At 64.2% G+C, this 54,449-nt stretch carries 63 protein-coding genes and 1 pseudogene (1 of these 64 running past the window's edge); 39 read left to right on the plus strand and 25 right to left on the minus strand.

Annotated elements, in window-relative coordinates:
• Positions 1-512: 512 nt before the first annotated feature.
• Both HHL26_RS02950 and HHL26_RS02955 read right to left on the minus strand, forming a co-directional pair.
• Positions 513-839, minus strand: coding sequence for a type II toxin-antitoxin system RelE/ParE family toxin (locus HHL26_RS02950; protein ID WP_066553445.1), 327 nt, complete (start codon positions 837-839; stop codon positions 513-515).
• The gene (locus tag HHL26_RS02955; protein ID WP_066553442.1) at positions 836-1,075 is read right to left on the minus strand and encodes a type II toxin-antitoxin system ParD family antitoxin; all 240 of its coding nucleotides are present in this window, start codon (positions 1,073-1,075) and stop codon (positions 836-838) included. The genes HHL26_RS02950 and HHL26_RS02955 overlap by 4 nt, the downstream gene beginning before the upstream one ends.
• 162 nt (positions 1,076-1,237) lie before the next feature.
• Between HHL26_RS02955 and HHL26_RS02960 the strand changes: the two genes are divergently transcribed.
• The 4 genes and pseudogenes from HHL26_RS02960 to HHL26_RS02975 all read left to right on the plus strand — a co-directional run bounded on the left by HHL26_RS02960 (position 1,238) and on the right by HHL26_RS02975 (position 4,324).
• Positions 1,238-1,678, plus strand: coding sequence for a hypothetical protein (locus tag HHL26_RS02960; protein WP_066553439.1), 441 nt, complete (start codon positions 1,238-1,240; stop codon positions 1,676-1,678).
• Positions 1,679-2,304: 626 nt separating this feature from the next.
• A complete protein-coding gene (locus tag HHL26_RS02965) occupies positions 2,305-2,628 on the plus strand; it encodes a hypothetical protein (RefSeq protein WP_240962318.1) in 324 nt (107 codons plus the stop codon).
• Between the two features lie 164 nt (positions 2,629-2,792).
• Positions 2,793-2,975: pseudogene (locus tag HHL26_RS02970) on the plus strand (winged helix-turn-helix domain-containing protein); the annotation flags it as partial.
• A complete protein-coding gene (locus HHL26_RS02975) occupies positions 2,972-4,324 on the plus strand; it encodes an ATP-binding protein (RefSeq protein ID WP_066554611.1) in 1,353 nt (450 codons plus the stop codon). The pseudogene HHL26_RS02970 and the gene HHL26_RS02975, both read left to right, overlap by 4 nt.
• A 293-nt stretch (positions 4,325-4,617) precedes the next feature.
• Here the strand turns inward: HHL26_RS02975 and HHL26_RS02980 are convergent, their stop codons facing one another.
• From HHL26_RS02980 to flgB, 14 genes are all read right to left on the minus strand, one after another.
• The gene (locus HHL26_RS02980) at positions 4,618-5,112 is read right to left on the minus strand and encodes a hypothetical protein (protein WP_066554613.1); all 495 of its coding nucleotides are present in this window, start codon (positions 5,110-5,112) and stop codon (positions 4,618-4,620) included.
• Positions 5,113-5,253: 141 nt separating this feature from the next.
• Positions 5,254-6,309: a flagellar motor protein MotB gene (locus HHL26_RS02985; protein ID WP_066554617.1), complete on the minus strand. Its 1,056-nt coding sequence runs from the start codon at positions 6,307-6,309 to the stop codon at positions 5,254-5,256.
• Between the two features lie 3 nt (positions 6,310-6,312).
• Complete coding sequence (gene motA / locus HHL26_RS02990) at positions 6,313-7,176, minus strand: flagellar motor stator protein MotA (protein WP_066554621.1); 864 nt, start codon at positions 7,174-7,176, stop codon at positions 6,313-6,315.
• A gap of 245 nt (positions 7,177-7,421) precedes the next feature.
• Positions 7,422-8,267, minus strand: coding sequence for a flagellin (locus HHL26_RS02995; RefSeq protein ID WP_066554627.1), 846 nt, complete (start codon positions 8,265-8,267; stop codon positions 7,422-7,424).
• An 18-nt stretch (positions 8,268-8,285) separates the two neighbouring features.
• Positions 8,286-9,620 carry a flagellar hook-associated protein FlgK gene (gene flgK / locus HHL26_RS03000; protein ID WP_066554629.1) on the minus strand — a complete coding sequence of 445 codons (1,335 nt, stop codon included), beginning with the start codon at positions 9,618-9,620 and terminating at the stop codon, positions 8,286-8,288.
• Positions 9,617-9,940, minus strand: coding sequence for a rod-binding protein (locus tag HHL26_RS03005; protein ID WP_066554631.1), 324 nt, complete (start codon positions 9,938-9,940; stop codon positions 9,617-9,619). Before HHL26_RS03005 ends, flgK begins: the two co-directional genes overlap by 4 nt.
• Entirely contained in the window at positions 9,940-11,037 is a 1,098-nt protein-coding gene (locus tag HHL26_RS03010; protein WP_176392355.1) for a flagellar basal body P-ring protein FlgI, read from the minus strand. Before HHL26_RS03010 ends, HHL26_RS03005 begins: the two co-directional genes overlap by 1 nt.
• A gap of 14 nt (positions 11,038-11,051) precedes the next feature.
• Positions 11,052-11,729: a flagellar basal body L-ring protein FlgH gene (locus HHL26_RS03015; RefSeq protein WP_066561389.1), complete on the minus strand. Its 678-nt coding sequence runs from the start codon at positions 11,727-11,729 to the stop codon at positions 11,052-11,054.
• Between the two features lie 8 nt (positions 11,730-11,737).
• Positions 11,738-12,523, minus strand: coding sequence for a flagellar basal-body rod protein FlgG (gene flgG / locus HHL26_RS03020; RefSeq protein ID WP_066554635.1), 786 nt, complete (start codon positions 12,521-12,523; stop codon positions 11,738-11,740).
• Between the two features lie 63 nt (positions 12,524-12,586).
• Entirely contained in the window at positions 12,587-13,330 is a 744-nt protein-coding gene (locus tag HHL26_RS03025) for a flagellar basal body rod protein FlgF (protein ID WP_066554641.1), read from the minus strand.
• Positions 13,331-13,402: 72 nt separating this feature from the next.
• A complete protein-coding gene (locus HHL26_RS03030) occupies positions 13,403-14,245 on the minus strand; it encodes a flagellar hook-basal body complex protein (protein WP_066554644.1) in 843 nt (280 codons plus the stop codon).
• Positions 14,246-14,299: 54 nt separating this feature from the next.
• Positions 14,300-14,956 carry a flagellar hook capping FlgD N-terminal domain-containing protein gene (locus HHL26_RS03035; protein WP_066554647.1) on the minus strand — a complete coding sequence of 219 codons (657 nt, stop codon included), beginning with the start codon at positions 14,954-14,956 and terminating at the stop codon, positions 14,300-14,302.
• Positions 14,953-15,384 (minus strand): flagellar basal body rod protein FlgC, encoded by a 432-nt coding sequence (flgC, locus tag HHL26_RS03040; RefSeq protein WP_066554654.1) that lies wholly within the window; start codon positions 15,382-15,384, stop codon positions 14,953-14,955. Before flgC ends, HHL26_RS03035 begins: the two co-directional genes overlap by 4 nt.
• Complete coding sequence (gene flgB / locus HHL26_RS03045; RefSeq protein ID WP_066554657.1) at positions 15,381-15,749, minus strand: flagellar basal body rod protein FlgB; 369 nt, start codon at positions 15,747-15,749, stop codon at positions 15,381-15,383. The genes flgC and flgB overlap by 4 nt, the downstream gene beginning before the upstream one ends.
• A gap of 260 nt (positions 15,750-16,009) precedes the next feature.
• Here flgB and HHL26_RS03050 point away from each other — a divergent pair, with 260 nt between their 5' ends.
• From HHL26_RS03050 to HHL26_RS03085, 8 genes are all read left to right on the plus strand, one after another.
• Positions 16,010-16,678: a MotA/TolQ/ExbB proton channel family protein gene (locus tag HHL26_RS03050; RefSeq protein ID WP_066554659.1), complete on the plus strand. Its 669-nt coding sequence runs from the start codon at positions 16,010-16,012 to the stop codon at positions 16,676-16,678.
• Complete coding sequence (locus tag HHL26_RS03055; protein WP_066554661.1) at positions 16,675-17,160, plus strand: flagellar motor protein MotB; 486 nt, start codon at positions 16,675-16,677, stop codon at positions 17,158-17,160. Before HHL26_RS03050 ends, HHL26_RS03055 begins: the two co-directional genes overlap by 4 nt.
• 65 nt (positions 17,161-17,225) lie before the next feature.
• Positions 17,226-17,774, plus strand: a complete 549-nt coding sequence (locus HHL26_RS03060) for a flagella basal body P-ring formation protein FlgA (RefSeq protein WP_066554670.1) — start codon at positions 17,226-17,228, stop codon at positions 17,772-17,774.
• A gap of 46 nt (positions 17,775-17,820) precedes the next feature.
• Positions 17,821-18,102 (plus strand): flagellar biosynthesis anti-sigma factor FlgM, encoded by a 282-nt coding sequence (gene flgM, locus HHL26_RS03065; RefSeq protein WP_066554672.1) that lies wholly within the window; start codon positions 17,821-17,823, stop codon positions 18,100-18,102.
• An 8-nt stretch (positions 18,103-18,110) separates the two neighbouring features.
• Positions 18,111-18,419, plus strand: a complete 309-nt coding sequence (locus HHL26_RS03070; protein ID WP_066554674.1) for a hypothetical protein — start codon at positions 18,111-18,113, stop codon at positions 18,417-18,419.
• Positions 18,420-18,577: 158 nt separating this feature from the next.
• A complete protein-coding gene (locus tag HHL26_RS03075; RefSeq protein WP_066554676.1) occupies positions 18,578-19,399 on the plus strand; it encodes a flagellar biosynthesis protein FlgJ in 822 nt (273 codons plus the stop codon).
• A gap of 9 nt (positions 19,400-19,408) precedes the next feature.
• Positions 19,409-21,541: a flagellar biosynthesis protein FlhA gene (gene flhA / locus HHL26_RS03080; RefSeq protein WP_066554679.1), complete on the plus strand. Its 2,133-nt coding sequence runs from the start codon at positions 19,409-19,411 to the stop codon at positions 21,539-21,541.
• Positions 21,542-21,553: 12 nt separating this feature from the next.
• The gene (locus HHL26_RS03085; protein WP_066554682.1) at positions 21,554-22,291 is read left to right on the plus strand and encodes a FliA/WhiG family RNA polymerase sigma factor; all 738 of its coding nucleotides are present in this window, start codon (positions 21,554-21,556) and stop codon (positions 22,289-22,291) included.
• On the opposite strand, the gene mdoH is transcribed toward HHL26_RS03085, so the two are convergent.
• The 3 genes from mdoH to HHL26_RS03100 all read right to left on the minus strand — a co-directional run bounded on the left by mdoH (position 22,292) and on the right by HHL26_RS03100 (position 26,834).
• Positions 22,292-24,190 carry a glucans biosynthesis glucosyltransferase MdoH gene (gene mdoH, locus HHL26_RS03090; RefSeq protein WP_066554684.1) on the minus strand — a complete coding sequence of 633 codons (1,899 nt, stop codon included), beginning with the start codon at positions 24,188-24,190 and terminating at the stop codon, positions 22,292-22,294.
• A 75-nt stretch (positions 24,191-24,265) separates the two neighbouring features.
• Positions 24,266-25,765 carry a glucan biosynthesis protein gene (locus tag HHL26_RS03095; RefSeq protein ID WP_237229951.1) on the minus strand — a complete coding sequence of 500 codons (1,500 nt, stop codon included), beginning with the start codon at positions 25,763-25,765 and terminating at the stop codon, positions 24,266-24,268.
• A gap of 235 nt (positions 25,766-26,000) precedes the next feature.
• Positions 26,001-26,834 carry a flagellin gene (locus HHL26_RS03100; RefSeq protein ID WP_066554690.1) on the minus strand — a complete coding sequence of 278 codons (834 nt, stop codon included), beginning with the start codon at positions 26,832-26,834 and terminating at the stop codon, positions 26,001-26,003.
• A gap of 339 nt (positions 26,835-27,173) precedes the next feature.
• On the opposite strand from HHL26_RS03100, the gene HHL26_RS03105 reads away from it, so the two are divergent.
• The 25 genes from HHL26_RS03105 to queE all read left to right on the plus strand — a co-directional run bounded on the left by HHL26_RS03105 (position 27,174) and on the right by queE (position 49,328).
• Positions 27,174-28,442 (plus strand): sigma-54 dependent transcriptional regulator, encoded by a 1,269-nt coding sequence (locus HHL26_RS03105; protein WP_087574566.1) that lies wholly within the window; start codon positions 27,174-27,176, stop codon positions 28,440-28,442.
• 13 nt (positions 28,443-28,455) lie between these two features.
• Positions 28,456-28,815 carry a flagellar hook-basal body complex protein FliE gene (gene fliE / locus HHL26_RS03110; protein WP_066554694.1) on the plus strand — a complete coding sequence of 120 codons (360 nt, stop codon included), beginning with the start codon at positions 28,456-28,458 and terminating at the stop codon, positions 28,813-28,815.
• A gap of 1 nt (position 28,816) precedes the next feature.
• On the plus strand, positions 28,817-30,586 hold the full coding sequence (fliF, locus tag HHL26_RS03115) for a flagellar basal-body MS-ring/collar protein FliF (RefSeq protein ID WP_066554696.1): 1,770 nt from the start codon (positions 28,817-28,819) through the stop codon (positions 30,584-30,586).
• On the plus strand, positions 30,579-31,592 hold the full coding sequence (gene fliG / locus HHL26_RS03120; protein ID WP_066554698.1) for a flagellar motor switch protein FliG: 1,014 nt from the start codon (positions 30,579-30,581) through the stop codon (positions 31,590-31,592). Before fliF ends, fliG begins: the two co-directional genes overlap by 8 nt.
• Positions 31,579-32,211 (plus strand): flagellar biosynthesis protein, encoded by a 633-nt coding sequence (locus HHL26_RS03125; RefSeq protein WP_066554700.1) that lies wholly within the window; start codon positions 31,579-31,581, stop codon positions 32,209-32,211. The genes fliG and HHL26_RS03125 overlap by 14 nt, the downstream gene beginning before the upstream one ends.
• Entirely contained in the window at positions 32,208-33,536 is a 1,329-nt protein-coding gene (locus tag HHL26_RS03130; RefSeq protein ID WP_066554702.1) for a FliI/YscN family ATPase, read from the plus strand. Before HHL26_RS03125 ends, HHL26_RS03130 begins: the two co-directional genes overlap by 4 nt.
• Complete coding sequence (locus HHL26_RS03135) at positions 33,533-33,958, plus strand: hypothetical protein (RefSeq protein WP_066554703.1); 426 nt, start codon at positions 33,533-33,535, stop codon at positions 33,956-33,958. The genes HHL26_RS03130 and HHL26_RS03135 overlap by 4 nt, the downstream gene beginning before the upstream one ends.
• Positions 33,951-35,870 (plus strand): flagellar hook-length control protein FliK, encoded by a 1,920-nt coding sequence (locus tag HHL26_RS03140; protein WP_066554710.1) that lies wholly within the window; start codon positions 33,951-33,953, stop codon positions 35,868-35,870. Before HHL26_RS03135 ends, HHL26_RS03140 begins: the two co-directional genes overlap by 8 nt.
• A 26-nt stretch (positions 35,871-35,896) precedes the next feature.
• On the plus strand, positions 35,897-36,562 hold the full coding sequence (locus HHL26_RS03145) for a flagellar basal body-associated FliL family protein (protein WP_066554713.1): 666 nt from the start codon (positions 35,897-35,899) through the stop codon (positions 36,560-36,562).
• 51 nt (positions 36,563-36,613) lie between these two features.
• Positions 36,614-37,513, plus strand: a complete 900-nt coding sequence (locus tag HHL26_RS03150) for a FliM/FliN family flagellar motor switch protein (RefSeq protein ID WP_066554716.1) — start codon at positions 36,614-36,616, stop codon at positions 37,511-37,513.
• Positions 37,510-37,848, plus strand: coding sequence for a flagellar motor switch protein FliN (gene fliN, locus HHL26_RS03155; protein ID WP_066554719.1), 339 nt, complete (start codon positions 37,510-37,512; stop codon positions 37,846-37,848). The genes HHL26_RS03150 and fliN overlap by 4 nt, the downstream gene beginning before the upstream one ends.
• 99 nt (positions 37,849-37,947) lie before the next feature.
• On the plus strand, positions 37,948-38,214 hold the full coding sequence (locus HHL26_RS03160) for a flagellar biosynthetic protein FliO (RefSeq protein WP_066554722.1): 267 nt from the start codon (positions 37,948-37,950) through the stop codon (positions 38,212-38,214).
• Positions 38,215-38,305: 91 nt separating this feature from the next.
• The gene (fliP, locus tag HHL26_RS03165) at positions 38,306-39,085 is read left to right on the plus strand and encodes a flagellar type III secretion system pore protein FliP (protein WP_066554724.1); all 780 of its coding nucleotides are present in this window, start codon (positions 38,306-38,308) and stop codon (positions 39,083-39,085) included.
• Between the two features lie 10 nt (positions 39,086-39,095).
• Positions 39,096-39,368 carry a flagellar biosynthesis protein FliQ gene (fliQ, locus tag HHL26_RS03170; protein ID WP_046761916.1) on the plus strand — a complete coding sequence of 91 codons (273 nt, stop codon included), beginning with the start codon at positions 39,096-39,098 and terminating at the stop codon, positions 39,366-39,368.
• Positions 39,365-40,147 (plus strand): flagellar biosynthetic protein FliR, encoded by a 783-nt coding sequence (fliR, locus tag HHL26_RS03175; RefSeq protein ID WP_066554727.1) that lies wholly within the window; start codon positions 39,365-39,367, stop codon positions 40,145-40,147. The genes fliQ and fliR overlap by 4 nt, the downstream gene beginning before the upstream one ends.
• A gap of 3 nt (positions 40,148-40,150) precedes the next feature.
• Complete coding sequence (locus HHL26_RS03180) at positions 40,151-41,290, plus strand: flagellar type III secretion system protein FlhB (protein ID WP_066554733.1); 1,140 nt, start codon at positions 40,151-40,153, stop codon at positions 41,288-41,290.
• Between the two features lie 103 nt (positions 41,291-41,393).
• Positions 41,394-41,852, plus strand: a complete 459-nt coding sequence (locus tag HHL26_RS03185) for a hypothetical protein (RefSeq protein WP_066554744.1) — start codon at positions 41,394-41,396, stop codon at positions 41,850-41,852.
• A gap of 131 nt (positions 41,853-41,983) precedes the next feature.
• A complete protein-coding gene (fliD, locus tag HHL26_RS03190) occupies positions 41,984-43,432 on the plus strand; it encodes a flagellar filament capping protein FliD (RefSeq protein ID WP_066554746.1) in 1,449 nt (482 codons plus the stop codon).
• Between the two features lie 21 nt (positions 43,433-43,453).
• Complete coding sequence (locus HHL26_RS03195; protein WP_066554750.1) at positions 43,454-43,849, plus strand: flagellar protein FliS; 396 nt, start codon at positions 43,454-43,456, stop codon at positions 43,847-43,849.
• Between the two features lie 215 nt (positions 43,850-44,064).
• Positions 44,065-45,258 carry an aspartate aminotransferase family protein gene (locus HHL26_RS03200; protein ID WP_066554757.1) on the plus strand — a complete coding sequence of 398 codons (1,194 nt, stop codon included), beginning with the start codon at positions 44,065-44,067 and terminating at the stop codon, positions 45,256-45,258.
• Positions 45,259-45,316: 58 nt separating this feature from the next.
• Positions 45,317-46,246, plus strand: a complete 930-nt coding sequence (argF, locus tag HHL26_RS03205) for an ornithine carbamoyltransferase (protein WP_066554759.1) — start codon at positions 45,317-45,319, stop codon at positions 46,244-46,246.
• 265 nt (positions 46,247-46,511) lie between these two features.
• Positions 46,512-47,414, plus strand: coding sequence for an Hsp33 family molecular chaperone HslO (locus HHL26_RS03210; RefSeq protein WP_066561391.1), 903 nt, complete (start codon positions 46,512-46,514; stop codon positions 47,412-47,414).
• Between the two features lie 120 nt (positions 47,415-47,534).
• Positions 47,535-47,936 carry a hypothetical protein gene (locus HHL26_RS03215; RefSeq protein ID WP_066561393.1) on the plus strand — a complete coding sequence of 134 codons (402 nt, stop codon included), beginning with the start codon at positions 47,535-47,537 and terminating at the stop codon, positions 47,934-47,936.
• A 47-nt stretch (positions 47,937-47,983) separates the two neighbouring features.
• Positions 47,984-48,676 (plus strand): 7-cyano-7-deazaguanine synthase QueC, encoded by a 693-nt coding sequence (queC, locus tag HHL26_RS03220; protein ID WP_066554761.1) that lies wholly within the window; start codon positions 47,984-47,986, stop codon positions 48,674-48,676.
• 4 nt (positions 48,677-48,680) lie between these two features.
• A complete protein-coding gene (queE, locus tag HHL26_RS03225) occupies positions 48,681-49,328 on the plus strand; it encodes a 7-carboxy-7-deazaguanine synthase (protein WP_066554764.1) in 648 nt (215 codons plus the stop codon).
• A gap of 109 nt (positions 49,329-49,437) precedes the next feature.
• Here queE and HHL26_RS03230 read toward each other — a convergent pair whose 3' ends face one another.
• The 3 genes from HHL26_RS03230 to lipB all read right to left on the minus strand — a co-directional run bounded on the left by HHL26_RS03230 (position 49,438) and on the right by lipB (position 51,286).
• Positions 49,438-50,145 (minus strand): hypothetical protein, encoded by a 708-nt coding sequence (locus HHL26_RS03230; protein ID WP_066554767.1) that lies wholly within the window; start codon positions 50,143-50,145, stop codon positions 49,438-49,440.
• 75 nt (positions 50,146-50,220) lie between these two features.
• Positions 50,221-50,514: a hypothetical protein gene (locus HHL26_RS03235; RefSeq protein WP_066554771.1), complete on the minus strand. Its 294-nt coding sequence runs from the start codon at positions 50,512-50,514 to the stop codon at positions 50,221-50,223.
• Positions 50,515-50,575: 61 nt separating this feature from the next.
• Positions 50,576-51,286: a lipoyl(octanoyl) transferase LipB gene (lipB, locus tag HHL26_RS03240; protein ID WP_066554774.1), complete on the minus strand. Its 711-nt coding sequence runs from the start codon at positions 51,284-51,286 to the stop codon at positions 50,576-50,578.
• 129 nt (positions 51,287-51,415) lie between these two features.
• On the opposite strand from lipB, the gene HHL26_RS03245 reads away from it, so the two are divergent.
• Entirely contained in the window at positions 51,416-52,204 is a 789-nt protein-coding gene (locus HHL26_RS03245) for a hypothetical protein (RefSeq protein WP_066554775.1), read from the plus strand.
• Here the strand turns inward: HHL26_RS03245 and HHL26_RS03250 are convergent.
• From HHL26_RS03250 to HHL26_RS03260, 3 genes are read right to left on the minus strand one after another with little or no spacing between them, the layout of a single operon-like run.
• Positions 52,186-52,785 (minus strand): GNAT family N-acetyltransferase, encoded by a 600-nt coding sequence (locus HHL26_RS03250; protein ID WP_066554778.1) that lies wholly within the window; start codon positions 52,783-52,785, stop codon positions 52,186-52,188. The genes HHL26_RS03245 and HHL26_RS03250 overlap by 19 nt on opposite strands.
• A gap of 8 nt (positions 52,786-52,793) precedes the next feature.
• Complete coding sequence (gene hemF, locus HHL26_RS03255) at positions 52,794-53,645, minus strand: oxygen-dependent coproporphyrinogen oxidase (RefSeq protein WP_066554780.1); 852 nt, start codon at positions 53,643-53,645, stop codon at positions 52,794-52,796.
• A 13-nt stretch (positions 53,646-53,658) separates the two neighbouring features.
• Positions 53,659-54,129, minus strand: coding sequence for a tRNA (cytidine(34)-2'-O)-methyltransferase (locus tag HHL26_RS03260; RefSeq protein WP_066554782.1), 471 nt, complete (start codon positions 54,127-54,129; stop codon positions 53,659-53,661).
• Between the two features lie 192 nt (positions 54,130-54,321).
• On the opposite strand from HHL26_RS03260, the gene petA reads away from it, so the two are divergent.
• Positions 54,322-54,449 carry the beginning of a ubiquinol-cytochrome c reductase iron-sulfur subunit gene (gene petA / locus HHL26_RS03265; RefSeq protein WP_066554783.1) on the plus strand. The gene runs 451 nt beyond the window's last position, so 128 of the gene's 579 nt are visible here — the first part of the coding sequence; its start codon is at positions 54,322-54,324; its stop codon lies beyond the right edge, outside the window.

A 54,449-nucleotide genomic window follows, 5' to 3' on the forward strand; every position in this document is an offset into this window, starting at 1 on the left:
CGGAGAAAGAGTGGAAAATGCCGCCGCGCGAGTGGAACATGGCGAAGGCGCAATTTGCCGTTCTCTTCGGCGAACGCTTCATCAGGGCCATGACGGCCTGATGGTCAACCGCCTCGCCGCACACGAAATTCCTGACAGCCCCACTTTCGCGGATCGGCGACTGGACGATCGCCCCGGCAGATCACAACATTCCAGATTCATCTTGATGCGCTGAAATGGCACGCCATCGCACCACCATCCTAACATAGCGCGCACTCGTGCGATTTATATTGCAACGGCCGCTTCTGTCGACTGCAGACATCCGCAGGGTCGCCGAAAAACGATGTATCTTGGTCGGAACCGGACATAATGGCTCGAAGGATTGGGGGGTCGCGGCCTCTTACCGCCACCACCTGGCGAGTCCCAGACCTGCGAGATAGGCTCCGGCGTCCTGACCATTTACCGAGACACGCGCGAGAGTGCGGATTTCAGAAATCAGCCTCGAAGACGTAAACGGCAGTTCTGTCGGCGTTTTAATCGCCTACATCGGCCAACCAAGCTGGCATGTCCCGCTTGGCATGAAGCACGCGCCAGACATCCACATGGGTCTCCAATTCAAGGTAGAAAGCAAGCCAAGGAAATCCTTTCAGCCCTATGGTCCTCAACCCGGGTAAGTTCAGCTCATGAGACCATCGCGGAGATCCTGCCGCCGGCATTTCCCCCATAAAGATATAGGCCTGTTCAAGCGCATCAATGAAACTGAAAGCCACATCCGCGCCAGCTTCGGCCGCGTAATGCTCGACCGCAAGGTCGACATCCGCCCGCGCTTTGGCGCGCGGTATGACCGGTTTTCCAGTCACGACCTCGTGCGTTGCGTCACACGGTCACGAAGGCCTTGGAAATATCCGGCGTCGGCTGGCGCTGTGGCTGCAGAACTGGCGCCGTCCAGGAGCATTTCGCGAAGGCGCTGAATGTCCTGATCCTTGCGGATTAATTCCCGCACATACTCGCTGCTCGTGCCGTAACCACGCACGTTAACCTGCTGATCCACAAACGCCTTGAGCGCATCCGGAAGCGAGATGTTCATCGTCGACATGGACTGTGATATAACGGGTTTGGCAAAATTTGGCAAGATGTCACGGGGGGCAAATCGCCGTACACGGCACCGTTCCGATATCCTCCGATCGGCCAATTCTGGCCATCGGAGAACTATCATGGGACATTCGGACCTCGACCCCGCCATACACGATCGGCGCCCTTGGAATGCAGGGCAGAATATAGGGCCGAAGCGCCCACTCAAGCCGAGAGATATCTGGGCAAGGCCCACGTCCTGCTCTGCATGCTGGCCTATTATGTCGAGCACCACATGCTCGAAAAGCTCGCCCCCATGCTCTACCGCGAAACCGACCCCGTGGCCGCCCAGGCTCTGTGCCAGGACGTCGTCACAAAGGCCCAGCGATTCCCGGCCGCCAAGCAGAAGGAAGCCACCCACAAGACCACCAGCGGCCTCCCCGTCCACAGCTTCCAGGGCCTCATGGCGCATCTCGCAACCTACTGTCGACTGACCGCCACCACACCGCTCAACGACAAGTATCAGTTCACCCTCTACACGAAACCCACACCGCCTAGCCGGGACCGGCCGACGCCATCGCTGCCCAAGCGATGTCCACTGGCGATCCGTCAGGGCGCGCGTCAGTGATCGTTGCCCGGCAGGGAGTGCGCCGTTGTGGCGCGAGAAGAAAGGAGTGTTCTACCGGACGAAACTTACTGGCACAGTTTCTACCCGACCGACTTACCGGTGCCGGTGATGAACCGGCTGAGATTCCGAAAGGGAAACGGGACCATAGCATGTCGGTGAAAGGATCGAAGCCTGACTCCGCAGTCGGGCGGCTGACCTCCGGGTAAGGTGCGCATGGTGAAGACTGGATTGTCTGAATCCCAGGTTCCAGCGGTTAATAGGTAAGCGATGGCGAACGCGGATGACACGCCATTTCGTGCAGGGCGAGGAGCACGGCCCAGTGAATCGCCGCCAGTCTGCACGGCGCAGCCCCGGTCAGGGGATCAAGGAAACGAACGGGACACCTAAATGCATCGCGACTCCTCCTCGTGCAACTACGGGATCGCCTAAACAGGCCAGCGTATCGGACCTGCATGGCGACGGAGCCGTCATAGTACTCAAATGCCCGGTGTAATGACCGGGACAGCCACCGCGAGGTGGACGGACCGGCGGTATAAGCGGCGAGTGATCGCCCGTGAAATCCGCCCAGTGCGGGGGAAGGACGGCAGTTCTGCGTAACTCGACCAATCGATGGAAAGGAACTGCTGATGCAGACCGCTATTATCCTGAGAAGGCTCGAAACTCTTCCGGCCCTGTCGCGGGCGGGAAAGCGGGTCAATGGTCTTCACCGTCTGTTGAGATCGTCGCATCTCTACGAACGGGCCTATGTCAAAGTGTCCCGGAACCGGGGTGCCGCGACACCGGGCGTTGACGGGCAAAGCTTCGACGGCATGACGCTAGAGAGGTTAGCCAATCTCGCCCGGCAGGTGGCCGATGGCACTTACCGCCCCCGACCGGTCAGACGGGTCTATATCCCCAAGGGCAATGGCAAAATGCGCCCATTGGGCATGTGGATCGGCGCCGATGCGTAACCCTGCCCTTGCGCAGCACAACTATCTGAAATAACGTGCGAAATTGAGATAGTGCTGGGGTTCGAACCGGCGCCGATCGGGACCCCGGCGCCGTAGCATTTTTAGTTCACTTTCAGCGGCTTGGCCGAAATCTAAGCGGGTTCCGTCTCCAGGCCGATCCACAGTTGAGCCGCGACCAGTTGCTGGACATCACCCAGGGGCGAGAGGCCAATGCCTTCGACCGGGCGATCGACAACCAGATCAGCCGTCTGCGCAAGAAGATCGAGCCGGACCCCAGAAATCCCACCTTGATCAAGACGGTCTGGGGCGGCGGCTATACTTTGTCCGCGGATGTGCGCAGGCTGTGAAGCGGCTGCGTCTTTGGCCGCAAAGCCTTGTCGGCCAGATCATCATCCTGGTCGCGCTGGCGCTGTTCGTGGCGCAGGCGATCAATTTTGCCCTGCTGCTGCGCGAACGCCAGCGGATCGAGTTGACGTCCCAGACCGCGCCGGGCGTCTATCGGATCGTCGACGCGCTCGACAACCGGCCGGACCGGCGCGGCGATGACACCGACCGGCGGGGCCGCGTGCGTTTCCTTGCCGCCGCGCCGGTGTTGCAGGGACAACCCCGCCCCGATGTCGAACGTCGTGCCAAGGCGATGTTCGACGATATCGGCCTTGCGGTCCGTTCCATTCATGCGGTCGAACAGAGCCAGGCGCTGCCGCCGCGGCGCTGGGACAATTTCCGTCGGCGGGCGGCCGGGGGAAGGCCCGGCAATATGCGCATGGCGCGCCTCGCCATGGCGGTGGAATATGAGCCCGGCAAATGGGCGCTGACGCAGGCGCGCATCGGGGACCGGCCGCCGCGCTTTGGCGGATGGCTGGTGGGGCAGACGCTGATCCTGTACGGGATCGTGCTGCTGCCGCTGCTGTGGGTGGGGCGCAGATTGGCGCGGCCATTGAAACAGTTGACTGGGTCGGCGGAGCAATTCGCCCGCACCGGATCGGCGGACCCGGTCGAGGAACGCGGTCCCGGCGATGTCCGACAACTCACCATGGCCTTCAATGCCATGCGCAGCCGCATCTTCGCGATGCTGAACGAGAAGGACCGGATGCTGGGCGCGATCGGCCATGATCTGCGCACGCCGCTGGCATCGCTGCGGGTGCGGGCCGAATCGGTCGAGGACGAGGGCGAGCGCGCCCGCATGTCCGAGACGATCGAGGAAATGAACCGGATGCTGGAGGATATCCTCTCGCTGGCCCGCGCGGGCCGCAGCAGCGAGGCCCGGCAGAAGGTCGACCTGTCGGCGCTGGCCGATGCGGTGGTCGAGGATTTTCTGGAATTGGGTTCGCCGGTCGATCTGGCCGATAGCGACCGCGCAGTCGCCAATGTGCGCCCGCAGCAGATTCGCCGGGCGCTGCGCAATCTCATTGAAAACGCCATCGTCTATGGCGAGCGGGCGCATGTCTCGGTGGAGCGGGGCGAGGATGTGATCCGCATGATCGTGGCGGATGACGGCCCCGGCATATCCGAGGATCGGATGGAGGAGATGATGGAGCCGTTCACCCGGCTCGAAGGCTCGCGCAATCGGGAAACCGGGGGGGCTGGGCTGGGTCTGGCGCTGGTGCGGGCGATCATGGCGGAGCATGGCGGAGCGTTGAAACTGGCCAACCGGGCGCAGGGAGGGTTGGAGGCGAGTTTGGTTTTGCCGGCTTGAAATGGCCATTTTCCGCCGAAGTTCACAGTGTATGCGCGCGCGTGCCTGGGCGCGCGTAGGCGTGAGGGCGTGATGTGTCGGACGTTTCAAAGAAGGGATGTGGGATAGGCCGGTCGGCGCGGAATAGGACAGGCTTAATTGTGCGTTGATGGAGTAATAGGATGTTTTTGTGAGGAGCCTGTGGCCATTGGGTTACGGGTGAGTTGAGGCTTGGCTTGGGCCATAAGGGGAGGGGCTGAAATCGACCACTAGCGGACGTTAGACGATCGAGCTTGTGCCGCACATAGCGGACGCTATTCCTTTAACTCGCAAAATAAATATTTTTTGAGCATGGGTGCGGCTTTATTCGTCCATCGATAAGCGCTCGCAGCGGATTGCTGCGATACTTCCTCTAAATAGCCCAACGCCGATATTTGCCGCAGAAGTGCGTTGACCTCATTGTCCCTCTCGTCGTTGCCAGTTTGCAACCGAAATTCGCCATGTTGAGATAGGCTCAAATAATTAAACCGATAAGCCAGTTGCATTACCAGAAAACCTAAAACTTCTTCGAAATCCAAACCCCTTGTGAAGTCGGCGTCGGCCACTTCATCAAGTTTATCGAATAGAAATTCGAGCCGGTGAGCGTGATTATGCCCCTCGCTCATCAATCCTCTGCCTCGAAGGTAATCAAACACCGCTTCATCATGAGACATGGGTGAGATATAGTTCAATGCCCCGTCGTGCCAAAAAACGGGATTGGACTTGGCATTGTCGAGATCGACGCCCCAAACGAGGGTGACGCGCAGCAAACTCCGATATATGGCTTTCTGAAATTGTTGCTGTTGATCCGATATCACAGGTTCAATAATCCCTCTGACGCATGACTGCTATGGACGTTTTTGTATCGAATTGCAGTCAGTCGCAAAGCCACCCAAATCAGCCAATTCGCCTCAATGCTTGCCAGGCTTGTTCGAGGTGCCCTTCGCGGTTGGGTTGAGCAACTGCGCCCCGGCAGGCAGACTCGTTCCGCCCATGTCCAGCTTCTGCGCTTCACTGCGGGCGATGGTCATCGGATTGTCGCGTTCCTTGATCGCCGCCTTGGTTTCCGCGTCAACCTGCTCATCCGAATCGCTGTCCCCCGCACCCCGGCTCCACCCCAGGATGATCGACATGCGCCGGTTGCGCGGATCGTAGACATCGCCCTTCGCGAAAGGCTCGCGGTCGGCCACGCCCTCGATCCGGGCGAAGCGGTCATTGCCGATGCCGCTTGCAGCCAGCGCCTTGCGGGTCGCTTCGGCGCGGGCGGATGACAGCATCCAATTGTTCATCGTCTGGCCCGAGCTATAGGGCAGCCCGTCCGTATGCCCGCGCACGATCAGCGGATTGGGCATGGTCTGGATTGTCTTCGCCACCTCGTCCACCAGTTCGCGGGCCTGCGGCAGCAGCCGGTCGGTCCCCATGGCGAACATCGCGAAATCGGCCTCGTCGATCAGGTCGATGCGCAGCCCTTCGCGCGTTTCGGTGAAGCGGACATTCTTGCGCAGCTTGTTGATGCCCTGGCGGCGGGCCATGCGCGCCTCCAGTTCCTTCTTGATCGATTCGAACTTGGCGCGGTCGGCCGCCTTGGTGGCCTTGCCGCCCTGATCCTTCGTGCCCGACGCGTCGCGCGGCATGGTGATGGCCAGATTGCCCTGACCGCCGGTGGTCGGGTAATTTTCCTTGCCCATCATGCTGTCGCCGCCGAACATGCCGTTGGAGCCGGCCGAATTTTCCTTCATTTGCACCAGCGTCGGCGTGAAATAGTCCGCCAGCCCCTTGCGCTGCTTTTCCGTGGTCGCGCCCAGCAGCCACATCAGCAGGAAGAAGGCCATCATCGCCGTCACGAAGTCGGCATAGGCCACTTTCCACGCGCCGCCATGATGGCCGCCATGGCCCTCGACGATGATCTTCTTGACGATGATCGGCCGGGGTTCGGGCTCGTTCGCCCCGCGCTTCTTCTCCGCCATGGCTTATTTGCCCCGCATGCCGTCGAACACTTCGGCAAAGGCCGGCTGGTTCGCATGGGTCAGGCTGGAGCGCGCCGCCTCGATCACCAGCGGCTGCGGATGACCGTGCAGCGAGGCGACGATGATCTGCTTGACGACATGGTACATCGACCCGTCCGCCTCGATCACGGCGCGGCAGCGATTGGCGAAGGGATTGACCATGCCATAGGCGAGCAACACGCCCAGGAAAGTGCCGACCAGCGCCGAACCGATCATGCCGCCCAATATGGCCGGGGGCTGGTCGATCGAACCCATGGTCTTCACCACGCCCAGCACTGCCGCGACGATGCCCAGCGCGGGAAGCGCGTCGGCCAGTCCCTGAAGATTGTCGGCGGGCTTCAGCGACTCATGATGATGGGTCTTGAGCGCATTATCCATGACCTCCTCGACCGCATGGGGATCGAGCGTGCCGGAGGAGACGACCACCAGCCGCAGCGTGTCGCTGATCAGGTGGATCAGCGTCTTGTCGCCCATCAGGCGGGGATATTCGGAGAAGATGACCGAGCTGCTCGGGTCCTCGATATGCGGCTCCAGCGCCACCGGCCCTTCAACCCGCAGCGTCTTCATCAGCTTGGAGACGAGGAAGATGCAGTCGAGAAAATCCTGCTTTTTGTATTTCGGCCCTTTGAACACCTTGCCCAGTCCGCCGCCCAGCGCCTTCAGGTCCGCCCCCGAATTGCCGATGATGAGCGCCCCGACGGCCGCGCCGCCGATGATGATCATTTCATGGGGAAGCGCATGCAGAACCGGGCCGATGTCGCCGCCTGTAAAGATGAAGCCGCCGAACACCATGGCGAGCAGCACGACCAGGCCGATGATTGCGAACATGATTATCCCCGAAATTCTGCCCGAAGGCGCCGTCTTGATCGAAGCATCGCATGAAAGACGCTCTCGATTGGTTAATACGGCTTGGTTATCTGATGGTTTAGGGCGCCAGTCGAAAAATCCGTGGCGGTATTGCCGACAGGAAATAAAAACATTTCAGTATGTTATAGGGGGATGGCGTCATATAAGCGCGGCGTGCTCCCGCGAGAGCAGGAGCACGGAGCCAAGTCAGCCCGACAGCTTATTGCTTATTTGATCAGATCGAACAGCGTCTGCTGGTTGATCCGCGCAAAGGCGGATTGCGCTGCATTCAACTGGAGCAGTTTGGCCGATACCGAGGAAATGACCTCGGTCAGATCGGTCGATTCCAGATCGGCGCGCCGTTCCTTGAGATCGATGTCGATATCGGTGAGGCGCGTGCCGATCACGTCCAGCCGGTCGCTGCGCACGCCCTGCTTGGTCTGTTCCAAGATGACGTGATTCTGCCCCGCCTTTATGGCGTCCAGCGCGGCGATGACATCGGTGTCGGTGCCGCTTTGCAAGGCTGTGATGCTCTGGCCCAATATGTCGTCCAGCGTCATCGGCGTGCCGTTCACGTCGATCCCTTCGGACACTTCCTGCCGGGTGCCGACCACCGCGAGATTAAGGCCGCGGCTCACCGGAACGAGCACGCTCTGCCCGTCGTCGAAGGTTGGGACGCCGTTATAATCCTTTTGGTTGAGCAGCGAATCGACCGTCGTGCGGATCGTCTTCATTTCCTCGATGATCGCGGTCTTGCTGGCGTCGTTCAGCGATCCGTTGCGCGCTGCCGTCACCAGTTCCTGCGCGCGGGTCAGCAGCGTGTTCATCTCACCGAGATTGGATTCGGCATTGGCGGCGCGTGTCGTGCCGGTGCTGACATTGGACTGCCAGGCGGCCTGTTGCGCCTGCGCCCGGCCGATGTCCGACACCTGCACCCAGGCGAGCGCATTGTCCGATGGCTTGGTGAGCGTCTTGCCGGTCGAAATAGCGGTCTGGCCGTCGACAATGCCCTGGGAGAGCTGCTGCTGACGGCGGATTTCGGCCAGAAGGGTCTTGTTGGTGATGCCTACCATGGTTCGGTTCCTTGCCCTTCAGATGATCTGCAGGATCGCGTCGACGGTTTCCTTCGCGACCTGAAGGATCTTCGCGCTGCCCGAATAAGCCTGCTGGATGCGCAACAAATCGGCCGCCTCCATGTCGAGGTCGACGCCGCTCACCGCTTCGCGCGCGGACACGGCCTGATCGCTGCGGCTCTGCGCCGTGGTCTGCTCGGCCTTGGTGGAGGAGAGGAGGTTGGCATGGGTCGCGATCAGCGCGGTCCAGCCCTGTTCGACGCTGCCATTGCCGCGCAGAGACGCCGAAACGGTCAGCAGATTGCCGTTCGGCGTGCCGTCCGACGATTTGGCGGCAAGCTGGGCCGGGTCGCTGATCAGCGCGGTGACGCTGGCGGCGGTGGTTCCGGACAGCAGCGCCGCGCCGGCGGCGCCTGCATCGGTGCGTCCCTGGGCATGCCACGCGTTCATGTCGGTGACGAACTGCTGCGCCAGCGTGTCGAGGCTGGCGTGCCGATCGGCCACGGTAACGGCGACGGAAAAAAGTCCGCCCAGCGCGCCGCTGGTCGGCACGGCGAGCGCGGTGCCGCCGCTCGTCGCCAGCGCCAGCGTGCCGTTGCTATTGACGGTAAGGGCCAGAGGTGTGGCGCTGCTGCCCTGCACCAGCGTCTGGCCGTTCAGCGTGACCTGCGCCTGATCATGCGCGCCGAAGCTGACGTCGATATTGAGATTGGACGACAATGTGCCCAGCGCCGCGTCGCGCCCGTCGAGCAGTTGCGCATAGGCCGAAGTGCCCGGCGCCGCGCGCAGCAGGCTGTTGTTGATGTCGGCCAGCGCCGAGAGCGCCTGGTTGATCGTCGTCACGGACGCCTGCGCTTCGGTCGCGATGCCGCTCGACACCTGGGTCAGATCCGCCGCCGTCTGCTGGAACGCTTGCGCGACGCGGCTGATGCTGTCCAGCGTCGTCACGCGCAGGGAGTTGTCGTTCGGGCGGGCGGCCAGCTTGTCCATATTCTGGAACATGCCGGTCATGAGCTGGCCGACGCCGGTTTCCGTGTCGTTGAGCGCCGTTTCCGAATCGGTCAGCCAGCGCATCCGCGCCACCGCGCTGCCGAGCTGCATATTGGTATAGCGTACCGTCGCATCCAGATAGGGATCGGTGGCGCGGTTGACGCTCTTGACATCAGTGCCGCCGAAATTGCCGCGGGAAATATAGACGGCCATGGTCGCGGTGGAGGAACCGGACTCGATCGTCGTAACCGACCGGCGCGAATAGCCTTCCGTGCTGGCGTTGGCGATATTCTCCGCCACCGCCGCCATTGCGGTGCGATAGGCCTTTGTGCCGGACGCGCCGATGATGAAGAGGTCGCTCATTCAACCTTGCCTTCAGCCTGGCCCGCAGCGGCGGGGCTGGATGCGCCCAGCTTCGCGCCGAACTGGTGCATCAGCATTTCAGCGATGCCGAGCGTGCCCCGGCTCGCCATGCTGTCTGCGGTGCGGGCGTCGGCCATGTCGCGGAACTGATCGGTGGCGCTGGAATCGCTGATGCCTTCGGCCAGGCTGGCAGAGCGCATCGCGCCCATCATCTGGCGCAGGAAGATCGCCTCGAACTGCTGCGCGGCTTTTTCCAGCGACGCCTTGCTCTGGGTTCCGCCGGCCTGAGCCGCCGCCGTCGAAGTCGAGTGTATCTGCATCACAACACCACCAGTTCAGCCTTCAACGCGCCCGCCTGTTTCAAGGCTTCGAGGATCGCGACCATGTCCGCGGGGGAGGCGCCGATGGCGTTCACCGCTTTGACTATATCGGCCAAAGAGGCTCCACCTTTAAAATTAATCATCGGTCTCTTTTCCTGATCGATCGAAATCGAACTGGATTGCTCCACTGCCGTCTGTCCCTGAGAGAAGGGCGCGGGCTGGACGACGCGGGGCGATTCATTGACGCTGACCGTGATTTTCCCGTGCGCGATGGCGGCGGGATGGATCTTCACCGCGCCGTTGATGACGACCGTGCCGGTGCGGGCGTTGACGATCACCTTGGCGGGCGCATCGGCGGGCGAGACCTCGATATTCTCGATCAGGCCCATCATCATGACGCGGTCGGTGGCACCCGGCGCGGCGTCGATGGAGACCGAAACGGCGTCCGTGGCCTTGGCGCGGTGATCTCCGAAGGTGCGGTTGATGCCGTCCGCCACCCGGAGGGCGGTGGTGAGGTCGGCTTCCGAAAGGTTGAAGGTGAGGGTAGGCGCGGTGTCGAAGCCGGTGGCTACGGCGCGTTCGACGGTCGCTCCGCCCGGAATGCGCCCGGCGGAGGGAATGTTGACCGACACCTGGCTGCCGTCCGCTCCGGACACGCCGAGGCCGCCGACGGCGAGGTTGCCCTGCGCCATGCCGTAAATTTCGTTATCCGCGCCGCGCAGCGGGGTCATGATCAGCGTGCCGCCGCGCAGCGACTTGGCCTTGCCGAGCGCCGAGACGGTGACGTCCAGCCGCTGGCCGGGCTTGGCGAAGGCGGGCAGGTCCGCCGTCACTAGGACCGCCGCCGCGTTCTTGAGCGCCGGATTGATCCCCTGCGGCAGCGTCAGGCCGAAACGCGAGACCACGCCCTTCATGCCCTGCGTCGCATAGTCCAGGCTGTCGTCGCCGGTGCCCGCGAGGCCGACGACGATGCCGTACCCGGTGAGCTGGTTGGGACGCACGCCCTGGAAGGTGCCGAGATCCTTGATCCGCTCGGCATGGGCGGGAGCCGCCAGCAGCGCCATCAGGGGCAGGAGGAAGCGAAACAGGCGGGTCATGGCTTGCATGTCCATCAGAAGGGGCTGATCATGGAGAAGAAGCGCTGCAACCAGCCCTGACGGCTGGCGCGGGCGATCTCACCCTTGCCGGTGTAGATGATCTTGGCGTCGGCCACGCGGGTCGAGGCGATGCGGTTGTCCGGGCCGATATCGGCCTGACGGACGAGGCCGCTGATCTGGATATATTCGTCGCCGCGATTGAGCGTCAGCGCCTTCTCGCCCTTCACCAGCATCGTGCCGTTGGGATAGGTCGCCGCGATCGTCACGGTGATCTCGCCATTCAGCGCATTGGACTGGGTGGCGGCGCCCTTGCCGGTGAAGGCATTGCTGCCGCTGGAGCCGATGTCGCTGGCGGAAAAGAGCTTCGACAACGGGCCGGTGCTGGGCGGCGTCAGCGCAATGCTGCCGTCGCGTTTGGTGTCGGCGCTGTTGCTCTTGGTCGCCTGCGTCCTTTCGACCAGGACGATGGTGATGATGTCGCCGACGCTGGTCGCCCGCGCCCCGCTGGTGAGTGGGGTGTAGCCCATCGACGCCTGGAAGATCGAACCGTTGGCCGCAGGCGCGGCAGGAGCGGCAACGACCGTGGGGGCATAAAATTGCCGCTCGGCATCGCGCTTCTTGCCGGCCATGGCCGGGGAGGCGGCAAGAGTGACCATCGACAGGGCGAGCAGGGAGGCCAAAGCGAGGCGCATCGTCATCCTCACAATTGCTGGTTGACGTACTGGAGCATCTCGTCGGTCGCCTTGATCATCTTGGAATTGACCTCATAGGCGCGCTGGGTTTCGATCATGTCGACCAGCTCCTCCACGACATTGACGTTCGAGGTTTCGAGATAGCCCGAGCGGACAACGCCCCGGCCATCCAGCCCCGCGACGCCGACCTGCGGCGTGCCGCTGGCGGCGCTTTCCTTGAGCAGATTGCCGCCGACAGCGGTCAGGCCCGCCGGATTCATGAAGCTCGCCAGTTCGATCTGGCCGAGCTGGGTCGGTTCGGTCTGCCCCTGAAGCGTGGCGGAGACGGTGCCGTCATTGCCGATGGTGACGCTCGCGCCTTGCGGCACGGTGATCTGCGGGATCAGCGGCAGGCCGTCGCTGGTGACGACCGTGCCTTCGGCCGTGGTCGTGAAATTGCCCGCGCGGGTGTAGGCGATGGAGCCGTCGGGCTGCTGCACCTGGAAATAGCCCGAACCCTCGATCGCCATGTCCAGCGTATTGCCGGTCTGGTTCAGCGTGCCCTGCTCGTTGATCTTGCTGGTGCCCTGCAACGAGACGCCCGAGCCGAGGTTGAGGCCGGTGGCGAACTTGTTCTGGCTGTCGCTGTTGGCGCCCGCCGCCACGATCTGCTGATAGGCCAGCGTTTCGAAATCGGCGCGGTCGCGCTTGAAGCCGGTGGTGTTGACGTTCGCCAGGTTGTTGGCGATCACACGCATCTTCGTGTTTTGCGCGTCAAGGCCGGTGCGGGCGACATGAAGGGCTGCGTTGGTCATCGTCTATCTCCGTGAGGCAGGCTCATGCGGACTTCAAAGCAAAGATCGTGCCAAAATTAACCATTAACTGTCGAGGCGCATCAGCGATGCGCCGCCGTCGTCGAGCTGCTTGGCGGTGTCGATCATCTTGACCTGGGTTTCCCAGGCGCGGCTGGCCTCGATCATCTGCACCAGCGCGGACGTCGCGTTCACGTTCGATCCTTCCAGCGAACCGCCGGTCACGCTGGCGAGCGGATCGTCGGGCAGCGCGCCGCCATTCACTTCGCGGAACAGCCCGTCCGTGCCCTTGGCGATGCCGGAGCCGACCGGGCTGACCAGTTTCAGCTTGTCGACCTGCTGCGGATTGGCGGGGTCGCCGCCCTGCGGCACGCCCCAGATGCTGCCGTCCTTGGCGATGGAGACGCTGTCCATCTGCGGCAGGGTGATGGGGCCGCCTTCGCCCAGCACGGGCAGGCCGTCGCCGGTCGTGAGCAGGCCGCTGTCGGTGACCTTCAGGTCGCCGCGGCGCGTATAGGCTTCGCCGCCGTCCGGACCCTGAACGGCAAGCATTGCATCGCCGTTCAGGGCCACGTCCAGCGGATTGCCCGTTTCCGTGACCGCGCCTTGCGCCATGTCGGCGGCGATCACCTGTTCGGACGCTTGCGCCCGCGTGTTGAGGCTGTCGCCCTTGATCCAGCGCGTCTCGGCATTGGCGATTTCGGCGCGAAAGCCGGTCGTGTTGACGTTCGCCAGATTGTTGGAGATCGCCGCCTGCCGCGCCATCGCGCCGCGCATCGCGGTGAGTGCCGTGTTGACGAGCCGGTCCATGGGTGAGTCCTGTTCTTGCGGGTGCCGGAAACAATCCTGTCATCCCCGCCTACGCGGGAATGACGAAGGAGTTTAGGTGCGCATGTTCACGATGGTGGTCGACAGCGTGTTGGCCGCTTCGATCGCCTTCGAGTTCGCCTGGAAGTTGCGCTGGGCCGAGATCAGGCTGACCAGCTCTTCCGTGATATCGACGTTGGAGCGTTCCAGCGCGCCCGAGCGGACGGAACCATAAAGCCCGCTATTGCCCATGCCGAGCATTGGCGTGCCGCTGGCGTTGGTGGCGGTCCAGTGCGCGTCGCCCTGCTGGCGCAGGCCTTCCTGACTGTTGAACGCGGCCATGGCGGTTGCGCCCAGATAGACGGTGGTGCCGTCCGCATAGACGCCGGTGATCTTGCCTTCTTCCGACACGCCGACGCTGGAAAGCTGGTTGCCGGTGCCGCCGTCGGGCCAGTTGGTCGGAACCTTGAGGTCGGTGAGCGACGCGGTGGTCACCGTGCCCGTCACCGTCGAAACGCCGGTGACCGGATCGAGCGGGATCACCTGGAGCCGGGCGCCGGTGGTGTCGACGGCATAGCGGCTCTCATCGACCGAGAAGGCGCCGTTGCGGGTATAGCTGACCTGATTGTCGGCGGTGCGCTTGACCGTGAAGAAGCCTTCGCCGGTGATGGCGAGGTCCAGCGTCTTGTCGGTGGTTTCGATTGTGCCCTGGGTGAATTGCTGGTTCACGCCCTGCACGCGGACGCCCTGGCCCGACACCTGCGTCGTGGTCTGCATCGGCGCGGACGAGAAGATGTCACCGAACACGGCCTTGCTCTTCTTGAACGCGGTCGAATTCACGTTGGCGACATTGTTGGAGATGGTCGAGAGGTCGGACTGGGCCGCCTTGAGACCGGAAAGCGAGATGTAGAAGGACATGGCGTTGCTCCTTGGGTGAAAAGGATCTTGGGGTTGAAAAGGATTCGAGTGAAGTTAGGCGAGGGAAATGGCGTCGGACGGGCTGTAGGTGCCCAATGGGGTAATGAGCTTGGACGAACTGCCGTCGGCGGGTGACTGGACGGCGGCGATGGTAGTCCAGCTCGCGACGCGGCTGGGCGTGGCGCCGTTGACCTTGATCTTCAGCGCATCGGTGGCGACGGTGTTGCCTGCGTCATCCTTGCCGTCCCAAAAGAAATTGACGTTGCCCGCAGGCTGATTGCCAAGGTCGATGGTCTTGAGGACGTTGCCGTTGCCGTCGACCAGATCGACGCTCGCGCCGCTGGTGGCGTCGGCAAAGCTCAGCTGGCCCATATATTGGCCGGCGGCGTCGGGCGCGGCGATATTGCTCTGGACCAGCATCGACTTGCCGATCCAGCTCGCCGCATCGCCCAGCCGGGTGCCGCTCAGTTCGGACGCCAGGCCTTTCAACGTCTGATTCATTTCCGCGATGCCGCTGCTATTGGTGATGGTCGCCATCTGCGAGACCATCTGGGCGTTATCCATTGGTTCGAACGGATCCTGCGTCTGCATCTGCGCGGTCAGCAGGCGCAGGAAATCCGCCTGGCCCATTTCCGACTTGCCGGTGCCGACATTGGCATAGGGGTTATAGACCGAAAGCCCCGCGCTGTCGGTTGCGGTGGTGGTCGTCATTTGCCGATCCTTATGGTTTCGAGCATCAGGGATTTGGCGGTGTTGAGCACCTGCACATTGTTCTGGTACATGCGGGCGGTCTCGATCATGTCGACCAGCTCCGCGCTGCTATCCACGGCCGCTTCCCAGACATCGCCATTCTTATCGGCCAGCGGATGGTTGGGATCGTGGCGCTTGGTGGGCTGCGCATTGGTTGTGACGACATTCTGGACCTTGACGGTCGAGACGCCGGGGCTGTCGGTGACCGACTGGAACACCGGCTTGATCGCGCGATAGGCCTCCGCTGCGCTGCCGGTGACATTGCCGGCATTGGCCATGTTGGATGCGGTCGCGTTCAGGCGCACGAGCTGCGCGCTCATGGCGCGGCCGGCGATGTCGAAGACGTTCAAGGGGCCAGAACCCGAAGATCCGTAACCGCTCATGCTCATTCTCCCTTCAAGGCGCGCGTGATGGTGTTGATGCGGCCCTCAAGGAAGGAGAGGGTCGTGCGATATTTGACGGCGTTTTCCGCAAACAGCGTCTGTTCGGTGCTGAGTTCGACGGTGTTGCCGTCAAGGCTGGATTGCAGCGGCACGCGATAGCCCATCGAGTCATCGACAGCTTGCGACACGTCGGCGGCCGACTTGCTCTGCTGCGTGGTGGCTTCCTTCAGCGCGGACTCGAAATCGATGTCGCGCGCCTTGTAACCGGGCGTCGAGGCGTTCGCGATGTTGGACGCGAGCAGGGAGAGCCGCTGCGAGCGAAGCGCCAGCGCCTTTCCATGTATCCCGAACAATCCGTCTTCCAGCGACATTTTCGTCTTTCCGTTTTTTCGACCCTGAAGGCCTAAAACTTGCCGATCCTCCGCCGTTCTAAGGCCTGATGGCGTGAACTGCGGCTGATCCAGCCTGATATTCGCAAAAGCCGTGCCAATTTGCGTGGGTGACGCATCGGCAAGGCAGAAATGGCGGAAATCCGGGGGTTCGCATGGGCATGGCGGCAAGGGCGGCAGAAATTTGCCGGTCGGTGGCAGGGCTTTGCCGCCTGACCGGAGGATGAGTTGGGGACGGTGATATGATCGGTATCTTGGCGCATTTGTTCGATCCCCTGACCTTGCTGGCGATGATGGCCGGCATCGGGATCGTTGCGCTGTTCCAGAATGGCGGGCGGGCGCTGGGCCGCGCCTTCGCGGCGTTGGCGCCTTTGCTGAGCGCCGATCCGGCCAAGGATCGCGACGCCGCGCGGGCGGCGCTGCTCAAGATCGATCAGGTGGCGCAACTGCGTGGCCTGGCCTGCACGGACCGGGTGAAGACTGCCAATCCTTTCCTGACCCAGGCTGCGCGCAAGCTCGCCAATTGCGAGAAGACCGATCAGTTCGAACTGTGGGCGGCGCAGACCCTGGCCGACCGTGCGCAGCGGCATGCAAGCGCCCGCAACGTCTGGCTTTCGATTGCCGATGCCGCGCCCGCTTTGGGCATGGCGGGGACGATCATCGGGTTGGTCGGCATGTTCGCGGGGATGGACGATCCCGCCAGGCTGGGGCCGTCCATGGCGCTGGCCCTGCTCACCACTTTCTATGGCGTCGTGATCGCCAATATCATGGCCGCGCCCATCGCTGCGCGGCTGGCTGACCTGTCGGAACGTGAACTGGCCTGGCAGAAGGAAGTGGCGGACCGCATGGCGGCGATTGCGCGCCGGGAAAATGTGCCGCTGCGCCGCGCCTCGATCCGTGAGGTCGCATGAGCATCCTGACATCCTCCGGCGCCCGGCGCAGCCGCTGGGCGCTCAGCTTTGCCGATCTGCTGCTGCTGCTGCTCGGCTTTTTCGTAATGTTGCAGGCCAGCGGGCAGCGCCGGGACGCGATGCTGGCGCAGGTGCGTCAGCAATTTGGTGGACGAGCGCTTGCCAAGGCGACGGAAATGCGGGCGGCCGAACTGTTCCTGCCGGGCGAGGCGCTGCTCACGCCAGCGGGAGAGGCGCGTCTGGCGGCCTTGGCGGGACGTTTCGCTTCGGGCCGGACTCGGCTGGAGATCAGCAGCCAGGGGACCGATCCAGGGCGGCAGCGCTTCGATTCGTGGGATTTGGCGGCGGCGCGGCTGGGGGCCGTGGCGCGGGGCTTGAAAGGCCATGGCGTCGGCCGGGACCGGCTGGTCATTCGCGGGTTGGACCAGCTCGACGGTGCTTCGGGCAAGGGGCAGGTCATCCGGGTCATGCCGGGCAGGTAATGCAGCTTGGCACGATATTTGCTTTTCTCAATGGTTGATGCTGTCCGCTTCATCGGAGAGAAACCGTGACGAATTTCCCCAAGATCCTCCTTCTGGCGCTGTCCATATCGGCGTCCGATCCTGCGCTGGCGCAGCAGAAGTTCGAGAATCTGGATCGTATCGACAGCTTGGTTGCGATGACCGTGGGCGCCAATATAGGCGAGCCGGGCGGCCCCATCGCGCCGGTGGACCGGCGGTTGCGGCTGGCCGCCTGCCCCACGACGCCCGGCGTCGAAGGCCCGGTCTTCGGTGCGGCGATCGTCAAATGCGACGCCTTGGGCTGGCGCATCCGCGTGCCTTTGGGCGCGGGTGCGGCGGCGGCGTCTTCCGGGCCGGTTGCGCGCTACGCGCCTGCCGCGCGGGCCATCCCCAAGGAGGCCGTCGTGAAGAAGGGCGATCCTGTCCAACTGATGGCGGGCAATGCGAGTTTCAGCGTCTCGCGCATGATGGTCGCGGACGAGGACGGCGCGGTGGGTCAGACGATCCGCGTGCGCGAGGACAAGAAAGCCGCGCCGATTCTGGCGCAGGTCGTGGAAATGGGAATAGTTCGTGTTCCGGGATTTAATAATTTTTGAACCCGGCCGTATATAGGCTGTGCGGGACGAATGAAGGATTGAAACGATGATCAAGTCTGTCGGCCAGAATATCAGCGCCGCCCTGGAGGCGACCCGCCTGAAGGAAGGCGGCAAGACGACGCGTGCTTCGGCGGCCGGTTCGGCTGTCAGCGCATCTTCGACGGCCAGTTCCGCCAGTCCTGCTGCCCGCATGGCGGCGGAAGGCGCGCCGGTCGACATGGATCGGGTGGCCGCCATCAAGGCTGCGATCGCGTCGGGCAATTATCCGGTCGATCCGGCGGCGATCGCTGATCGCATGATCGCCCTCGACCTGCCGGTCGCGGACTGAACCGTCCCATGCCGCTCGGTCTTGCAGCGCTGGATGCGTTGAACGCGGCTTTCGAAGAGCTGCGGTCGGTGCTGGACGGCACGGACGTTGCGGCGATCGAAGCGGCGACCCGCCGGATTGCCGCAGCCGCCTCCACCGTCCGCGCCATTGGCGTGTGGCGTTCCGATGAGGTGGTGCGGGAACGGCTGAAGGCTTTGCAGCCCCTGATCGAATCGGCGCGGGTTCGCACCAACCTGCTCGCCGATCATGCGAATCAGCGGTTGACCATTCTCGCCGCTCAGGGCGCGGAAACCGCGCCGCTGGTATACGGCCGCTAAAAAAACCGCCATTTTCTGCTTGTTTCCGCAAGGCGCCCACGGGCGCCTTTTTTGCGTCGAACCGAACGCGAAAAGCAAATTATGACCGCGCGTTAACCAAATCTTGGCACGTCACTTGCTCTATTGACCCTCGATACCAATGGGGATTTGAGCAACCAGTGTCGGCTTTCGCAGACATCACCGCAACAGGCGCTTCGGCGGGCAATCGCGTGACCAACGCGATCGCCATGGCCAGCCGCAGGACAGGCGTGGACTTCGCCTATCTGCTGGGGCAGGCGAAGATCGAAAGCAGCCTGAACCCCACCGCCCGCGCCACGACTTCGTCCGCGACAGGGCTGTACCAGTTCGTCGATCAAAGCTGGCTGGCGGTCATCGACCAGCATGGCAGCGAATATGGCCTGGGCTGGGCCGCCGACGCGATCAGCCGGGGCAGCAATGGCCATTATTATGTGTCCGACCCCGATTTGCGTCAGCAGATCCTCGACCTGCGCAAGCATCCGGAAACCGCCTCCGTCATGGCGGCCGAACATGCGGCCGACAACAAGGCCACTCTGGAACAGCGGCTGGGCCGCGAGGCTGAGCCGGTCGATCTCTACATGGCCCATTTCCTGGGCGTTGGCGGGGCGAGCAAATTCCTGGCGATGAACGACCGCGCGCCCGACGCGACGGCAGCGTCGATGTTCCCGGCGGCGGCGCGGGCCAACCGCTCGATCTTCTACGACCGCCAGGGCAATGCCCGCAGCTTTGCCGAAATCCGTGATCGCTTTGCCTCGAAGCTCCAGAAGGGTTTCGATTCGATCGGCACCGGCGATATTCAATATGCCGACAACGCGCTGCCCTCCGGCGCGAAGACGGTCCAGCCCGCCGATTATGTGCGGATCGAAACCCAGCGCCTTGCGACCGCCGCCGACGTCACCGTCCGGCCGGAACCGCAGACCGCGCGCCTCGCCTATCTCATGCTCGCCACCCTCGGAAGGTAACGGCCAAAGATGACTCCTGCCCAAGTCAAAGCGAAGATCTGGACGAGCGCCGCCAAGGGAGCGGTGTTGCCCTTTGCGACGCTGATGGTCGTGCTGTTCATGATGGTGCCGGTGCCTGCGTTCATGCTGGACGTCGGGTTCATCACCAACATCATGATCAGCCTGGCCGTGCTGATGGTCGCGCTGAACGCCGCCAAGCCGCTGGATTTCTCCAGCTTTCCAACGGTGCTGCTGTTCGCGACGCTGCTGCGGCTGGCGCTGAACGTCGCCTCGACCCGCGTGGTGCTGGTGCAGGGGCATGAAGGGTCGGACGCGGCGGGCCATGTCATCGAGGCGTTCGGGCATTTCCTGATCGGCGGCGATTATGTCGTCGGCATCTTCGTCTTCGCCATCCTGATGATCATCAACCTGGTCGTCATCACCAAGGGCGCGGGCCGCGTGTCGGAAGTGTCTGCGCGTTTCACCCTGGATGCCTTGCCCGGCAAGCAGATGGCGATCGACGCCGATTTGAACGCCGGCCTGCTGACGCCGGAAGAAGCCAAGGTCCGCCGCCGCGAAGTCGCGACCGAGGCGGATTTCTACGGTTCCATGGACGGTGCCAGCAAGTTCGTGAAGGGCGATGCGGTTGCGGGCATCCTGATCCTGGCCATCAACATCGTCGGCGGCATCATATTGGGCGTGGTCAGTCATGGCCTGTCGATCGGAGAGGCCGCGCAAACCTATATCGTTCTTGCCATCGGTGACGCGCTGGTCGCGCAGGTTCCGGCGCTGCTGCTCTCCATCGCGGCGGCGGCCATCGTCACCCGCGTCGGCAGCGAACAGGATCTGGGCGGCCAGATCACCAGCCAGTTCGGTTCGGGCAAGGCCTGGATTCCGGTGGCGGCGATCCTGACTTTCCTCGGCATTTTGCCGGGCATGCCGCACATGATCATCCTGTCCGCCGCCGCGATCGCGGGGGGCATCGCCTGGCAGCTCCGCAAGGCCGGTCAGCGCAAGGCGGCCGAACCTGAACCGGTTGCCCCGCCGCCGAACCCCGCGCTGATCGAATGGAACGACGTGTCCGATGGCGCGGTGCTGGGGCTGGAGATCGGCTATGGCCTGATCGGCCTGGTCGACGAGCGCAAGGGCGCGCCGCTGATGGCCCGCATCACCGGCATTCGTCGCCAGCTTTCGAAGGAACTGGGCTTCGTCGTGCCGATGGTCCGCGTGAAGGACAATCTGGCGCTGGAGCCGAACCAGTATCGCATCACCATCGCCGGCGTCGTCGTGGGCGAGGACGAGATCTTCCCCGACGATCTGCTGGCGCTCGACAGTGGCGCGCTGGAGAGCACAGTGTCCGGCCGCGAGGCCAAAGACCCGACCTTCGGCCTCGACGCTGTCTGGATTTCGCCTGCCAAGCGCAGCGAGGCCGTGGTCGCGGGCTATACCGTGGTCGATCCGCCGACGGTGGTCGCCACCCATCTCAACCAGCTCATCGCGATGAACGCCAGCGAGATGTTCGGCCTGGACGAAGCGCGCAAGCTGCTCGACAACCTCAAGGAAGCCGCGCCGCAACTGGTCGATGGCCTCACGCCGGGGCTGCTGAACCTGACGCAGATTTCCGCGCTTTGCCGCGCTCTGCTGGCCGAAGGGATCGCGCTCAAGGACTTCCGCCGCATTTGCGAGGCGATGGTCGATGCGGCCCGCCCGGATATGAACCTCGACCAGCTTGTCGAAGCGGTGCGTCAGCGCATCGGCTCGCTCATCATCCAGGGGCTGGTGCCGGTGAAGATGCCGCTGCCGGTCATCACGCTGGACGGCGATCTGGAAGCGCTGCTGGCGCAGGCGATGCGCGTCGCGGGCGATGCGCGTCACCCGATCGAGCCCGCGCTCGCCAACCGCATCATCGAGGCGGTGGTGCAGGCCGCCCGCCCGTTGCTGGGACAGGCGCGCAACTTCGCCATCGTCACCTCGCCGCTCGCACGCCGCGCGCTGGCTCGCCTGTTCAAGCCGCATCTGCCGGAGACGCCCGTGCTGTCCTTCCTGGAAATCCCCGATGGCAAGGGCGTGGAGGTCGTCGCCGTGGTCGGCGGCGAGCAGCGGCCTGCGCCACGCCATGATCCTTTGCCCAGAGAGTCCGCCGCCCGAGAGCGCGTCGCCTGAGGAGCCTGACCAATGTATATGAACAGGGTCGTCGCCGGTTCCGATGCCAACACCTATGGCCGCACCGGCAATGCCAATTCTCCCGAACAGCTCGCGCGCCGCTATATGCCGCTCGTGCGCAAGACCGCCTGGCACGTCCATGGCCGCGTATCCAGCGCCATAGAGATTGAGGACTTGCTCCAGATCGGCATGGTCGCGCTGGTCGAGGCGGCCAATGGTTTTGAGGATCGGGGCCTGGGTTTCGCCTCCTACGCGCAGTTGCGCGTGCGCGGGGCGATGATCGACCATCTGCGCCGCCATGCGACGATGACGCGCTCCGCCATGGCCCAGCGCAAGCAGTTGGCGGGCATACGCGGCCGGCTGGAACAGAAGCTGGGCCGTGCGCCGCTGGAAGCGGAAATGTCCGCGGAGATGGGGCTGGATGCCGCCGCCTATCGCGAAGTGGCCGACAGTTGCGAGATGGTGCAGCATAGCAGCATGGATGAGGTCTATTCCGACCAGTCCATGTGGTTCGCGGATGTCGAGGATCGCGCCGACGATGTGATGGAGCGGGAGGCGCTCAAAGGCGCTCTCGCCAAATGCATCGGGGAATTGCCGCAGCGCGAGGCGCTGGTGCTTCAGCTTTATTTCGTCGAGGAACTCAATCTGGAGGAAATCGGCGCGACGCTGGATATCGGCGCGGCGCGTGTCTGCCAGATCAAGAAGGCGGCGCTCGACAAGCTGCGCGAGAAGCTGCGGGACTGGGACTGATCAACTATCGTTCGCCGGGTTCGACAATCCATCGAACGGCGGCTTTGCATTATCGAGCTGCAACTGCCGATAGCGCGTCTTCTGGTAATTCTGCATCCGCCACCAGGGCTCCGCTACCTGGAACAGCCCGCTTTTCGCGACATGGCCGCCCAGATCCTTGCGCGCCGTGAAGGCCGCGAAAAACGGCGCCAGCACCAGTCCCGCCGCCACCGGCATGATCCAGCCGAGCGAGGTGCCGGATTTGACCGCCAGCAGCGTCAGCCCCGCGCCCAGCAGGATATGCCATTTGAACAGCCAGATGGCGGGCAGTATCGCCATGCCGTCACGGTCGCGGGTCTGGCCGTTCCAACTGCTCTTGCGGCCCATCAGGATGCCGAACAGGTTGATGGTCTGGGTCAGCATGCTGACCGGCGCCATCAGGATCGACAGGGCGATGTCCGCGATCACCCCGCGCACCATCCTGACGCCGCCGCCAAAGCCGATGCGCCGCGCCGGATCGGCCAGCGCCCAGAGCAGCGCCAGCAGCTTCGGCCCGAACAGCAGCACGGCGGTCAGCGCCAGCAGACTGCCCGAGGGCAGGATCGCGCTCGGCGGCCACACGCCCGCCGCCGCGCCGCCCAGCACCACCAGCATCAGCGCTAGCCAAAGGGGGGAGGTGCAATAGGCCGAAGCGCCGACGAAAAGCTGGAACTTGCTGACCGGATGCATGCCCCTGATCTTCGTGAGCAGGGGAACATGCTGGATATTGCCCTGGCACCAGCGCCGGTCGCGGGTGGCGAGATCGGGCAGGGAGGGCGGAAATTCCTCGAAACTGTCGTCGGCCATGACGATATGCACGTCCCAGCCACGGCGGCGCAGCAGCGCAGCCTCGACCATGTCATGGCTCATGATATGCCCGCCAAAGGGCGCGCGGCCCGGTAGTTCGGGCAGGCCGCAGCTTTGTGCGAAAGCCTTGGTCCGCAGGATCGCGTTGTGGCCCCAGAACATGCCTTCCGACCCTGCCCACCAGATCATGCCGGCGGCCGAGATCGGCCCGAAGAGGCGGCTGGCAAATTGCTGCCAGCGGGCGAAGAAGGTCGTGGCCCCGACGATCGACGGCACGGTCTGGATCAGGCCGACATGCGGATGCCGCTCCATATCGGATGCCAAACGCGCCATGGTCTGGCCGCTCATCACGCTGTCGGCGTCCAGCACGATCATATAGTCGTAAGCGCCGCCGAAGCGTTCCACCCATTCCGCGATATTGCCGGGCTTGCGGCCGATATTAAGAGCGCGGCGGCGGTAGTGGACCGGGCGGGAGAAGCCCTTGCGCATTTTCATATAGGCGGCGCGTTCGATCTCGCCATTTTCGGGGTTGGAATCGCTGAGGATGAAGAATTCGAAGCGCTCGCCGCCCATCACCTGCGCCAGCGAGCGCTCCATGATCGACAGGCGGCCCAGTACGCCCTGAAAATCCTCGTTGCAGACGGGCAGCAGCACGGCTGTCTGCCCGCGCAGAGGTGGAGCGGTACGCGTGCGATAGGGCCGCACGCCTTGCCCTTTGCCCATGGTCAGCAGCAGAAAGCCGATCAGGCTGGTCGCGAAGCCGAAGGCGATCCAGGCGAAAAGAGGGATGAACAGGGCCAGATAAACCCCCTCCCACGCCGAAATGCCATCGAGGCCAATCGACCGCCGCATCTCATGCGCCGCCATGGATGCGGGCAGCAGCGCCAGCAGCACGACCAATGTCCGTCGCGCCCAGAGATCGATGTTGAAGGAGCGATGCGGCAGGTCGCGTGGAGTCGCGGAAAAATCCTGCGCGGGCATGGCCAGCGGTCGTTCCACGGGAAGATGCTCGAACGCCCGTACAGGCGCCGATCCCATGGTCTTATCCGTGTGCCTGCCGCCTGTTGCTTTCATGTCCGACCCATTTTCCGGTTCACCGCCTTATGCAAACCGGCCCAAACCCGCCGGGTTCCACAACAAGCCCTGCCGTCAGGCGCCGAGCGGGTAATGCACATATTCGCTGAACGGGCGATTGCCAGTGCGAAGTTGGGCGCGAATATCGGTCGACTTGCCCCGGTCCCGACGAATATCCAGGACCATCCGGAACATGTCCTTTTGATGCAGCACGGGATAACCCGCCTTTTTGACCAGCGTTCCTCCTGCCAGGTCGACCCATATGTCCGGGCGAGTCTGGGCCGGAACCCCGGCAAAGTCGACAAGAAAGCGTTCGACCCCGGTCTCGCCCGATTGCCCGGTCCAGATATTCTCGACCGTGGCAAGGCCGCTCGAACCGGGCGTTCGCGCCGCTGACCAGTCGAGCCGGTAGCTCGCCTCGATCCGGCTGCCTGCGCGGATGGAGGCGGCGGGCGTCCAATAGGCCGCGACATTGTCGGTATATTCGCTGTCGGTCGGGAAGGCGTAGAGTCGCACCTGCCCGGCGCCCAGCGGCTTGCGGCTGGTCGCCCAGAGCGACGGGCGCCGTTCGTAAAAGACGCCGTCATCCTGATAATGGTCGAAATCGCGGTCGCGCTGGAGCAGGCCAAACCCCTTGGGATTGCGCTCGGCAAAGACATCGACGCGTGGCGCGGAGGGATTGACCAACGGGCGGCAATGGGCGGTGCCGTCGGCGCTGGCGATGGACAGCATGTCGCTGTCATGGATTTCCGGGCGCCAGTCGGTGCGCTTGGCGCGGTCGGCCTGATCGTACCAGAACATGCTGGTCATCGGCATCAGTCCCAGTTCGGCTATGGGCTTGCGCGCGAACAGCACGGCATCGACATCCTGCCGCACGCCCTGCGGCGTCAACTCGTTGGCGAAGCGGAAGGCGCCGGTCAGCGAGGCGCTGTCCATCAGCGCATAGACGGTGACGCTGCTCCGCCCGGTCCGTTCCAGCCAGAAATGAGTGAAACGGGGAAATTCTTCCTTGCCCGAAATGCTGGTGTTGATCGCGACGGCGCGGGCCGACAGGCCGAACTGCTTTTCGGCGGGCGCCCGGAAATAGGTGGCGCCCAGGAAGGACAGCCAGTCGCCGTCCCGCGCCGCGTTCATGATGCGGAAACCCGAAAAGCCGGCATCGGGGCCAAGATTGCGCACCGCATTGCCGGGCGGGGCGTCGAACATGTCGGGATCGTAGCGGAGCGGCGTTGCCCGCCCTCTTTCGACCAGCGCGATCTCAACCGGCTGCTGCACCGTGCTGCTCAGAGGGAAAAGGCGAAGGCCGGTGTCGCCGCCCAGGTCGTTCCAGATCGTCCGTTCATCGCGGAAGCGCGCCTGGTTAAAGGCGTCATAGCCGATCTTGTCCGCGCCAGGGAAAAAGGGCGTCACGGCAAAGGGCGCGCGCGTCAGCCGCTGCGCCCGGCCGATCACCATGTCCCAGGAAAAAGCGCCGCCGCGGGGTTGAGCGAAAAGGGCGCGGGGAAGCAGCAGCGCCGCGCCGGAGGCGGCGATCATGGCGCGCCGCCCCATCCCGGTCGAAGAAATCTTGGTCATGGCGATCATCATGGGTGCGACAACTGCCAATGCAAGTGTTTCGATCCCGCATTGACTGGAAAATGGCCGATCGACAAATACGATGAAGCCTCCGCCCGGGGGGACGGAGGCTTCGTTAAGCTGGTCGTTTCATCGAAGTCTTTGCCCCCGGCACGGTGGGGACTGATAATGTGCCGGGGGCGGCATGACTGGCTGAGGTGACCAAGACCCCAGCCGGTCAATCTCTTGTCAGGCCTTAGCTGATCAGCTTCAGCACGCCCTGCTGGCTCTGGTTGGCCTGGGCCAGCATTGCGGTCGAAGCCTGGCTCAGGATCTGCTGCTTGGCGAGCGCGGTCGTTTCGGCCGAGAAGTCGGCGTCTTCGATGCGGCTGCGGGCGTCAGTCAGGTTGGTGACGTTCGCCGTCAGATTGTTGACCGTCGATTCGAGGCGGTTCTGCGCGGCGCCGAGATCGGCGCGCTTGGTCGCCACCGTTGCCAGTGCCGTGTCATAGGCGGCGAGATCGCCGGCTGCGAAAGCGGGGGCGGCCACGGTGCCGCTCAATGCGCCGCCGGCCGAGGTGGCGACGGCAGACAGGTCGAGCTGACCCAGGGTGAGGGAAACGGTGTCGGTGCCGCTGGCGCCGGCCTGGATGTCGATCGTGGCCGGGGCGGACGCGGAGAACAGGTCCTTGCCGTTGAACTGGGTCTTGCTCAGGACCGAGTCGATCTGCTTGCCGAGCTGGTCGATTTCATTCTTGATGTTGCCCTGCGACTTCGTGTCGTTGGTGCCGTTCAGACCCTGAACCGTCAGTTCACGCATACGCTGCAGCATGTTGCTGACTTCGCCCAGCGCGCCTTCCGCCGTCTGGGCGAGCGAGATGCCGTCATTGGCGTTGCGGATGCCCTGGGTCATGCCGCGGATCTGCGAGGTCATGGTCGATGCGATGGCCAGGCCGGCGGCGTCGTCCTTCGCGCTGTTGATGCGCTTGCCGGTCGACAGGCGTTCCATCGCGGTGCTGAGAGCCTTGTTGGCCATGGCCGAAGCATTGGTGGCGCGCAGCGCCGAGGAGTTGGTTCCGATAACAGTCATGATAATCCCTTTCCGTTCACTATCAGGTCGCTGCCATCAGGCTGCTTGCGGCCTCGAAAGGGGATAACGGCAGGGGCGAAAGAGCTTTTAGGCCGTTGCGCGTTTTTTCTGATATTTTTCAGGAAAGCCCGGAAAACCGGGGCTAAATGGACCCTTATGGGCGCCCCTATATACAGAAGCGGGGGAAAAGTTCCGGCAAGGCGGAAAAAAATTGCCGTTATGCGGCAAGGGGTTTGCCGCATTAACCATATGCTAACCACAGTCCGGCAGTTTCAAACCATCGAAGGGGTCAGGGGCGTGCGGGGGCACAATCCTACCAAATCATGGGGACAAAAGTTCATGTCATCGTTGGACGTGAGCCGAGGAGTCTGCGCGCTCGTTCCGGGCCTGCAGCACTGGCTGGAAAATGCGTTCTATTCCGTGCGGATCGTGGACGCGCAAAGTCCGCGTGAGCGCGAGGGCGCTGAACGGGATAATCGGCGCGTCCTGCTGGCGACCGAGATCGGCCATGCGACCCATCGCGACATATTGATCAACCTGGTGGACGGAGCGCCTTCGCTGGTGCCCGCCGCCAGCGGCCTGCCTGCCCGCGTGGCTTTCGGTCTGGAAGATATGGGCTTTGCCTTCGCGTTGATCGCGGAACTGGCCCGTCCGGCGGCTCTCCCGGCGGTGGGCGACAATGCCAGCGCGCGCCTGATGACGCTGGCCGGCCGCGTGGCGCGCAGCGACGCCACCGTGCTGATCCAGGGCGACACCGGCACCGGCAAGGAAGGCATGGCGCGCTTCCTCCACGCCCAGTCGGGCCGCACCACCCATGACTTCATCGCCGTCAACTGCGCGGCGCTCCCCGAAACCATGATGGAGGCGATGCTCTTCGGTCATAAGAAGGGCAGCTTCACCGGCGCGGCCAATGCTTCGGAAGGCCTGTTCCTGGCGGCGGACGGCGGCACCTTGTTCCTCGACGAAATCGCGGAACTGCCGCTGGCGCTTCAGGCCAAGCTGCTGCGCGCCCTTCAGGAAGGCGAAGTGCTGCCCGTCGGCGCGACTCACCCGGTGCCGGTCAATGTCCGCATCATCGCGGCCTGCAACCGCAACCTTGCCGCCGAAGTCGCCGCCGGGCGCTTCCGCGAAGATCTTTACTGGCGCCTCAACGTCATGCCGCTGGAGCTGCGCCCGCTGGCCGAGCGTCCGGGCGACGTGACCGCCATCGCCGCCGCCATGCTGCTGCGGCATCAGGATATGGCGAAGGCTGCCTTTGTGTGGCCGACCGCCGCCGCTCTGGAAAAGCTGACCGCCCATGTCTGGCCGGGCAATGCCCGTGAGCTGGGCAATGTGCTGCAGCGCGCCGTTGTCCTGCGGGATGGCGACCGCATTTCCGCCGACGATCTGCACATCACCGGCGCGCCGCAGCTTCGCCTCGTGGAGCAGGTTCTGGCGCCCGCCGATCCGATCCGCCTGCGCGACGTGGCCCATCATTCGAAGCTGGAGGCTGTCCGCGCCGCGCTGCGCGAAACCGACGGTCACCGTGCCGCCGCCGCGCGCAAGCTCGGCATTTCCGAACGCACCTTGCGCTATCGGCTTGCCGAGATGCGCGAGCTGGCTGCTTAAGGGGAGATAGGGCATGTCCGGCATTTCTCCGACCGACAGCGTGATGGCGATCCGCAACGCCATCCTCCAGAAGAACGCCGCGCTGCGCGATGTCGCGCAGACCGGCAACACCAACGGCCCTTCCGCCGTCGGCACCAACGGCGCCACCGCGCCGGGCGGGTTTACCGACGCGCTGAAATCGGCGCTAAGCCAGGTCAACGGCCTGCAAAATCAGGCGGGTGAAGCAGCCGCCTCGTTCGAACGGGGGGAAACGACGGATATCGCCGGGGTCATGCTGGCCAAGCAGCAGGCGTCGGTGAGCTTCGAAGCCACCCTTCAGGTCCGCAACAAATTGTTGTCCGCTTACAAGGACATCATGAGCATGCCGGTGTAATATGAGCGAGAACGCACTCACCACCAATGTTGGCGGCGCTGCCGCTCTCCCCGCCACCAGCCCCGCCTTTGGCGGCGCCAAAGGCATGGATGCGCTGAAGGCGCGCTTCACCGGCTTCGTCAGGCAACCGGCCGTGGCGAAAAGCCTGCCGCTGCTGGGCCTGCTGGGCGTCGTCGCCATGGCTGGCGCCGCCTGGCTGGCGCTGCGCGAACCGCCGCAGCGCGACCTGTTCCGCGCTTTGCCCGATGCCGACAAGTCGGCGGTCGCGCAGGTGCTGGACCAGAATGGCATCCGCTACGACTTCGACAATTCGGGCAGCATGACTGTCGGAGAGGATGATTATTTCAAGGCGAAGATGATGCTCGCCGCCCAAGGCCTGCCCAAGAGCGCGCCCGACGGCAACAGCATGATCGACAGCCTGCCCATGGGGGCCAGCCGCGCCGTCGAGGGCGAGAAGCTCCGTTCGGCCCGCGAAATGGACCTCGCCCGCACGATCGAAGCGATCGACAGCGTCGAGAGCGCCAAGGTCCACCTCGCGGTCGAGCCGCCGAGCGTGTTCCTGCGCGAACGGGCCAAGCCCTCAGCTTCTGTGATGCTGCGTCTGGCGCAGGGCCGCCAGCTCACCGACGCGCAGGTCAGCGCCATCGTGCATCTGGTCGCTTCCTCGATCCCGGAACTCAATCCGGAGGATATTTCGGTCGTCGACCAGAATGGCCGCCTGATCAGCAACAATGACAGCAACGCCGCCGACGATCGTCAGCTCGCCATCCAGACCCGGATGGAGGATCGCTATCGCCAGTCGGTGATCGCACTGCTGACCCCGATTTTGGGCGCTGGCAAATTCTCGACCGAGGTGCATACCGAACTCAACTTCGCGGAACGCCAGGCGACCCGCGAAACCTATCCGCAGGACGAAGCGCGTCTGCGCAACGAAACCGGCAGTTGGCAGTCCGACCCGCGCGGGCAAGGAAACGGAGCCGGTAGCGAGGCGAGCGGCATTCCGGGCGCGCTCAGCAATCAGGCTCCGGTCAACCCGACCGTGACCCAGACCAATCCCAATGGCCAGGCCGTAGCCCAAGGCTCGACAAATCAGGGCACCACTAGCGCGCAAACCGCCGCCCAACCCGGCACGCCGCCCAATCCGCTGATGAAGACGGAAGAGACCTTCAACCGCAGCTTCGAACTCGGCCGCGAAGTCTCCGTGACCAAGGACGCCATCGGCACGGTCAAGCGCCTGTCGGTCGCCGTCGCGCTCGACAACGGCCCGGACGGCAAGCCGCGCAGCGCGCAGGAGATCGCCGCCCTCGAAGCGCTGGTGAAGGGCGCGGTCGGCTTCGATCAGGCGCGGGGCGACGTCGTGGCTTTGTCCTCGCGCAGCTTCGCCAAGGAAGAGGTGGTTCAGGCGCCCTGGTATGAGGCCGAATGGGTGTCGCCGCTGGTGCGCAATGTTTCGGCGCTGCTGGTCGCGCTGCTGGTGATCTTCGGCATCGGCCGCCCGCTGCTCAAGCGCCGCGCCGCCGCCCAGGCCGCCGTTGCTGAACAGGTCGCCGCGGAGGGGAAGAAGATCGGCCGCGAAATCTCGACCGAGATCACGCGCCAGGTGACGGTGAACCCCGATGGTTCGACGCCCATCACGCTCGACATGATCTCGTCGACTTATGACTACGCCCAGCGCGCCGACCTGATCCGCAATTTCGTGAAGCAGGATCCCGACCGCGCCGCCCTGGTCGTCCGCGACCTTCTGAAGGAAGGGAAGAAGGAAAATGCCTGAAGCCGCCGAAGCCACGGCGCTCAAGGGTAGCGCTGCCGCCGCCGTCCTGCTGATGCTGTTCGACGAGGATGAAGCCGCGCAGATCCTCTCGCGCCTGGAGCCTGATGAAGTCCGCCAACTCGGCTATGCGATGTACGATGTCGCGGATGTGCAGGTTGAGGAAGTCAACGAAGCGCTCGACCATTTCGTCACCAAGGCGAAGAAGCGCACCACCATCGGCTATGGCGCGACCCGCCATATCCGCGGCGCGATGACCAAGGCGCTGGGCGAGGAGCGGGCCGAGAATATGCTGGCCCGGATCACCCCGCCGACCCGCTCCACCCAGCTTGAAATGCTGAAATGGATGGACGCCAAGGAAATCGCCGTGCTGATCGAGGTGGAGCATCCGCAGATCATGGCGATCGTGCTCGCCCATCTGGAGGCGCCGATCGCGGCCGACGTGCTGCAATTGCTGCCGACCGAATATCAGGAAGAGATCGTCTATCGCATCGCCACGCTCGGCCCGGTGTCGAACGAAGCGCTGGACGACCTCGAACAGCTTCTGCTGCGCGGCAACATGTCGAAGAAGCAGGGCGGCGCCTCCCAGCGCGGCGGCACGGTCGAGGCGGCGGCGATCATGAACAATGTCCGCAAGGATAATGAGCAGCGCATCATCAAGGCGCTGGCCAAGCGGGACAAGATGGTCGCCCAGACGATCGAGGAGGAAATGTTCGTCTTCGACAACCTCATCGACATGGACGACAAGAATATGGGCACGCTGATGCGCACCGTCGACAGCGCCGTGCTGGTCGTGGCGCTGAAGGGCGCGAACGACATGCTCAAGGCGAAGATTTTCGGGTCCATGTCGGCCCGCGCCGCGCAGGCCATATCCGACGAGATCGAGGAACGCGGGCCGATCCGCCTGGCCGAAGTGATCGACGCGCAGAAACTCATCATCGGAACCGCGCGCCGCATGGCCGATGCGGGCACCATCATGCTGGGCGGCAAGGGGAATGATTTTGTCTAAGCTTTGGGCCAATGCAGAGGTCGCCAGCATTCCGCTGGGCGGCATGGGACAGGTGACGAGCGGCGGCTTCCGCAGCCTGTTCGCGCCGGTGCATGCCGCGCCCGGCCAGCCGGTGCATGACAGCGTGCCGCAAAGCGAAGAGGAAGTGCTGGAACAGGCCCGGATCGAAGCCTTCGCCATGGGCTTTGACGAAGGCAGCCGCGTGACGGCGGAAGCCAATGCGGCCGACGCCGAGGCGCGCAAGCGCCTTGCCGAAGCGCTGGAATTGTTGGCTCCCGCGCCCAGCGGCATGTTGTCGACCATGCTGTCCGCCACCGTGGTGCGGCTGGTCGAACAGATTGTGGGCGAGGTCGAGATCGACATCGAACGCTTGCTCCAGCGTTGCGACAGCGTCGCCGCCTTCATCGAGGATAATGACGAGAAGGGCGCGCTGCACCTGCATCCGGACGATATCGAACTGCTGGACGGCGAGAATATCGGCGTGAAGCTGGTCGCGGACCACGGCATGCAACGCGGCTGCGTCCGGCTGGAAACCGCTGACGGCTGGGTCGAGGACGGCCCCGACATACGCCTGTCGCGCCTGCGTGCGTTGCTTGACGATATGGAGGGTAAGGCATGATCAATGCCGCGCTCGCCCAGGCGGAGACGCTGTTCGACCATATGCAGGTGCAGAACCGCCAGCCGCGCCATGTCGGCCGGCTGGTCAGCCATGATGCAGGCATGCTGGAAGTCACCGGTTTCCGTCGCCCCATCGGCGCGGGCGCGCGGGTGATTGCATCGGACGGGTCGATCTGCCGAGCCGAAGTCGTGGGCTTTCGCGGCGACAAGACCCTGTTGGTGCCGCTCGACAGCGACGCGCCGCTGGAAAATGGGGCGCGGGTCGAGCCGGACAGCCAGGCGACCATGGTGCAGGTGGGCGAAGGCCTCATCGGCCGCGTGATCGACGCGATGGGCCAGCCGCTGGACCGCAAGGGGCCGATCATCGCGGGCGGTTCGTGGCCGCTCAACGGCGTCAAGGGCAATGTGCTCGACCGGGGCCGCGTCACCGAGCCGTTCGATCTGGGCGTCCGCGCCGTCAATGCGCTGCTGACCGCCGGGAGGGGACAGCGCATCGCGATCATCGCGGGTTCGGGCGTCGGCAAGTCGGTCCTGATGGGCCAGATGATCCAGGGCGCCGAAGCTGACATCGTCGTCGCGGGCCTGATCGGGGAACGCGGCCGGGAGGTCAGCGATTTCCTCGAAACCAAGCTCAAGGGCGCGATGCACAAGAGCATCGTCGTTGCCGTCCCCGCCGATCATCCGCCGGTGCTGCGTCTGCGCGCCGCCGCCCGCGCCACTGCCATTGCCGAATATTTCCGCGCCCGCGGCAAGAAGGTGCTGCTGCTGATCGACAGCCTGACCCGCTGCGCCCATGCCCAGCGCGAGATCGGGCTGGCGCTGGGCGAGCCGCCTGCGATGAAGGGCTATCCGCCTTCCGCTCTGGCGCTGATCCCCCGGCTGGTGGAACGCGCTGGCGTCGATAGCCGGACCGGGGGCTCGATCACCGCGCTTTATACCGTGTTGGCCGATGGCGACGATACGGACGATCCGATCGTCGATGCCGCCCGCGCCATTGTCGACGGCCATTTCGTGCTGTCGCGCCACCTTTCCGAGCAGTCGATCTTCCCCGCCATCGATGTCGGCAAGTCGCTGTCCCGCGTCATGGCCGATGTGGTGCCGGACGAGCATCGGCTAGCCGCCGCTTCCTATCGCCGCCTCTGGGCCGCCTATGAGGAAAATCGCGACCTTATCCTGATGGGCGCCTATCGCCCCGGCAATGATCCGGTGATCGACGAAGCGGTGCAACGCCGCCAGGACATCCTCGACTTCATCCGCCAGGATCAGAAGAGCTTCATCGACCTCGACACCAGCGCCAACGCCCTTATCGCGGAGTTCGGCGCGTGAAGGGAGAAGTCGCCCGCCGCCAGCGCGTGCTGCGCGTCCGCCATGTGCAGCATGCCATGGCCGTGGCCGAAACCGCGCGCGCCCGCGACGAGGCGGAAGGCATCGCCCGCAATGTCGATCGCCTGCGGACGGTGCGCGATGATCTTTTTACCGGGCAGGGCATCGCAACTGGCGCGAATTTTGCAGCGATGCAGGAACTGGCGGGCCGTCTGGAACAGGCGGGGCGTCAGTTGGACGGTGCGCTCTACGATGCGCGCCGCAAGGTGGAGGTCAAGGAAGGCCTTAGCCTGGCGGCCAATCGGGATCGCGAAATCGCCGTGAAGCTCAAGGATCGCGCCCGCGCGGACCTGGAGGAATGGCGGGAGAATAAACTCGCGGCCCTGCCGCGCTATCGCCGGATGCAGAGGACAGGAGATGTCTGACGTGAACATGTTGACCAGCCTCAAGGCTCTGCTTTTTTCGTCGGCCTCGACGCAGATGCCCGCCGATGGCGCGGGCGTGCTTGCCATGCCGGTGGAGGGCGCGGTGGATTTCGCCAAGCTGCTGAACGGCACAATGGAAGCCGCGCCCGAGGGTAAGCAGGCGGCGGAGATGCCTAGCCTCCCGCAAGTGGCTGCCCCGACCGTCACGGCTAATGCCGTTGCAGTCGAAGGCGTGGAGATGGAAGGAGCAGGTATCGCACCGGCCAAGGTCGATAGCGCCAAGGCTGAAAAAGGGGGGGTCGAAACCGCCACTCCCTTGCCCTTCGGTTTGGCGAACGCCCTGAAGGCCGTGCAGAGCCATCGCAAGGAGACGCTGCCGCTTCCGCCCGGCCTTGCCAAGAAAATCGAAGCGCCCGCTGAGTCTGCGGATGCGGTTCCGGCGCCTGTTGTTGATGGCGAGCCTGTCGAAGAGGTCGCGGCGGAAACGCCAGCGCCCATACTGGTGCCAGTGCCCGTGGCTGTAGAGGATAGCGAAGTCGACGCGCCGGAACTGCCCGACATCAAGCCTCATGCGCAGTCCAAGGCGGCTCGCCCCGTCAAGGAAGCCAAGCTGGAAAAAGCCGAGGCTTTGCCCGAAGCGCCTGCAACGGAACAGTCGGATGAGCCGGTGAAGGCCGATCAGGGCGACAAGGACAAGCCGAAAGAGCAGGGCGAAGCCGCGCCGCTTCCGCCGCCCGTTGTCGCCGTCGTGCAAACGCCGACGCTGCAAAGCGTTCCGGCGCAGCCGCTGCCGACATCTGCAACTGTGGCCACATCCGCGCCACTGCCGGAGACGGCAGCGGTGAAGCTGGATAGCGGCAAGACTCTGCCGGCGGAGGCGCAGATGCAGCCCCAAGCCGCCGAGCAGCCCGTCCCCGCTCAGGCGACGGCCGAAAAGCCGCGCGTGGTGGAGAGCAATGCGCAGTCGGCCATTCCCGCCCCGGCAATATCGGCGCCTGCCGACCGCCCGAAAACGACTGTCGCAACATCGACCACCGATAGTGCGCCCGTTCCGGTTGAACTGCCCGTCCCGGCAACGCCCGCAGTCGAGAGCCGTCAGGTGAAATCCGAAGCTCTTGCCTTGCTGCAACTGGTCCGCGATCAGGTCGCCGCCCGCCAGCCAGGCACGCCGGTCCGGGCAGGGGAACCGCTCGCGGTCCGCGCCAAAACCGGCCGCGCCGCCATTCCGGCCGAGCCTGCACCTGCCAACACCGCCCAACCGGTTCCGACCGACGCGGCGCCTCAAGCCCCGCTCGCCCAGCCTGGCACTGCTCCCTCAGTCCAGCCGACCGTCGCCACGCCGCCGGTAGTGGACCTGTCGGCTAGCCTTGGCGCGCAGGTCGTCGACATGGGTGTTTCCGGCCAGTGGATCGATGGTCTCGCCCGCGATATTGCCGGGCTGTCCGCCAATGGGGCGCAGGGCCGCTTCCAGATCAATGCCGACCAGCTTGGCCCGGTGCAGGTCGATATCCGCCAGGGCAGCGATGGCGCGGCGGTCAGCCTGACGGTCGCCAGCGAGGCCGCCGAAATGGCGCTGCGCCAGGACAGCGACCGGCTGCGTCTTGACGCCAGCCTGTCGGCGGTGCGCATCACCGAAGTGAAAATCGAGCGAACCCCGCATATCGGGGAAACCGCGCGGCCGGACAGCGCGAACCAGCAAGGATCGCAGCAGCAATCGTCCCAAACCGCCAATGCCTGGGCGAACAACAGCCAGAGCATGGCGCAGTCGCAGGGCCAAGCCCAAGGTCAGGGCCGTTGGCGCGCTCAGGAAAATGGCAATTTTGCCCCTAAAAATACCGGCGATCCTGCCGTTCTTAACCATGACGAGACGCGCCGGGCGGGTAATGACGCCGTGCGTGCGCGTTATGCCTGAGATGCGGGATTTACGGGGAACTTTCCATGAGTGACGATGCGAAGCCGAAGAAGAAAAAGGGCGGGGGCATGAAGATGATCCTGCTCATCGTCATCGCCATGGTCGTGGGCGGCGCGGGGGCCGCTGGCGGCCTGTATGCTGCCGGTTTCTTCAGCCCGAAGGAAGAAGGGCCGAAGGAAGACCCGAACAAGCCCGTGCTCGTCCTGGCGGGCGAAAGCGCGGAGGACGTCGCCAAGGCCCATGGCTATGCCGGCGGCGGCGGCGGTGGCGGCGAAGGCGGCGGTCATGAAGGTGGCGGCGGCGGTCATGTCGCGTCCGGCGTCCATGTTCCGGCCAAGGGCATCGACCTGCCCGTCCCGGCGAACCCGGCGGCCTATCAGGCGACCTATTTTCAGTTGCAGACGCCCTTCACCTCCAACATGTCGGATACGGACGCCTTCGCGCAGATTTCCATCGCCATTTCGACCTATTACGACATCCGCGTGGTGGAAGCGATCAAGGCGCACGAGACGGCGATTCGCAGCCAGGTCTTGATGATGCTGGCCGAACAGCCGGTGGAGGCTCTCTCCACGCCGGCGGGCAAAAGGGCGCTTCAAGGCAAGATCAAGGCCATCATTAACGACATTTTGAAGCAAAAGACGGGCTATGGCGGCGTCGATAACGTTTATTTTACCAATTTCGTTATTCAATAGGGCTGCCTGAACGTGCGGGAAGTCCCCCGCCCTGGACGGCAGGGGACTGAAATGACCGACGTTCAAGCCTATGCCTTCGGGCGGGGGGAATCGCAGGCGCCGCTGATGCTGTCGGGGCTGGACCGGCTGGGCGAAAAGCTCGGCCGGCGTTTGCGTGCCCTGATCGAGCCGATTGCCGGGGTCCGTCCGCATGTCGTCGCGCAGGATGCGCGCGCGCTGGAATTCGGAACCTGGAGCCAGGACGTGCCCGCCTCCTCCAGCATTGGCGTCTATCGCCTGTCTCCGCTGAAGGGACAGGTGTTGCTGCGGCTGGACGCGGCGATGATCTCGACGCTGGTCGATTGTTTCTATGGCGGCATCGGCAACCGTTCGCTGCCGCCGCGTGGCGAATTCACCCCGACCGAAGACCGGCTGATCGCCCGCATTTCCGACGCCTTCATCGCCCGGCTGGTCGAATGTTGGAGTGATATGCTGGCGCTCGACGCGGGCCTGATCGTGCGGGAAACCGGCATCGGCTTTGCCGCCGCCGCGCAGCCGGGCGAACAGATGGTGCTGCAACGCTTCCTGCTCAGCATCAGCCGGGACGCCGAATGGCCGATCGACCTCATCTTCCCGCTTTCCGCGCTGCGCGGGGTCGAGCCGCTGATGGGCGCCAGGATTCCGATCGATGACGAGCGCGCCGACCCTGTCTGGCAAGCCCGCATCGCTTCGCGCATGCGCGACATCCGCCTGCCTGCCCGCACGGTGCTGGCGCGCCCCAATCTTTCGCTGGCCGAACTGATGCAGCTCAAGGCCGGGGACATTATTCCCGTCACCATCAACCGCAGCCTGCCGCTCATCGTGGGCGACCGCATCGTCGCCCATGGCTCGATCGGTGAACAGGACGGCCGCGCCGCATTCCAGATCGAAAAGCTGGCCAACAATCAACCTTCATGGGGATCCGAACAATGAGCGACATGAGTGAAGCCCCGCGCCTCGACAGCGTGGGCGAGGACAGCATTTCCCGCATGGTGAACAACCGCCAATTCCGCCTGCTGGCGGACATTCCCGTCCGCATGTCGGTGGAGGTTGGATCGACATCGCTGCGTCTGGCCGAGGTTATGGACCTGGCGGAAGGCAGCGTGGTGGAGCTGGACCGTCAGGCCGACGATCTGTTGGACATCATGGTCAACGGCGCACTGATCGCCAAGGGCGAGGTGGTGACGGTGAACGGCCGTTACGGCATCCGCATCGTGGAGATCGCGGCAACGGAAACGCGCCTTGCCGGCATCGAACGGCGCGGTTGATCGCCCGGAACAGCAATATCGCTGAATTTTACCGCTTGCCTTGCGCGCCATTATCGGCAGACCGCATGACGGATTAACCATAGTCGCGAAAGCCCATCCATGATCTGGTACTTCGTCAAGCTGCTGATATTGTTGCCGCTGGTGGGTGGCATGGCCTTTGGCGCATTGTGGCTGTGGCGCAAATATCAGCCCGGCATGATGGTCGGGCAGAATGACCGCTCATTGAAATTGCTGGAAGCGCTGCCGATGGGGACTTTCGGCAAGCTCGCCGTGGTGGAGTTCGAGGGCAAGAAGATCCTGCTCTCCGTCACTCGCGGCCGCATCGAGAAGATCGCGGAAGGCGATACCTATCGTGCCGGGCGCTAATTCTGCTGTCGTTCCCGCGGAGGCGGGAACCCATCTCCCAACAGTAGCGTCCAGATGCGAAGTACGGGGATGGATCCCCGCCTTCGCGGGGATGACGAAATGGGCGTGGGCAGGATTGCTGCTCGCGGCGTTGTTCATCGCCATCCCCGCCTTCGCCCAAGCCGCGCCCGCAGCCCCGCCGCCCGTCGACAATGGCGGCGCGCTAACCCGCGCCATGGGGCAGATCGGCGGCGACGGCCGCTCACTCTCGCTCTCCCTGCAAATCCTGATCCTCATGAGCCTGCTGACGGTGTTGCCGTCGCTGATCCTCATGATGACCAGCTTCACCCGCATCATCATCGTGCTGTCGCTGCTGCGTCAGGCGCTGGGATTGCAGCAGACGCCGCCCAATCAGGTGCTGGTCGGCCTGTCGCTGTTCCTTTCCCTCTTCGTGATGCGCCCCGCCATCGACCAGATCAACGCCCAAGCCTTCGACCCCTATGGCAAGGGCCAGATCCCCATCGAGGAAGCGGTAGGCCGATCGGCCAAGGTGCTGCACGGCTTCATGACCAAGCAGACCCGCGAAACCGACCTCAAGCTGTTTGCCAATCTGGCCGAGGCGCCTGCGTTCCGCACGCCCGCTGATATTCCCTTTTCGATCCTGTTGCCCGCTTTCGTGACGTCGGAACTCAAGACCGCGTTTCAGATCGGCTTCATGATCTTCCTGCCCTTCCTCATCATCGACCTTGTCGTCGCCTCCACGCTGATGGCGCTCGGCATGATGATGCTTTCCCCCACCATCATCTCCATGCCGTTCAAGCTGTTGCTGTTCGTGCTGGTCGATGGCTGGGCGCTCACCATGGGGTCGCTTGCCGGCTCCTTCGCGACATAGAGGTGGGGCGATGGAGAATGCCGATTTCTTCATGGGGCTGGCGCAACAGGCGCTGTGGATCACGGCGCTGGCGGCAGCGCCGATCCTGATTCCGGCGCTGGTCGCGGGCGTGCTGATCGGCATGATCCAGGCGGCGACCTCCATCAACGAACAGACGCTGGCCTTCATTCCCAAAATCATCGTCGTCGGTGCCATGCTGGTGCTGTTCGGCGGCTCCATCATGGTGCTGATCGCGGATTTCACGCGCGAGATTTTCGAGCGCATTCCGGATCTGCTCCAATGATCGCGCCGGGCTTCGCCAATGTGGAAGTCCAGCTCTGGATCTGGCTGATCGCCATGATCCGTCCCGGCGCGGCCTTTGTCGCCGCCCCGGTCTTCGGCGCGCCTGCCGTGCCGCTGCAACTGCGCCTGATCCTCTCGCTCGCGCTGGGCATGGCGGCGCTCAACAGCGTGCATATCGTGCTGCCCGCCGATGGCGTCGCCAGTTTCCAGGGCGTGATGCTGGTTGCGGGCGAGGTGCTGGCGGGGCTCGCCATCGGCTTTGCGGTGCAGATCGGCTATGCCGCCGCGCTGGTCGCGGGCGAGGCGATCGGCAACACTATGGGCCTCAATTTCGCGGCGATGGTCGATCCGTCCTCGGGTCAAGCGACGCAAGCGGTGGGGCAGTTTCTTTCCATCCTTTCGACCTTCCTGCTGCTCGCCATGGACGGCCATCTGATGCTGGTGAGCTTCGTGGTGCAAAGCTATCAGGCGATGCCGCCCGGCGGCGCGATGCTGAGCAATGACGCCATCTGGCATCTGATCGAATTTGGCGGCGCGCTGCTGGGCGCGGGCGTCACCATTGCGCTCCCGGTCGGTTTCGCACTGGTGCTGGTGCAGATCGTCATGGGCATGCTGGCGCGCACCGCGCCCGCGCTCAACCTGTTCGCGGTCGGCATGCCGGTGGCGCTGATGGCGGGCCTCATCCTGCTGGCCGTCACCGCGCCGATCATGGGGGAGGGGATCACCGCCGCGCTCAAGGCCGGGCTGGACCAGGCCCAATATATTGCGGAAGGGCACTGACCCATGGCACAGAGCAATGGCGGCGGCGAAAAGACCGAAAAGCCGACAGCCAAGAAGCTGAAGGACGCCGCGAAAAATGGCGACATCCTCCAGTCCCGCGATCTGGCGACGGCGCTGGTGGTGATGGCGGGCATTGGCTGGATCGCGGTTACCGGCCCCTCCGTCGTCGAATCCCTGTCCGACATGCTGATCGAGGCGCTGCGCTTCCGGCGGGAGGATGTGGTCAATTTCGCGCCCGCCGACCGGGGGTTTGCGCTGTTGTCCGGCATCGCCCTGCCAGTGGCGGGGATCATGCTGGCGACGCTGCTCGCTGCCATTGCCGGACCGGCGCTGCTCGGTTCGCTGGGCTTTCGACCGGGCGCCTTCGCGCCCAAGGCGTCGAAGCTCAATCCCGCCGCTGGGCTGAAGCGCATGTTCGGGCTTCAGGGCCTGATCGAACTGGTGAAGTCGATCGCCAAAGTGTCGCTGCTCGGCGCGATCGGCGTCTGGATGATCTGGGACCGGCTGACGCAGATCGTCGGGCTCGGCAAGGCGGGTCTCGCCCCCGCCATGGCGGACCTGGGCAATATGTTCATCATGACCTGCCTGGTGATGGCGGGCGGCCTGTTCCTGATCGCGGGCATCGATGTGCCGGCGCAGCTCATCCAGCGCTCGAAACGCCTGTCGATGAGCAAGCAGGAGATCAAGGACGAGCATAAGGAGAGCGAAGGCTCGCCCGAGCTCAAGGGCCATATCCGCCGCCGCCAGTTCGAGGTGCTGAGCGGTTCCACCCGCAAGGCGGTGGCGGAGGCCAGCGTGATCATCACCAACCCGACCCATTTCGCCGTCGCGCTGCGCTACAAGCCGGGGCATGACGCCGCCCCGGTCGTGGTGGCGCGGGGTTGCGACGCGGTGGCCGCCGCGATCCGCGAACTGGCCGACCAGAATGGCGTGACGGTGCTGCAATATCCCGACCTTGCCCGCGCCATCTACTTCACCTCGCGCGCCGGACAGATCGTCAATGAGGGGCTGTACATGGCCGTCGCCACGGTCCTCGCCTTCGTCTTCCGGGTCGAGAACCGCATGGCGAGCGAGATGGACCGCCCGTTCATCACCGTGCCGGACGATCTGCGCTTCGATGCGGAAGGCAAGAAAACGACCTGATTTCAGACGGTTGATTTGCAATCGAAAAATGACACATGCTTAACTAAAGCTTAGTGCTTCTTGTCCGTATAATATTCACGGGGACGCATTACGATGGTGCGTCATGAACGACTATTTTTCGCGGGGCGAGATATCGCCGGTTGAACGCAGCGCCACTCGCGCGCCTTCCGCCGTGTCCGCCGTTCAGCCTATTTCCTCCTCCGCGACGGTTCGTCAGGGCGGAGGATCGTCGGCGCAAACCGCCTCGGACGATCAGGCACCCTCGGAAGGCCGCATCGCCAGCAGCGCTGAATATGCCAAGGTGCATGCCCGCATAGCCGACATATTGGCCGAATTGAGCACCCAAGGCACGACCAAGACGGTCGATGGAGCGGCGGAGGAAATCCAGTCCATGCTGCCCGCCCCGCAGGTTCTGGTACCGCTGCCCCCCGCTTCGAAGGAAGCCGTGGAAAGCTCCATCCGCATCGCCAAGCGCATTGCCGAACAGGCGGCTATCGCCCATGTCGCACAGGCCAATATGCGGCACGGAGCGGTCGATCAGATCATAACCGTCGGCGGCTGAAGCGTTCTGATGATGTCTCAGCGCGTTCTTGCGCTGAGATGTCCCGCCTTTTCCGGCTTTTTCCATTCCCGTGAAAATCATTCCTAAAGGTCTTGGGCTTAGGGCCGTTCTCATATTTGAAAGGACGGCCCATGACTTCGGTGAGCAGCAGCATCTTGACGGCGCTTGGCGCGGGATCGGGCATCGATACCGCCTCGCTCGTCTCCAGCCTGGTCAGCGCAAGCAAGGAGCCCAAGCAGACGGCCATCACCAGCCGCCAAACGCTGAACAGCGCGCGCATTTCCGCGCTGGCCTCCGCTTCCAGCTCGCTCGATACCTTTGCCGATGCGTTGAACAGCCTGCTCGCGGGCACCGGCTATTCGGGCACGCCTGCCTCCAACGACGCCAGCATCGCTTCCGTCAGCGCGCTGCCCGGCGGCGCGCCGACCGGCCTTCCCGCGCAGGTCGTCGTCAATCAGCTCGCTTCGGCGCGGACCCTGGTCTCTACGGTCAATGCCAATCAGGACGCCGCGCAGGGCGCTGCGGCTACCGTCGGCATCGGGGAATTGTCCCTGCAGGTCGGCAACGGCAGCCCCGTTTCCATCACGATCAGCGCGGCCAACAACAGCTATACGGGCCTGGCTGCCGCGATCAACAGTTCGGGGGCGGGCGTGACCGCGACCGTCGTCACGGACTCCCAGGGCACGCGGCTGATGCTCAAGGGACCAACCGGCGCGGCGAATGATGTTTCGCTGACCACGGTTTCTTCCACCACCGATGCGACGACGGGCGCCGACCTGTCCCAATTCGCCTGGTCCGCGACCACCCCGCCTGCCGGCAGCAGGATGAGCTCCGCCGCCCAGCCCAAGGATTCGATCATCCTGCTCGACGGGGTGGAGCAGCATTATGCCGGGAACACGATCGACAGCGCGATCCCCTATCTGCGCATCGACCTGAACAAGGCAGCGCCCGGCACCAGCGTCACGCTCTCCACGGCCGAGCCGACGACCTCCATGCGTGACCTGATGGTCGAGTTCGTCAACGCCTATAACACGCTGATGAAGGCGCTGAACACGGCGACCTCGACCGGCACGGACTCTTCCAATGCGGGAGTGCTGAACGGCGAATCCTCGATCCGCGACATGAAGCGGCAATTGTCGCAGATGGTCTCGACGCAGCTCACCTCGACCGGCGCCTACAAGACGCTGAACGATCTGGGCATCAGCACCAATCGCGACGGCACGATCTCGCTGGACACGGCCACGCTCGACAAGGCGATCGCGGCCGACCCGAAGGCGATCACGCAGATGCTGAACCCCTCGGCCAAGACCGCCACCAATATCGGCCTCGCCGGGCTGATGGACAGCGTCCGCGACAATATCCAGAAGACCGACGGCCCGCTCGCCGCCTCGCAAAGCAAGTACAAGGCGCTGGCCGACGATCTGGCCAAGCAGCTTGAGAAGCTCGACACCCAGATGACGGATTATCAGGCGCAGCTCACCAAGGTCTATTCGGCCATGGAAACCCGGCTGTCCGCCCTCAAGGCAACGCAGAGCTATCTGACGCAACAGGTGGCGCTGTGGACCAAAAGCGACAATTGATAAAAAAGGGTCAGGAAGATCATGTTCTATAATCATGGCGGTTTCGGTGGCGCGGCGGCGCGGCGTTATGCGGCGGTCCACACCGGCAGCCGGATCGAGGGCGCGACGCCCCATGCGCTGGTCAAGGTGCTGTTCGACGAACTGGTGCTGGCGCTGGACGCGACGGCCCTGGCTGAACGCAATGGCGACCGCCTGAAGGTGTCGGACAAGCAGGCCCGCGCCATGTCGATCCTGTTCGCACTCGAATCGAGCCTGGACTTCGACAAGGGCGGCGACATCGCGACCGGCCTGGCGCAAATCTATCGCGAAGCCCGCCGTCTGCTGCTGGCCGGCGCCAAGGAGCATGATGCCGCCCCGGTCGATCAGGCCCGCGTCATGATCGGTGAGATCGCGGAAGCGTGGAACCAGATCGGCTGAAAATATCTGTCATCCCAACGCAAGCTGGGATCTCGGGAGGCTAGGCCGTGCCCTCTCGTCTGAGATCCCGGCCTGCGCTGGGATGACGGACATGTTGCATGGGGTTGCGCCATCAAAGGCGCGCCTGTATAGGCAGCGCTCGCAAAGGGCGGCCCGGCGGGGGCCGCCTTTTTGCGTTTCGGAAGTGTTTGCATCAGCCCAGAAAGGGAAGGATCATGTCGATTACGCCGCTCATGCCCGTTTACCCCCGGTGCGATGTACGCCCGGTCCGAGGCGAGGGCTGCTATCTGATCGGGGAGCGCGGTGAGCGCTATCTGGATTTCGCCAGCGGCATCGCGGTCAACCTGCTGGGCCATGGCCATCCCAAGCTGGTCAAGGCGATCGCGGATCAGGCCGCGACGCTGATGCATACGTCGAACCTTTACGGCATGCCGCTGGGCGAGAAATTCGCGCAGCGTCTGGTCGACACGACCTTTGCCGATACGGTGTTCTTCACCAATTCGGGCGCCGAGGCCGTGGAATGCGCGATCAAGACGGCGCGCCGCTATCACTATGCCAAGGGCGAAGCGCACCGGCATAAGATCATCAGCTTCGACAACGCCTTTCACGGGCGGACGCTGGGGACGATTTCGGCCACCAGCCAGCCCAAGATGCGCGACGGCTTCGAACCGCTGCTGCCCGGCTTTACCGTGGTGCCGTTCAACGATCTGGAGGCCGCGACGGCCGCCGTCGATCAGAACACCGCCGGTTTCCTGGTGGAAACGGTGCAGGGCGAAGGCGGCGTGACCCCGGCGACCCAGTTATTTCTCGCAGGGCTTCGCAAGCTGTGCGACGAGCAGGGCCTGCTGCTGATCCTGGACGAAGTGCAGTGCGGCTATGCCCGTACCGGCACTTTCTTCGCCCATGAGCAATATGGCCTTAAGCCCGACATCATGGCGGTGGCCAAGGGTATCGGCGCGGGCTTCCCGCTGGGCGCTTGCCTCGCGACCGAGGAAGCGGCCAAGGGCATGGTGTTCGGCACCCATGGCTCGACCTATGGCGGCAATCCGCTGGCCATGGCGGTCGGGCTGACCGTGCTGGACGAAGTGCTGGGCGAGGGTTTCCTCGATCATGTGAACATGATCGGGGCGCGCCTGCGCTCTGCGCTGGAGCAGCTCATCCCCAATCATGACATGTTCGAGGATGTGCGCGGCCTTGGCCTGATGCTGGGCGTCAAGATGAAGGACAGCTACGACGCCCGCGCTTTCGTGGCGCATCTGCGCGACAATCATGGCCTGCTGACTGTGTCGGCGGGGCAGAATGTCGTGCGCATCCTGCCGCCGCTCGTGATCGAGGAAAGCCATGTCACGGAGTGCATAGAAAGGCTTTCGGCCGGCGCGCGGAGCTTTGCGGAGCCCGCGACAGCCTGACACCGGACATCCCCCTCCGTTCGCTGGAAACGAACGGAGGGCGGGAGTGGGGGTTATCATGACCAGACATTTTCTGAATCTGAGTGACGCCGGCGGCGATGCGATTGCCGCCATGATATCCGACGCCATCGACCGGAAGGCGGCGCGCAAGAGCTGGCCCAAGGGGCGGGCCGATGCGGATGCGCCCCTGGCCGGGCATACGCTGGCGATGATCTTCGAGAAGAATTCGACCCGGACCCGCGTATCGTTCGACATGGCGATCCGCCAATTGGGCGGCACGTCGCTGATCCTGGACGGCGCGACCAGCCAGCTCGGACGCGGAGAAACCGTTGCCGACACGGCGCGGGTGCTCAGCCGCATGTGCGACGCCATCATGATCCGCACCGACGATCATGCGAAGATCGAGGAAATGGCGCATCATGCCAGCGTTCCGGTGATCAACGGCCTGACCGACCTGTCGCATCCCTGCCAGATCGTCGCGGACCTGCTGACCGTGGTGGAACATGGTGTGGCGCTGCCCGGCAGCCAGTGGGCGTGGCTGGGCGACGGCAATAATGTGCTGCATTCGATCGTCGAGGCGGCGGGCCTGATGAAGTTCGATGTGCGGATTGCGGTGCCCGAAGGCTATGATCCCGACCCGTCCTTCGAAGCCGAAGCCCGCGTGCGGGGCGCGCAGATTATCCACAGCCGCGATCCGCAGGCGGCGGTGGCGGGCGCCGATATCGTCGTCACCGACACCTGGATCTCCATGGGCCAATCTCATGCCGAGGAAAAGCTGGCGGCGATGATGCCCTATCAGGTGACGCCCGAATTGATGGCGCTGGCCAAGCCGACGGCGAAGTTCCTGCACTGCCTGCCCGCCCATCGCGGCGAGGAAGTGGTGGAGGCGGTGATCGACGGCCCGCAGTCCGTGATTTGGGACGAGGCGGAAAACCGCATCCATGCCCAGAAGTCGGTGCTGCTCTGGGCGGTGGGCCGGCTTGGTTGAGTTTGGGTGAGCTGTTGTTTGAGTTGTTAGGCGCCGTAAGCGCGTCGTGTTCCTGCGCAGGCAGGAACCCAGTTCAGACGATGTGATGATATACGGAGGGCGGAACTGGGCTTCTGCCTGCGCAGGAGCACGGTTTACCCAGACCGAACATCCAGTCGGCTTCCCACCCAACCCAGCCAAAGCCCATTTGCAAGCCCGACGATCGCCCCCTATCTAAGCGCCTTTGCATGACCGGCCCGCTCTGGCGCGCCACACGGAGCCTGATTTGACCTCTTCCGCCTCACTCGACCAAGCCTTGGGCTTCACCATCCCTTCGCGCCATGCGCGCGGGCGGATCGTGCGGCTGGGGCCGGTCCTCGACGATGTTCTGGCCGCTCATGCCTATCCGCCGCAGATCGAGCGTCTGCTCGCCTCCGCGCTGGTGCTGGCGGCGCTGCTCGGCACGATGCTCAAGGATGTCGGGGGGCAGCTCACCATGCAGGCGCAGACCGAAAATGGCGTCGTCAGCCTGCTGGTTGCCGATTACAAGGGCGGCGAAGTGCGCGGCTATGCCAAGTTCGACGCCGACCGGCTGGCCGAACTTGGTCCCGATCCAACGCTGTTCGGCCTGTTCGGCAAGGGCTACCTCGCCATCACCTTCGACCAGGCGGTTTCGGGCGAACGTTATCAGGGGATCGTGCCGCTGGACGGCGAATCGCTGGCGGACGCGGCGGAGCATTATTTCTTCCAGTCCGAACAGATTCCCAGCATCATCCAGATCGCGACCCGCCACGATCCGGGCGAGGGATGTCTGGCGGCCGGGCTGCTGCTCCAGCATCTGCCCGAAGGCGAGGTTGGGCGCGAGCGGCTGCACGTCCGCCACGACCATCCGGAATGGGAGCATGTCCAGGCGCTGGCCCATACGCTCAAGGATGCGGAGCTGACCGATGGCGAGCTGCCGCTGACCGATATCGTCTGGCGGCTGTTCCATGAAGAGGATGAGGTGCGCGTCACCGATTCGACAGCGCTCAGCAAGGGCTGCCGCTGCGATCTCGACCATATCCGCAGTGTCATTGGCCGCTTTCCGGCGGCCGAGCGGGCGGAAATGGCCGACGATCGGGGGGTCATTGGCGTAGATTGCGCCTTTTGCTCACGCCTCTTCCCGGTGGCGCTCGACAGTTTCGGATAGCGTCGGACCTTTCGATCCTGCGCCATTATGGCCGGTCGATTCGGTTCCGCTATCAAATTGCCGCAATTGACGGGCAAGGCGGATGCGGATGGACGGACGATCGACAGGGGGATCGCGATGATGGCAGGACGGCGCGCCCTTGCGGCGGCCTTGGCGATGATGATGGTCACGAGACCTGCCGTCAAAGCGGCGGCGCCCCTGCCGCGCCTACCCAAAGGGCTGGAGGCGGGCGAGTGGGAATTGCGCGAGCGGGGGCCGGATGGCCCGATCCGCAAGCTCTGCATCGCCCATCTGAACCAGCTTCTGCAAAGCCGCCATGCGGGCAATAGCTGCAAAAGCTTCACCGTGAGCGAAACGCCCAAGCGGCTGGTCGTCACCTACGAATGCGGCACGGCGGGCAATGGACGGACCGATCTTCGCATCGAAACCGCGCGCCTGGTCCAGATCCAGTCGCAGGGCATCGCCAATGGCGCGCCCTTCGCCTTCGCGCTGGAAGGGCGGTGGGCGGGCGCCTGTCATTAGGCTGGACGCGCTTGCGCTGACGCGTCGGGAGGGGTAGCGCGAGGCTTATGGTTGCCAATAGCGGAAAATTCGCCGTCGTCCTGCTGTCGGGCGGGCTCGACTCCATGGTTGCGGGCGGGCTGGCGCGCGAGGCCGGCTATCGCGTGCTTGCGCTCTCGATCGATTATAATCAGCGCCACCGCCTGGAATTGCGGGCGGCGGGCCGGGTGGCGACGGCGCTCAACGCGATCTCGCATATCGTGTTGCCGCTCGACCTCACGGCCTTTGGCGGGTCGGCGCTGACCGCCGACATCGCCGTGCCCAAGGGCGGGGTCGGCCCCGGCATTCCCGTGACCTATGTGCCCGCGCGCAACACCATCTTCCTGTCGCTGACCCTGGGCCTGGCGGAAGTGGCGGGCGCGAGCGATGTGTTCATCGGCGTCAATGCGCTCGATTATTCGGGCTATCCCGATTGCCGCCCGGAGTTCATCGACGCGTTCCAGAAGATGGCGGCGCTGGCCACCAAGGCCGGGGTCGAGGGCCATCCTATCCGCATCAACGCGCCGCTCCAGCATATGAGCAAGGCCGATATCGTGCGAGAGGCGCATCGGCTGGGGCTGGACGCGGGGCTGAGCTGGTCCTGCTACGATCCGACGCCCGACGGCAAGCATTGCGGCCTGTGCGACAGTTGCCGCCTGCGTTCCAAGGGGTTCCAGGAAGCGGGGCTGCCCGATCCCACCATCTATGCAGTAAAGCCCTGACGCCATGAGCTATGCCGTCAAGGAAATGTTCCTGACTTTGCAGGGAGAGGGCGTCCATGCCGGACGCCGCGCGGTGTTCCTGCGCTTTGCCGGCTGCAATCTGTGGAGCGGGCGGGAGCAGGACCGGGCAAGCGCGATCTGCCAATTTTGCGACACGGATTTCGTCGGCACGGATGGCGATGGCGGCGGCAAATTTGCCGACGCGGACAGTCTGGCCGATGCGGCTCTGGCCTTTTGGGGCGAGGGGCGGGAGGGGCGCTATATCGTGCTCACCGGCGGGGAGCCGATGCTCCAGATCGATGATGCGCTGGTCGATGCGCTGCATGCGCGCGGCTTTGCCATCGCGATCGAGAGCAACGGCACTTTGCCCGCGCATCCCGGGCTGGACTGGGTGTGTATCAGCCCCAAGGCGGGTAGCGAGGTGGTCCAGCGCAGCGGCAATGAGCTGAAGCTGGTCTGGCCGCAGCCGGGGTTAGGGCACAGCCTGGCCGATGTCGAGGATATGGAAGGCTGGGCCTTCGATCATTTGCTGGTGCAGCCGCTGGATGACCCCGATGCGGCGAAAAACGCCCAGGCTGTGGTGGACCTGGTGATGGACAGGCCGCGCTGGCGCCTCAGCCTCCAGTCGCACAAATATCTGGGGTTGCGATAAAGAGTGCTGCCTGAATTGGGTGGCTGCCGGACATCATTTCCGTCATCCCAGCTTTCGCTGGGATGATGATCGTTGACGTCAGCAATAGGCCATTACAGCCATCAATCTATCAGGGCTGAACGCCGGTCTTCTGGTTCCACGCGATCTGGCAGGCGGGCAACATCTTGCCCTTCTTCCAGCATTTGGGGTCGAAGGACGGCAGTGTCAGCGAATAGCTCCGGCCCGGATCGCCATAAAATTGCTCGCCGGCCAGGATCAGCGACTTCTTGATCGAGCCAAGACCATTGCGCGCCACGTCGTTGAGCGTCCCGCGCTGGGCGAAGATCGCCTGCCGCCCCACCAGCGCCGCCGCCTGACAGAAGCCGCGCTGCGCCTGCACCGTCGAATAGCCCGAATAGATGCGCGTGCCATATTGGTCCGACGCCATCTGGCCGGGCTTGCCCTTGCCGACGGTGCGCTGGAAATAGCCGAGCAGCGTGGCCTGCGCCGCGTCGAGTTCGGCGTCATGATGGGCGATCATCGCATTATAGTTGCTGATCGACAGCAGGGTCGGTTCGAACTGGCATTGCAAAGCCGCTACATTGAGCGCGGCGCGCAGGTTCCACACCAGCCCTGCCTTGATCTCCGCCGGGTTTGCACCCGGCAGGCCGAGCGCGGTGGCTGCCTCCGCATCCGTCAGGGGCGGGGTGGAGAAATCGGGTGGGGACCAGAAAAATTGCGCGGCGGCCGGCTGCGTCAACAACGGCGCCGCCAGCGCGGCCAATCCCAGGACGGCCCTGCGCCCAAAGAATCCGTGCACTATGGAACGGAATGTCATCGAAATCCCTCTTTGAAGCGACCGCTGCGAACTATCTCCGGTTCGTCTGTATCACGCCTGAACGTGGACGCCAGCCTATTGATCCGACAGCACTTCCGTATCCGCGGCGGGCTTTTCCGCGCTCTCATTCTTGGGAGCGGGAGCCGGAGCGGCCGCATTGTCGCTGCGGTTCGCGGGCACGGCCATGGCGGTGCCCTCGCTCTGCACGCCGTCCAGATCGGTCATGGCGTCGGTTGCGGTGCCATCCACCACTTCCAGATTGTTCATCGGAACGGCGGTGCTGCTTTCCTTCTTGCTGCCGCATCCGGCAAGCGCGATGCAGCCCGTCAAAATCAGCGTCTTCACCATCGTCTTCGCGTCAGGACGCATCCGGGTCTCCTCAAGCGTTCAAGCATGCCCGGCAGCCCCCCACCTGGCGAAAGCGGCGACCCTAGCGGCCCATCTCGCATTGCTCAACCCCCGTGGGGTCGCCTGTCCCGCAGCGGCGCAGGCGGCCGATAAAGGCCGGGAGATGCCGGGCTAGCGCCGCGTCAAGCTCCGTCATCGACGCTTTTTTGCCGAGCGCGGCGATGCTGGTTACCGGATATTCGGCCAGGCCGCACGGCACAATGCCTCCGAAATGGGACAGATCGGGATCGACATTGATCGAAAAGCCGTGGAGCGTGACCCAGCGCCGTACCCGGATGCCGAGCGCGCCGATCTTCGCCTCGCGCCCTTGCAGATCGTCGGTCCAGATGCCGATCCGCCCCTCCGCGCGGCGGGCGGCAATGCCCAGGTCGCCCAGCGCATCGATCATCCAGCCTTCCAGATGATGGACGAAGTTGCGCACATCCTTGCCGCGTTCCCGCAGGTCGATATTGAGATAGCCGATGCGCTGGCCCGGCCCATGATAGGTATAGCGTCCCCCGCGCCCGGCATCATGGACCGGAAAGCGCGGGTCGAGCAGTTCGGCCGGATCGGCGCTGGTGCCTGCCGTATAGAGCGGCGGATGTTCAAGCAGCCAGACCCGTTCGCTGGCCTGCCCCTCGAAGATCGCCGCCGCCCGCGCCTCCATCTCCGCCAGCGCCGCGGGATAGTCGACGGGCGCGCTTTCCACGCGCCATTCCATGGTTTCGGCTAAGGGCTGGGGCAGGGACGACATGGCGCTTCCTTGACTTGGCGTGAGCGAGCGATCAAGTCTCCTCCGCGTTTTTCCAAAAGCATCGCGGGCAAAAGTGGGAACCGGTTTTGCGCAAGAAGCGATGCGGCAGCAAACAACAGGGTTAAAGATATGGCGACAATGTCCATCGGCAAGGCTTGGGAGGAGGCGGTCGCCTTCGTCTCGCGCGAAAGCAGCCTGCTGTTTCCGGTCGCCCTGCTGTTCGTGGCGCTGCCGGGCTTGATCCTGCAGGAAATGACGCCGCCCGAACTCGCCAAATGGAACCTGTCGGAAGCGAGCATGCCGCAGGTGCCGGGCAGCTTCTGGCTGGCGATGATGCTGGCGGTCGTCATCATCTGGTTCGGATCGCTGACGCTGTTTGCGCTGGCCCTTCGTCCCGGCATCAGCGTGGGGGAGGCGCTGCGGCTGAGTTGCGCGCGCTTGCCGGTGCTGCTGGGCACCGCGCTGGTGGTCGCGGGCTTTCTGGCGGGGGCGGTGATCGCAGCGACGCTGGTCGTGACCGCGCTGTCGCTGGTCGCCAAGCCGCTGGGCGCGACCCTGGCCCTGCTGCTGGGCGCGGGGGTGGTCGCCGTCACCATCTTCGCCAGCGTGCGGCTGCTGCTGCTCAACCCCGTGGTGATCGACGGGACGGAGGGGGTGATGGCTTCGCTGCGCTACGGCTGGGCGCTGACACGTGGGCATTTCTGGCGGCTGCTGGGCTTCGTGCTGGCGCTGACGCTGCTGTCGGCCATTATCGGGGGCGCCGCGCAGTCCGTTTTCGGCGTCATCGGCACGCTGGTCGGCGGGCAAACGGGGGGGCGGCTGATCGGCGGCGTGGCCGCCGCCGCTGTCTCGACGGTGGTGCAGGTCTATATGCTGGTGATGCTGGCGCGGCTCTATCGTCAGGCCGTAGCCGACTGACCCAGCATCGGCACATGGGGCGCGGCGTCGGGCGGCAATAAACCAGCCAGTCGCGGATCGGCAAAGATCTCGACCTCGCGCTTGGTCGGCACGAAGCCTGCCTTCTGGTAAAAACCCAGCGCTGCCGGACTGTCCAGCGTGCAGCTATGCACCCAGAAGCGCATGACATCCTTGCGCCAGGCCAGCGTCTTGGCCTGCGCGATCAACCATTTGCCCAATCCCTTGCCGTTCAGCGTCGGGATCAGCCCGAAAAAGGCCAGCTCGCAATCGGGCAATGAGCGGAAATCCAGCTCCAGCAGCCCGACCTCCACGCCGCGCGGGTCGGTCACGGCGTAGACCTCGACAGCGGGATCGTGGATGATCGCCGTCAACGCCGCATCGTCCATCATCAGGCGAGAGAACCATAGCCACGGTTCGCCCACGCGCCGGAACAGCGCGCGATAGGCGTCGGGCGTCGGGGTCTTCCACGGCACCAGCCGCAGCGGGGTGGGCGGCATCGGTGCGGGCCGGGGCCGCTCCCGCATTTCCAGATGGGTGACGATCGTCGCGATCTGGCCGTCGGGGACGGTTGTCAGACTCATGGGCGGCGTCAGCTCCAGCTTGCCATCGGCGGCAGGCTCATCAGGATCGCGTCGACATTTCCCCCGGTCTTGAGCCCGAACAGCGTGCCGCGATCATGCACCAGGTTGAATTCGGCATAGCGGCCGCGCCATTCCAGCATGCGGGCATACTCTTCCTCCGACCAGCTTTCGTTCATCCGGCGGCGGACGATGGGCGGGAATGCCTTGACGAACGCTTCGCCCACATCCTGGGTAAAGGCGAAATTGGCGTCGAAGTCGCCCTCCAGATGATCGTAGAAAATCCCGCCGACGCCACGATGTACGCCGCGATGGGGGATGAAGAAATAGTCGTCCGCCCATGTCTTGAAGCGGGGATAATAGTCCGCGTCATGGGCATCACAGGCGGCCTTTAGCACATCATGGAAATGGGCCGTGTCCTCATCGCGCGGCAAGGGCGGGTTGAGGTCGGCACCGCCGCCGAACCAGCTTTTCGACGTCACCAGATAGCGCGTGTTCATGTGCACGGCGGGCACATGGGGATTGGCCATATGCGCGACCAGGCTGATGCCGGTGGCGAAGAAGCTCGGGTCGTCGCTCGCGCCATGGATGGTCTTGGCGAATTCGGGCGAAAAGGCGCCGCCGACGGTCGAGACGTTGACGCCGACCTTTTCGAACACCTTGCCCTTCATGACGCCGCGCACGCCGCCGCCGCCTTCTCCGGCAGCTAGGCCGGGAGCCTCGCGATCCCAGGCTATATAGTCGAAGCGGGCATCGGAACCTGCCTCGCGCTCAATCGCCTCGAATTCGGCGCAGATGCGATCCCGAAGCGATTCGAACCAGTTGCGGGCGGCTTGCTGATGCGGATTGAGAGACAATGTCATGTTGGAAACTCGGTCATTGCGGGAAACGTCCAGTCTGGCGAAGAGCCTCGGCAATCGCGATGCCCGTGGAAACGGCGATGTTCAAGGATCGAAAGCCCGCCGCCATCGGAATGCGCACGCGCACGTCCACCAGATCGCGGACGGTATCGGGCACGCCGGCGCTTTCCGACCCCATCAGCAATATGTCGTCGGCACGGAATTCGACGTCCGGCAGACGCTGCGAAGCATGGCTGCTCATCAGCATCAGCCGCCGTCCCTGCGCCCGGCGAAGGGCATCGAACGCCTCGAAATTGGCGTGGCGCGTCACATCGGCCGACGCGCCATAATCCATCGCCGCCCGCTTCAGCTTTGCGTCGGAAAAGGCGAATCCCATCGGCATGATGATGTCCACGGGCACGGAAAAGCAGGCGGCAAGGCGCAGAATTGCGCCGACATTGCCGGCGATTTCGGGTTGGTAAAGGGCGATACGCATAGCCCGCGCCATAGAACAGCCCGGTTAATTCTCATAGCCTGTCTAAATTGCTTGGCAAATGGCGCATCCTACGGTTATCAGGCCTGCAAACCGCGCCAGGGGGAAAAGCGCGCCCATTTATATGGGCGCTGCGGCTCTCCTGATAACATAGCCATAAGGGGCGATGCGGCGGGGCCAGGGACGTTCTTGCAAGGGTTGAGGTGCATGGCGATCGTTGAACATGTGGAGAGTGAGGCGGCATCCGTCTCCGGTGGGGGCGGCGATGGTGTTCGCCGGCGTGATTTCATCAATATCGCCGCGGTGAGCTTCGCCGGCGTCGGTGCGGTCGCGGT

It is taken from the genome of Sphingobium sp. TB-6 (assembly GCF_012927365.1).
In the GTDB taxonomy this organism is placed as follows: domain Bacteria; phylum Pseudomonadota; class Alphaproteobacteria; order Sphingomonadales; family Sphingomonadaceae; genus Sphingobium.

Coding starts and splice junctions, on each gene's coding strand:
- HHL26_RS03180 (WP_066554733.1), top strand. CDS start 40,151: ATGGCACAGAGCAATGGCGGCGGCGAAAAGACCGAAAAGCCGACAGCC.
- HHL26_RS03125 (WP_066554700.1), top strand. CDS start 31,579: ATGATTTTGTCTAAGCTTTGGGCCAATGCAGAGGTCGCCAGCATTCCG.
- HHL26_RS03130 (WP_066554702.1), top strand. CDS start 32,208: ATGATCAATGCCGCGCTCGCCCAGGCGGAGACGCTGTTCGACCATATG.
- HHL26_RS03195 (WP_066554750.1), top strand. CDS start 43,454: ATGTTCTATAATCATGGCGGTTTCGGTGGCGCGGCGGCGCGGCGTTAT.
- HHL26_RS02955 (WP_066553442.1), bottom strand. CDS start 1,075: ATGTCGACGATGAACATCTCGCTTCCGGATGCGCTCAAGGCGTTTGTG.
- HHL26_RS03005 (WP_066554631.1), bottom strand. CDS start 9,940: ATGCAGATACACTCGACTTCGACGGCGGCGGCTCAGGCCGGCGGAACC.
- HHL26_RS03030 (WP_066554644.1), bottom strand. CDS start 14,245: ATGTCCTTCTACATCTCGCTTTCCGGTCTCAAGGCGGCCCAGTCCGAC.
- flhA (WP_066554679.1), top strand. CDS start 19,409: ATGACTCCTGCCCAAGTCAAAGCGAAGATCTGGACGAGCGCCGCCAAG.
- hemF (WP_066554780.1), bottom strand. CDS start 53,645: ATGACATTGTCTCTCAATCCGCATCAGCAAGCCGCCCGCAACTGGTTC.
- HHL26_RS03150 (WP_066554716.1), top strand. CDS start 36,614: ATGACCGACGTTCAAGCCTATGCCTTCGGGCGGGGGGAATCGCAGGCG.
- flgG (WP_066554635.1), bottom strand. CDS start 12,523: ATGACCAACGCAGCCCTTCATGTCGCCCGCACCGGCCTTGACGCGCAA.
- HHL26_RS03070 (WP_066554674.1), top strand. CDS start 18,111: ATGCCGCTCGGTCTTGCAGCGCTGGATGCGTTGAACGCGGCTTTCGAA.
- HHL26_RS02995 (WP_066554627.1), bottom strand. CDS start 8,267: ATGGTAGGCATCACCAACAAGACCCTTCTGGCCGAAATCCGCCGTCAG.
- queE (WP_066554764.1), top strand. CDS start 48,681: ATGAGCTATGCCGTCAAGGAAATGTTCCTGACTTTGCAGGGAGAGGGC.
- argF (WP_066554759.1), top strand. CDS start 45,317: ATGACCAGACATTTTCTGAATCTGAGTGACGCCGGCGGCGATGCGATT.
- HHL26_RS03035 (WP_066554647.1), bottom strand. CDS start 14,956: ATGACGACCACCACCGCAACCGACAGCGCGGGGCTTTCGGTCTATAAC.
- HHL26_RS03095 (WP_237229951.1), bottom strand. CDS start 25,765: ATGACCAAGATTTCTTCGACCGGGATGGGGCGGCGCGCCATGATCGCC.
- fliR (WP_066554727.1), top strand. CDS start 39,365: ATGATCGCGCCGGGCTTCGCCAATGTGGAAGTCCAGCTCTGGATCTGG.
- fliE (WP_066554694.1), top strand. CDS start 28,456: ATGTCCGGCATTTCTCCGACCGACAGCGTGATGGCGATCCGCAACGCC.
- queC (WP_066554761.1), top strand. CDS start 47,984: ATGGTTGCCAATAGCGGAAAATTCGCCGTCGTCCTGCTGTCGGGCGGG.
- HHL26_RS03145 (WP_066554713.1), top strand. CDS start 35,897: ATGAGTGACGATGCGAAGCCGAAGAAGAAAAAGGGCGGGGGCATGAAG.
- HHL26_RS03250 (WP_066554778.1), bottom strand. CDS start 52,785: ATGAGTCTGACAACCGTCCCCGACGGCCAGATCGCGACGATCGTCACC.
- HHL26_RS03055 (WP_066554661.1), top strand. CDS start 16,675: ATGAGCATCCTGACATCCTCCGGCGCCCGGCGCAGCCGCTGGGCGCTC.
- HHL26_RS03235 (WP_066554771.1), bottom strand. CDS start 50,514: ATGCGTCCTGACGCGAAGACGATGGTGAAGACGCTGATTTTGACGGGC.
- mdoH (WP_066554684.1), bottom strand. CDS start 24,190: ATGAAAGCAACAGGCGGCAGGCACACGGATAAGACCATGGGATCGGCG.
- HHL26_RS03105 (WP_087574566.1), top strand. CDS start 27,174: ATGTCATCGTTGGACGTGAGCCGAGGAGTCTGCGCGCTCGTTCCGGGC.
- HHL26_RS03015 (WP_066561389.1), bottom strand. CDS start 11,729: ATGCGCCTCGCTTTGGCCTCCCTGCTCGCCCTGTCGATGGTCACTCTT.
- flgC (WP_066554654.1), bottom strand. CDS start 15,384: ATGAGCATGAGCGGTTACGGATCTTCGGGTTCTGGCCCCTTGAACGTC.
- HHL26_RS03160 (WP_066554722.1), top strand. CDS start 37,948: ATGATCTGGTACTTCGTCAAGCTGCTGATATTGTTGCCGCTGGTGGGT.
- HHL26_RS03140 (WP_066554710.1), top strand. CDS start 33,951: ATGTCTGACGTGAACATGTTGACCAGCCTCAAGGCTCTGCTTTTTTCG.
- HHL26_RS03260 (WP_066554782.1), bottom strand. CDS start 54,129: ATGGCGCGGGCTATGCGTATCGCCCTTTACCAACCCGAAATCGCCGGC.
- fliN (WP_066554719.1), top strand. CDS start 37,510: ATGAGCGACATGAGTGAAGCCCCGCGCCTCGACAGCGTGGGCGAGGAC.
- fliQ (WP_046761916.1), top strand. CDS start 39,096: ATGGAGAATGCCGATTTCTTCATGGGGCTGGCGCAACAGGCGCTGTGG.
- HHL26_RS02965 (WP_240962318.1), top strand. CDS start 2,305: ATGCAGACCGCTATTATCCTGAGAAGGCTCGAAACTCTTCCGGCCCTG.
- HHL26_RS03245 (WP_066554775.1), top strand. CDS start 51,416: ATGGCGACAATGTCCATCGGCAAGGCTTGGGAGGAGGCGGTCGCCTTC.
- HHL26_RS03100 (WP_066554690.1), bottom strand. CDS start 26,834: ATGACTGTTATCGGAACCAACTCCTCGGCGCTGCGCGCCACCAATGCT.
- HHL26_RS03230 (WP_066554767.1), bottom strand. CDS start 50,145: ATGACATTCCGTTCCATAGTGCACGGATTCTTTGGGCGCAGGGCCGTC.
- flgB (WP_066554657.1), bottom strand. CDS start 15,749: ATGTCGCTGGAAGACGGATTGTTCGGGATACATGGAAAGGCGCTGGCG.
- HHL26_RS03050 (WP_066554659.1), top strand. CDS start 16,010: ATGATCGGTATCTTGGCGCATTTGTTCGATCCCCTGACCTTGCTGGCG.
- lipB (WP_066554774.1), bottom strand. CDS start 51,286: ATGTCGTCCCTGCCCCAGCCCTTAGCCGAAACCATGGAATGGCGCGTG.
- motA (WP_066554621.1), bottom strand. CDS start 7,176: ATGTTCGCAATCATCGGCCTGGTCGTGCTGCTCGCCATGGTGTTCGGC.
- flgM (WP_066554672.1), top strand. CDS start 17,821: ATGATCAAGTCTGTCGGCCAGAATATCAGCGCCGCCCTGGAGGCGACC.
- HHL26_RS02985 (WP_066554617.1), bottom strand. CDS start 6,309: ATGGCGGAGAAGAAGCGCGGGGCGAACGAGCCCGAACCCCGGCCGATC.
- fliP (WP_066554724.1), top strand. CDS start 38,306: ATGACGAAATGGGCGTGGGCAGGATTGCTGCTCGCGGCGTTGTTCATC.
- fliG (WP_066554698.1), top strand. CDS start 30,579: ATGCCTGAAGCCGCCGAAGCCACGGCGCTCAAGGGTAGCGCTGCCGCC.
- HHL26_RS03085 (WP_066554682.1), top strand. CDS start 21,554: ATGTATATGAACAGGGTCGTCGCCGGTTCCGATGCCAACACCTATGGC.
- HHL26_RS03025 (WP_066554641.1), bottom strand. CDS start 13,330: ATGGACCGGCTCGTCAACACGGCACTCACCGCGATGCGCGGCGCGATG.
- fliD (WP_066554746.1), top strand. CDS start 41,984: ATGACTTCGGTGAGCAGCAGCATCTTGACGGCGCTTGGCGCGGGATCG.
- HHL26_RS03215 (WP_066561393.1), top strand. CDS start 47,535: ATGGCAGGACGGCGCGCCCTTGCGGCGGCCTTGGCGATGATGATGGTC.
- flgK (WP_066554629.1), bottom strand. CDS start 9,620: ATGAGCGACCTCTTCATCATCGGCGCGTCCGGCACAAAGGCCTATCGC.
- fliF (WP_066554696.1), top strand. CDS start 28,817: ATGAGCGAGAACGCACTCACCACCAATGTTGGCGGCGCTGCCGCTCTC.
- HHL26_RS03200 (WP_066554757.1), top strand. CDS start 44,065: ATGTCGATTACGCCGCTCATGCCCGTTTACCCCCGGTGCGATGTACGC.
- HHL26_RS03010 (WP_176392355.1), bottom strand. CDS start 11,037: ATGACCCGCCTGTTTCGCTTCCTCCTGCCCCTGATGGCGCTGCTGGCG.
- HHL26_RS03185 (WP_066554744.1), top strand. CDS start 41,394: ATGAACGACTATTTTTCGCGGGGCGAGATATCGCCGGTTGAACGCAGC.